Genomic DNA, 57,671 nt, shown 5'->3' on the forward strand with positions numbered 1-57,671 from the left:
GAGCAGAACCGCCAGACGCCTCAACTCCGCTCGCACCCGCCTGTTCACCGATTTCGAAATCAGCTCTGGCATCTTGAACAAATCGGCGTTCACGCCCGCCACGGCAATGGCGCGCGCAATCGTGTACCAGGCATGGGAGAGGAAATCGGTGCGCTCTGTCATGCCGAGAACCTTCCCACGCAAGCATAAGGGGGAGGATAAACGGCCGTACTTCTGCTGGAATCTTCACTGTTCGCGGCCACGAGGCGTTGGATATCGCCTTCGCTATCCGCGGAGCTTGCGCCCGTCTCGACACGATACGTATGACACACGTCCGCAACCGGACCGGCCAAACGAAAGACCACGGATCATAATTGCAATACCGTCGTGACGGTGACCGTAGGGATCTGTAACCTGTACAGGAATGCAGTCATCAATTGGGCGTTTATCGTTCGGGCGCCTTATCCACTTGAAATATTGAACAAAACTGCTGAATTGGCTTAAAGGTCCGAGGCATTTTCCGATGCCGGCATGAAAACGGAGCAATTTTTTGGACGTGACAGATCAAGAAGCTGGAGAAATCAGTACCGCGGGCGCCTTGTTGCTGGGCCTGCTCAATGGATTCTCCTGGATTGATGAAGGTTTGCAGAACTATATGCGCTCCAGGGGATGGCCGTCCGTCACCCGCCCACAATCCATGGTCATGGCAATTATCGTCATGGGGGTTGTTCACCCTTCCGATATTGCAAGGCGCCTTGGGCTTACACGACAAGCGGTCCACAAGACGCTGAGATCCATGATCGAACTCGACATGATTTCACTTGTCGCAGACCCGTCGAACAAACGGGTGAAAATTGTCGAGCTTACCGAGACCGGCCTGGCTATGCGGAAAGATTCCGGAGACGCCGTGCGGCTGATACTGCTGCTTCTGAATGACCGCCTCGGCACTAAACGCGTGAAAGACGCAATCGACGTCCTCTCCGACGACTGGGGTGAAATCCCGACATTCGACACGGATGTTTCAACCGGCCAGTGAATGACCTCAGGTGACCGAGATGCAGGCAATGCAGCAACACATCGCCTGCACCTTCAACTCAGTTACCTGAAGGGAGGTACCAGATCGGCGAGGCCCAGGCACGTTCCTGAATCGTGCCAACGGCTTGCGGGAAGTCGTCACACCGCCCGGCAGCCTCGCACTTCACCTGAGACCAACGCTTCGTCGGCGCTTCCTTGACCCGGGCATACCAGAAAGCCGGTGCTGCCGGATCGAACGAGGGATCACTCCAAACCGCACAAGCTTCGCGTCCGGATTCCGAGCGTGTCCAGATGGGCTGAACCGTCTCCGAGACGTCTCCATCCGCATAGGCCCCCTTGATGATCTCGATTTTGTCGAGATCCTCGCGGTCTGCTTTTGCCCGCACGATGAAATTCGGTGTAGCTGCCGCTTCCTCGAATTGCCCACCCATGGTGACGGCAGAGTCTGGAAGGCCCGGCAGGCCACAGCTCAGCGTTTCGCCCTGTGTCGCGGCAGCGAAGCGGAGTTCAATTCTGGGTCCGCTCGTCCCGTAGACTTCGCGGCGCTTGAGGGCCGCGAAAACCGCTTCCCGCGTGTTCTCTTCCGCCCACACCGCAACGATGCCGCCGGGGTTGAAATCTACCCGTGTCATCATGGCGTCCAGATTGCCAAGGGCAAAGCCAGGGCCGCCCCATGCCGCCTCATCGACAAATCCGGGAGTTGCTTCGTGATTATCCGTAGACCCGATAATACCGAGCTGCAGTGGGTTGCCCAGATCAGGCCGCGCCTGATAGGCCGCCAGCCCGCGCAGCAAGAGGCTGCGCACATATGTGCTGCGGGTCTTTTCCCACTCCTCCTGTTCGAAATCCTCCCGCGCTTTCGCTTGCGAATGAGAGGTCAGGTAGAGTTCGAAATTGCAGTCATCTTCGTCGGTCACCCCGAATGCCGGCAAACATTCGCTGGTGCCTTTTTCCTGATGGATTTCCGCCAGGCGCTCATACTTGGCACGCAGGAGCAGGTTGGCTTCACTTTCGGTCTCGACATCGAAGCTGATCCCGTCGCCCATATTCATATTGTGCGGGATGGCGACGACATCGCAACCATCTTCCGGCCGGCATTTCCGCTCAAGCTGTTCCCAGAGCTGGGAGACATCCGGATACCGGAGATAGTCGATCGCCTGCGCCGTGACCTGATCGGAAGCAAAAACCAGATTCCTGTGGGTGTGGCGGAATGACGGCGTTGCCGACCATTCAAATCCGACAAACGCGGTGAAATTGCAGGGATCATTGGCCGCATTCGCCGCAGTCTGTACGCGCTCCCACTGATTTCCCGCGGCAACGGCGCACCGCTCCGGATCCTCTTCGCAGATGGGTGTCTTTTTGGGCTCTGGCCCTGTCAGCGTGGGAACGACATATTCCCGGAACAACTGGGCTCCGATGCGTGGTGAGGATTTCTGCTGGGTCAGACTCTGGCAATAGAGATCGTCCGCTCGCTCCGGGTCCGTACAGATATACATGAGATCGAGCCATTCGGCATGATCTGTGACGGCTGTAAAATCCAGAGGGCGCTCCAATTGCGCAGAATGCCCCATAAGATCGATGCTTCCGCCTTTCGCGAATGCAAACGCATCTTCCGGGCCCGCGATCGTACCGAAGGCATACGCATCCAGCGACAGTGCCGTGTGTACGTGAAGGTCGCCCCAGAGGGCACGCTTTTCGCCGTCCTGAAAGCTGTCGCAATGAACGGAATCCACCGGCTGCGCCGCCGCTTCACTGGCGCCTTGCTGCAGCGAACTTTCCGCTTCCTTATCCGACATTGCCGTGGGCTGCGTGCCGCCCCAGCAGGCGGTCATTAAAGCTGCCAGCAAAAGCAAGCTTCCCGAACGAATTACTCGGCGCATATCGGTACTCCGCAACAATAAAAACGGACGCGGCAGACATAAGCCCGCCGCGTCCGCGAGGTTAGAATTTGAAGCTTACTTCCACACCAAATTCACGAGGAGGCTGGTAATATTGGATGATCGGCGCCGTACCCGCCTTTGCCGAACCTGAGATAACATCCTGGTCGGTCAGGTTTCGGCCATAGGCGACCAGCCGCCACTGATCATCCTTGGCGGCGAGCGTAACGCTTCCGTTCACCAGAATGACCGAGTCGCGGTAGAATGCCGGATCATTGCTACGACCCCATGTGTTGTATTCATCCGTATACCGGAAATCCACATGTGTCCGCAGATCCGCGAAGCTCAGCGGCATATTGTAGTCAATCACGACACTGCCGCTGTAGGGTGGCGCATTGGCAAGATCGAGATCCGAATTATCGATCGGAACAGAAAACACACCAATCGGCACCCCGTTCACCATCACTTCTTCAGCCGGGCCGCACTGATTCGGTTCAGGTGAACCGTCAGTGAAAGCCCCGTCAACATCGGCACAGAAGTCGGTAATCTTCGCATCCAGATAGGCGAAGTTCACACCAATCGAAAGCTGATCGGTCGGAAGCCATAGCCATTCGACCTCCAAGCCAGAGGTTTCGATGTCTCCGATATTCCGGGTAGTATTTTCAGCCCGCACAGCCCCCTGGCTCGTCACGGATCCCTGGAAGTCCTTATACTCGTTCAGGAAAGCGGCAAGGTTCAGACGCATGGTATTGTCGAGCAGATCGCTCTTCATACCGATTTCGTAGGCCGTCACCGTTTCCTCATCATAAGGACCGATGGATTCACGGACCGTACCGCGGGAATTGAAGCCGCCCCCCTTGTACCCGGTTGCCACCGAACCATAGAGGTTCACATTGTCCGAAGGGCTATACTGAAGCGCGACGCGAGGCGTGAAATTGTTCCAGCTATTGCTGAGCTTGTCGGCGAAGGATGACGGGGGAACATAGTTGCCGCCGACAAACACATCCGCATCAATCTCGTAGTCTTTTTCATCCTGCGTATAGCGTCCGCCAAGTGTCAGGATCCAGTTTTCGGCGAAGTTCCAGTCACCTTGGGCAAACACAGCGTAGCTTCGCGACTCCTGGGAAATCGTCGACAGGCTGAGGACCGGCGGAGCAGGCCGGACCGTATTGACCTGAGTAAAATCGTCGAGGCTCGCAAACACGCCGACGACATAGTCGAAAGAAGTTCCGGTGCTGGACGCAAACCGAAACTCGCCACTGTATGCGTCGCTTTCAAAATCGCGCGTCACGTTCAGGCCCGGCTCAGGCACGGTCAGTCCGTCGAAATCCCCCTGATTGAGATAGGAGATATTGCGGAAACCGATCACCGAGGTGAACGTTCCATAGTCCTGACTCCAGCTTGTTTCCCAGGCAACGCCGCTTGAATCAGTATTCACGAACGGATCGAAATTATATGCGGCCACACGGATATCATTGCGGGCCTCAGCCGGTAACAGCATGTAGGCGGCAGAGCCATTGTCTATGACATGTCCTGCCGGTCCAACCGTGTCTTCAGAGATCGCATCAACGGTGATGGTCGAAGTGAGATCCGGGAACGGGTCAAAGGTCAGCGCGCCGCGGAAGGCTGTGACATCATTCGTATTGAGATCCGAACCGGTGATCGTATTTGTCGAATAGCCGCCATATTCCCGGATATTCATGGCTAGCTTTGCGGCCATCTTACCATCGGCAAAGCGTCCGGTGTTCAGTTTTGCCCGCAGCTGGTGAAGCTCGTTTTCGCCAAGCGTTATGCGGATTTCTCCACCAAATTCATCAGCTGGACGAGACGTGATGACGTTGAGCGTTCCGGCGAGATTGTTCTTTCCGAACAGCGTCCCCTGCGGCCCCTTGATCACCTCAATTCGTTCGATATCGAACAGGTCCAACATCGTACCTGCCGTAAACGGAACATAGACTCCATCGATGATCGTGCTGATCTTTGGGTCACTGTTCGGATCTGGATCGCTGTGGCTGATACCCCGGATCGAAATCATCGGCACATTCGGAATCAGCCCCTGCGTCTGAAGCACGACATTCGGGCTGAGACCGTTCAGCGCAACGAGATCAACAGCTCCGGGCGCTTCCGCCGTTTCCTTTGAAAAAGCCGTGATGACGATCGGCACGTCCTGGAGATTCTGTTCGCGCTTTTGGGTCGTCACAGTCACGGTCGACAGGCGCGCCTCATCCTCGGCTTCTCCGGAGGTCCCGGCATCCTGCGCATTTGCAGGAAGAGCAGACAGGGACAGAAGTGTACCGAGCACGAACAAGCTGGCCGCTACGGGCGTCTTTGTATTCACATTTTCCTCCCATGCTCATTTGAGCATTTTTTTGTTTTCAACAGGCGGATTGTGCCTTGGCGGCTTTCTGATTTTCCGGTCCTGCCTGTTGGTGTGCCCCACATCCCTAGCGAAGCGACAACGTCAACTTAGTATACGGTTCGAAAAGGACTGTAAACCAAATTTACGGTTTGATTGATGGTCGCGCGCGATTTAATTGTGTGCAGCGCAACAAGATGTTCCGGACACGATAGAAGTCCGCTGAATGAATGCAGGTCATGGCACGCTCGGCATTTGTTCAGCGCCAATGCAGGCAGCTGCAGCTCAGAATTCCCGTTCAAACGGCTTAAAGCATCCGCTCGATCAGCCACTTCATGGCAACAATCCCGGTGGCATAAACCGCTACAGGCCGGACGGTCTGATACAGTTTCACCCGTTTCAAAACGGCAAGCAGCGTCAGGACCACAGCCACGAACAGGAGCTGCCCAGCTTCTACGCCGACATTGAACGCCAGGAGGCAAGCCGGCAGGGCCTCGGGAGGCAAACCAATGTCAAGAAGCGCAGATGCAAATCCAAACCCGTGCAACAGTCCGAAGACGAAGGCGATTAGCCAAGGAGCCTTTTCGGACAGCCTGTCCGGGTCCTGCCGGACGGCCAGGACTTCACTGGCCAGAAACACGATCGACAGGGCGATCACCGCTTCCACCGGTTTCACCGGCATGTGAACGGCCCCAAGCACCGTTGCTGCAAGGGTCAGGGAATGGGCTACCGTGAAGGCCGTGATGGTCAATGCGAGTTTACGGAGATCCCCGATCAGGAAAACCAGGCAGAGCACAAAGAGCAAATGATCAAGCCCGCCGAGAATGTGCTCGACACCAAGCTGGAAATAGGTGGTCAGAACCGTGCCCGTTCCGCCATATGCCGGCATACTCACGTGCGGGATCCGGGATGTGGCGCGCAGGCTCAGCGCATGACCTGAAGTGCGGACATAGCGCACCAGCACATCACTGCCCGCCCCCTGCAAACCATCGAACCGCAACGTTCGACCGTCCAGCACTTCCGAACACGCAACGCGCCAGGATTCAATCGGTTCCCCGGAAGACGCCATCTGAGCGGAAAGCCTGCTGACAAGGCAATCTGCCGGAAAGACCGGCGCCACACCGAGCGAACTGCCGGCCCGGGTGGGTGGCTTCCATGTCACCTCATAGCTGGTCAGGCCATCCTGGGTGACTTCTAAATATCCCGACCTCAGATCGTGTGCGGATGCTGGAAGCCAACCGATCATCGAGGCAACCCATCCAAGCAGGAGAAACCTGACGAGTTTCATGACTCCACGTCATGGACTTGAATCTTGTAAGTGGACCGCAGGCGTTCATACGCCGCCTGTTGAAGTTCCGTCCGCTTCTCAACCACCCAGGCCGCGCGCACGGCGTTTTCCACCTCCTTCAACTCAGGTCCGGCAGGTATTTCCTTGAGGTCTACGCGGATCAGGTGAACGCCAACAGACGACACAACCGGCCCGGACCACACCCCGACAGGCAGCGCGGCCAGCCTTTCGTAGAAAGTCACCCCGAATTTCCGCGATACTTCGAGACGGCCCACACCGACGAACCGCTCCCCTTCTCCGCCTTCCGCATTTCCTCCGGCTTCGAGGGCAGATCTGCGCACCTGAACCTCACCCGTATCCATGGCTTCAATGCGGACCTGTTCAAAGGAATAGATTGGCTCCGCAGTGAAATCTTCTTTGTGCGTTTCGAAATAGGCCGCCAGTTCGTCCGGCCGAGGCTCTGGAACCACAATGACATCTGACGTCAGAAACCGCATCTTGCTGCTGAGGTATTGGCGAACGACCGGATCGTCTTCATCCAGCGCCATAGCCCTGGCCTGACGAAAGTAGACTTCATCCTCCACCCAATCGGATATCAGCGTGTCGAGCTCGTCATCAGTTGGAGGCCGGGCCCAACTGCGTAACCATTCCGCTTTCAATCTGGCGATCTCGGGTTCCGAAACCGATATCACATCCTGGCGTGCAGCCGCCCCTCCCGAGGCAACCGAATCCACGAGAAAGATTGCAAGCGCGCCCAGAAGGAAATGGAGGAAGGGCTGGCTGAGGAACCTGCGCAATCCTGTACCGGAGGAACGAGTTCCGGAGGTGTCTTCCATCATCTTTCGAGCGCTCTTTTCTGGTGCTGCAGGCAAGCGCGCATACGCGCAGTTACTGTTATTTCGATCCACTACCAGACAGGAAGTCTGTCGCGTTGAAGTCTTCGGGGGCATCCACTTCAACGATCGGCTCAGGCCGGTCATCGTATTCGGTCCGAAGTGCGCGGGACATGATCCCGTGCATGATATACAGGCTTGTAATATAGGTCAGCTCGAGAATTTCGACATCACTCAGAAACGTCTTCAGGCGCGCCATCATCTCCCCTGGAACCCGCCCGTCCTGAGCTGCCAGACAATCGGTGAACCCGAGAACCGCACGTTCGTTGGCGTCGAACAAGTCCGAAGCCGGCCAACAATGAACAGCCGCAATCTTGTCGTTGGCAACACCGAGCCCCCGCAAGGATTTGCAGTGTTGTGAGTATACGAACTGGCTGCCGACCAGCCATCCCGCCCGGGTCTGGCCCAGTTCACGCAGAACCGGGTCCAGCTTCCGCTCCGGGCTACGATAGACTTTGAAACCATCAACCGAATGCTGGAAGATATCTTTCGACAAGGCAAAGACCGACCACCAGTCTCCAGGCGTTCCGGTTGAGGTGCCAGGTTCCTCGATCGGGTCACGGTCCGGCCCGAACAGGAAGTTGAAGTAGAATTTCATCGTTTCATCGGTCACCTCTCGGCGAGGCAACGGGGTGATGCTTGGCATGGGAGCGCTCCTGTAGAGTTTTATCAACAAAATCCGGGAGGGCACTGCGGCGCCTCCCGATCTGTCGGGAATGAGGGAGTACCGGCGCGCTGGAACAAGCCTGCGGTCAGTGCCGGGTAGGAAAAGGCTCAGGCGCGTCCGGTGACGAGCCCATCTACTGGCGTGCCATCCGCCCCCACAGGGTCGTGCACAACGTCGCGCGATGGTGTGAGAGGCCTGTGCCAGGCTGCAAATTCGAGACAGATGCCATCAGGGTCAAAGAAATAGACAGACCGGACAAACACGTCATCGTGGAGTTCTGGTGATATCTGCATATCCGAGTCATCATGGTTCATAACCGGCGTGATATCGATGCCCTTTTCCTTCAGCTTGTCGCAGTAGGTATCAAAATGTTCTGCAGGCACATTAATGGCGATGTGGTTCATGGATCCATGTGCTGAAGCGATCGGCCCGCGCATCGGCAGGTATTGGGGCGCAGCGATCCCTGGCGCCGCCTCAGGCGCGTCCGGAAACCAGAAAAAGGCGATACAGTCCCCATTTCCGACATCAAAGAAAAAATGCTGCCCCATGCCGAAAGGCAGGTTCAGCGTCTTGGTCAGCTTCATTCCCAGCTTGTCCCGGTAGAACTCTACCGTACGCGCCATGTCCTTACAGACGAGCGCGAGATGATTCACGCCCTGAAATTCAAATTCAGCCTGCTTTTTACTTTCGGACATTATTCGCGCCTCCCTGATATATTATCTCCAAAGCAATATGCCGAACAAATCCCATACGTCAACCTCGTTGACGTTTTGAATTCAACAATAAATTGTCCCAGTCTCATCCTCTGGTTCGCCGCTGAGCGATAAGGACCGTATACGGATTTCCTTGCCTGCACCCTCTCCTCGTCCCGCATCATTTTGCGTCCCGAGATCCCGACGGCATAAAATTCTGAAAAATTGCAATTGACCGTTTGGACAAGAGAGAACTATGACTAGTCCAATTGGTCAACAAGAGTGAGCACCCAGGTGACCTCAAAGCGCAATAAAATCATCCCACTACAACCCACTGAACGCCGCAAGCGCGGAGAGGCACGCGACCTCATTCTGGACGTGGCACTCGAACAATTCTCCACACTCGGCTTTGACGGAATGACAACCCGGGGACTGGCAGACGCGTGTGGGGTAAATCACTCACTGATCACTTACCACTTCGGCGACAAGGACAATTTGTGGAAGTGCGTGATGGAAGCATTGTTTGGGCCTTTCGTTGAGCGGCTCAACGCCCGCACCGAAGGCCTGGGCAATCTTGAACCCGAAATTGCCATGAAGATTGCCATCCGGGATTTCGCTGCCTTCTGCGCGGAACGTCCCGAGCTTCACAGGATCATGACTCTGGAAGGACGCCACCAGACCGGCCGCCTGGAATGGCTGGTCGAAAACTACATGCAGGGCGTATTCGATACTGCTGTTACCCTGATTCAACAGGGACAAAAGCAGGGAACGATCAAGCCAGGTAACCCTGCAAGGCTTTACCACTCCATCGTCTCGATCGTGGGGGCATCATTCGCCTATGTACCGCAATATGAAATGCTGACCGGAGAAAAGACAGACCCTTCCGTCATCATTGAAGAAATCATGCTTCTGATCGAGCGGATCGCATTTGTACCCAATCATGAGCAGAAACCGCGATGATTTTTCCAGCGCCAGCCACGGTCAAAAGAACCGCTATCGCATTGGTGGTATGTATATTGGCTTCCATTCCGGTTTCGTCCGCGTGGGCGCAGTTGGGCGAAGGCGACACTTCCAAACCAGCACCCAACTTCATCCTCATTGTCGCGGACGATATGGGATGGGGCGATCTGGGGGCGTTCGGAAGCGAGATCAATACGCCAAACCTGGATGCCATAGCCGCATCAGGTGCTGTACTGACCAATTTCCACGTCTCGCCGACCTGTTCACCAACACGCGCCATGCTCCTGACAGGCGTGAACAATCATGCTGCAGGCATAGGAACCCAAAAGGGCCAGGCCACCCCTAATCAGCTGGATTCCGAGAATTACCGGGGAGACCTGCTAGACAGTGTGGCGACGATTGCCGAAGTGCTCAAGCCGCACGGATATACGACAATGATATCCGGAAAATGGCATGTCGGATTTATAGATGGACAACATCCGGACCAGCGGGGTTTCGACAAATCCTATGTGCTCCTGGATGGCGGCGCCAGTCACTTTGACGATGCCCTTCCATTGAAGCCGAAGGAGCCTGTGCGGTATCTGGAGAACGGTGTGCAGGTGTCTTTGCCAGAAGGGTTTTATTCGAGCCTGAACTACACGGATAAAATTCTGCAGTACATCTCGGAACAACCTGCTGGCTCGCCCTATTTTGCTTATGTCGCCTACACGGCGCCGCACGATCCGCTTCAGGTGCCCGACGATTGGCTGGGTCGTTATGCAGGCCAATATGATGACGGGCCAGAAATCACTCGATCGACGCGGCTACAGGCAGCCCGGGCGCTGGGCTTGATCCCCGAAGACGCCACTGTTGGCGCTCCGACCAACCCGCCCGCCATTCTGCCATCGCATGAGACGCCTTGGGACAAAAGATCACCTGAGCAACGTGCGCTCGATGCAAAGCCGATGGAAGTCTATGCCGCCATGGTTGAGTACATGGACGACCAGATTGGGCGGATAGTCGACCTGGTGAAGGAACGCGGCGAGCTCGCCAACACCTACTTCATATTTTTATCCGATAACGGAGCCTCTCCAATTGCCCCCCTATCCTATCCCGGCACTAGCCGTGAGTGGCTGCTCGCGAACCGCGATATGGACCCCGCACATGCCGGCCGCAAAAATACGCAAACTCACCTTTCTTTCGGTTGGGTCTCCGTGGCGAACGGGCCACTCGCCCTATTCAAGGGCACTACGTATGAAGGCGGGATCCGCACCCCCCTGCTCATCTCCGGTCCAGGTATCGAGCCCACGGGTTTCGTCCCCGGTTTTGCGCATGTGAAAGATGTTGCACCGACGCTTTACCAACTGGCCGGGATCGACATATCGACAGATGAAACATTCCGTGACCGCACAAAGCCTGAGGGACAGTCCCTGCTGAACATTCTCGGATCAGACGCTCGCGAACACGGGCCTGTGGTAACCGAGCTCTTCGGCAACTGGTCCGTTACCGATGGAAAATGGAAACTCCTGTCGGTCGGCCCACCCATTGGTGATGGCACCCCGGAACTCTATGACCTCTCGAACGATCTGGGCGAAACGAAAAATGTCGCCGCTGCGCATCCGCAAGTCGTTGCCGAGCTTCACTCGGCCTATAAGGCCTACGCCAACGAAAATGGTGTTATCCCGCCCTACCCTCCGCTCACCCGGGATCTTGCCACCACCTATAGCGGACCATGCGGCTGGCTATGCCAGACCCGCTTTGGCCTGGGAAACTTCCTGATCGTAAAACGCAACCGGCAGATAAGCTTGCTAATGATCGGATTACTTTCCATTCTCGTCTTAATCATAGTTGGCCGCCGTATCAGCAGGTCATGAGAACCGTGATTCACTTTGTCTTCTGCTTTGCTCAGAAGCACATATGGGACTTCTGCAGTGCCCCTGCTGAACAACGTTCAATTAGATTATTCCACCACTTGATAGCGCCACCCTTTCTGAAAACTCAGCCGCTGACGGCAATCAAACATCAATGGAGCCAGACATGACGCTCGTAAGCGACAACCTTCTGTATGACACGCCGGTAAGGACACCACAGTTTCCTGCCGTGTATCCGCAGTTCAATGATTTCGTATTCTGGAATCCCAATTCCTGGACCAAGGGACCGCCTCACAGCCTCTTCGACCGTATGCGATCACAGGCGCCGGTCATGTGGACCGATGCAGGCAAGAAGCTTGCGGGTTTCTGGTCGATTACGGGCTATGATGACATCAAGACTGTCGAACTGAATTCGGATATCTACTCATCAGAACGCGGCAGTATCAATCTGGCCATGCCACGCGAACGACCGAAAAAGTATCAACGTCTGGCGAACGCCGCTGTGAACAGCCTGATCAATCTCGACGCACCGCGCCATATGCAGTTCAGGATTCAGCACAAGGATTTCTTTATCCCGCAGTATGTGAACCAAATCGCCGATCGGGTCAGCGCGCGTGTCAACCAGCTGTTGGATGATGCCGAACGGGCCGGACCGGTCGTCGATTTCGTGAAGAAATTCTCCGAGAAGCTGCCACTATTCACGCTTTGTGAAATGCTCGGCATCGACGAGGAAGACCGCCCAAAGATCATCCGGTGGATGCATTTTCTGGAACTTGCCCAGCAATTTGTCTCCAGCCCGGCGCGAACTTTCCTTTCCGAACCGACCTTTCCTTTCCTGTTCGATCGGAATGTGCAGGAGATGTTCGAATACGGAAAGCGCATATTGGAGGACCGGCGGCGGAATCCGAGACATGACCTTCTTTCGGCGATTGCTGCTGCAGAGCTCGACGGCGTGCCTTTGTCACAGGAATGGCTGGACGGCTCGTGGCTTCTGATCATTTTTGCTGGAAATGACACGTCCCGGAACTCGATCTCTGGTACGTTGCGCCTGTTGACCGAGTTTCCGGACCAGCGACAGCTTATCCTGGATGATCCTTCACTTGTTCCTGCCGCTGTGCAGGAAGCGTTGCGGATGATCTCACCCGTAATGAACATGCGCCGGACCGCGCTGGCTAACAGCGAACTGAACGGGCAACGGATCGCCAAGGATGAGAAGCTGGTCTTGTGGTACGGAGCCGCAAACCGTGACCCTCGTGTTTTTGAGAATCCACACCGGATGGACATCACGCGGGAAAACGTCACCAAGCATCTCGCTTTCGGACATGGTCCGCACAAATGCCTCGGCAGCCGCATCGCTCAGATGCAGCTACAGATTTCTCTGTCAAAAATACTGGAACGCTTTCCGAACATCGCCTGGACAGGCAAGCAGAAGATTTCACCAAACAATCTCGTGCACGCAATTTCGAACCTGGAGGTCAACCTCTACGGCAACTGACGCTTTGGAGGCTGCTATACACGGCTCGGTACCTGTTCCTCGAAGGTAGAGCATGTCGAAACCAATATTGGTTGCAAGGAGGTCAGCGTCCTAACCGCCGCTGGTTTCCGGGAATCCAAGTGCAAGAAGTGCCTCCCGCATGAGGTGGCGCGTGGCCTGTTTCTCATAGGGAAACGCGGTGAAGAATGCCTCGATGCTGGCGTCGCTCCGCCGTCGTTTCGTTTCTTCGGTCCAGTAAAGCGCCTGGGTGCGGTTCCCGGCCGCCTCATTGATGGCTGCAGCGAAGGCAGCGATCAGGTAATGGGCGCCTGGTGTGCGGGCGCCCTTCTCCGCATACTTCACAGCTTCTTCCATGTTCCCGACATGCATATGCGCCATGCCGCGTGCACTGAGCATGGCATACAACATCGGGTCCAAAGGGCTGAGGTTCACGGCTTTGCCAAGGTGTTCGAGTGCCATGTCACCATCGCCGGCCATGACGTCCGCCCAGCCGTGAGCGTAGAAGCCCTGAGCGCAACTCGGACTGAGGCCGAATGACCGTTCCAGCCATGGTTGCCCCGACGCCGGGTCACCTCTCAGCCAATGCGCGCGGCCGAAGTTGAAGTTTCCGAACGGATCCATCGGGTCGAGTTCGAGGCTCCGCTCGGCATGACGTCGGGCATCCTCGATCGCACGCTCACGATCGGTCGCGTAGCGGAGGAAGGCTGCCTGGAAACTTGTGAAAGACTGCGCAGCATGGGCCCGGGCAAAATGCGGATCAAGCTCGATTGCGCGCCCGAACAGCTCCGTCGCGCGCGCGTTGTCAGATTGATTGAACCGATATGCATGCTGAAGGCCGACATGGTAAAGCGACCATGCGTCCAGCATGCTTGGAGAGCGCAGCCTGGCGAGCTGGGCCTCATGCTGGGGAATGTGCAGTTCCATCGCAGATATCACCAGCGCAAGGATCTGTTCCCGCATCTCGTGCACATCTTCGATCTTGCCCGAAAGCCGCTCGCCCCAAACAATCTGGGACGTGCGCGCATCAACAAGTTCTACCGAAATTCCCAGTGACGAGCCGAGAATCTCCACTTCGCCTGAGAGGACGTAATTTACGCCGAGGGCTGATCGGATTGTCTCGTAATCCTGCACCGGCGGTCGGAAGCGAAAGCTCGATCCGCGCGCGACAACCTTGAGCCAGCGCAAACGGGACAGCGTCGAGATGAGTTCGGCAGGAATGGCGTCCGAGATCGCCGAATAGTTTTCCGAACTACCGATCGGCATGAAGGGAAGTACCGCGATGGAAGGACGCTGACCGGCCGGGTCTGCCGATTCGGATGGAGCGGGCACTTCGGCAACCTGCTCCGCCCCGATGATCAAGGACGCAGCCGGAGTAATCCGTACTTCCGAAACAAACCGGAAGCCGCGCCCGTGTATGGTCCGGATATACTTTTGTTGCTTTCCGTCGTCGCCCAATGCACGGCGCACTGCTTTGATGACGGTAGAGACGGCCGCATCGGAGATAAACCGGCCGTCCCAGACCTTCTCGATCAGTTCGTCCCGGGACACCAATCGGTCGGAATTCTGGATCAGGTAGCTCAGCGCCGAATAGGCCAGCGGTTCGGTCGCAACGACCTCCTCGCCGCTGCGAAGCTCGCCGCGGTCAAGATCCAGCACAAACTCGTCGAACAGGTAGTGCAAGCGGCCCCCAACAGAAACTCATGAAATCCCCACAAATTACGCATCCCGGGCTCAAGATCACAACTCCAAACTGGATGTATCCCTTACCCATCGAGACGGCACCCAAGTCCGCTCAGAAGAAAAAAGCACATCGAAACAACAGGTTAAACAAAGGATAAGTAAAATGCACACCGAAACAATGACCCCTGCCGTGAACAACGGCGTGAATACCGAAGCCCTGATCGGTGCACGCGGCGCATTCGAACAGCAGCCGGAAGCGGCCGCTTTCACCTTCCGCAGCGTCTGCGATTGGGAAGAAGGCACCTACAACGCCAACACGATCAATCCGTATTTCGGCCTCGGACAGGAGCAGCAGCGCAAAAAGACCTACCGGATCGAAAGCGATCACCCGGAAGTCTTCGCTGCCGCTGACCGCGCCCCGACGCCGCCGGAAATCGTCCTGGCTGCGCTTGCCAGCTGCCTGACTGGCGGTGTTGCTTCCGTGGCTCAGCACCGGGGTATCCAGCTTCGCAATGTCCGCGCAACGGTCGAAGGCGACATTGATGTTCGCGGCATTCTCGGCATGGACCCGGACATTCGCAACGGCTTCTCCGCCATCCGCGTTCGCTTCGACATCGATGCCGATGCAACCGAAGCCGAAATCCGTGCGCTGATCGCGCAATCGCAGAAGCGCTCGGCCGTCTTCGACATTCTCACCAACCCGACCAACGTCGCTGTGATGTTGGGCTAATTCTTCCAGTCCGACAGGAGGCTGATCAATGAAACGGATTGATACGATCATTATTGGTGCCGGACAGGCCGGATTGGCGATGAGCCGCTCCCTGTCGGACTGTTGCATCCCCCACGTCGTGTTCGAGCGTGGGGAAGTTGGGAACTCCTGGCGGCATGAACGCTGGGACAGCCTGCGGCTGCTGACGCCCAACTGGCAAAGCCGGCTCCCGGGTTATTCCTATTCGGGCGCCAATCCGGAGGGCTACATGTCCATGCCGGAAATCGCCGGCTACCTGGCTGACTATGCGAAAGTCAGCCGGGCGCCGGTGGAGGAGAACACCCGCGTTCTCTCCGTCATCCCGGATGGCTACGGCTATGCCGTCGCGAATTCGCGGGACACCTGGCGGTGCAACACGCTCATTCTAGCGTCAGGGGCTTGCAACCGGGCTTCGATCCCGGCATTTGCCTCAGCGCTTCCGGCCGGGATCGACCAGGTGAACGGTCTCACATACCGCAACCCGGACCAGCTTTCTGACGGCGGCGTTCTGGTAGTCGGTGCCTCTGCGACCGGTGTCCAGCTGGCTTCCGAAATCCGGGCGTCGGGCCGCGAAGTCTTCCTGTCCGCTGGCGAGCATACGCGCATGCCGAGATGGTATCGCGGGCATGACATCCAGTGGTGGATGGATGAGGCCGGCATTCACAAGACGGGCATCCAGCAGGTTGACGACGTGGAACGCGTCCGCCGCCTGCCATCCCTGCAGCTGGAAGGATCGCGCAAGCACCGCTTCTGCGATCTGAATCGCCTTATGTCCGAAGGTGTTGAAATTGTCGGCCGCCTGAGTGCCGTCCGTGATGGGCAGGCGCTCTTTTCCGGCGCGCTCGCCAATCACTGCGCGCTGTCGGACCTGAAGATGAACCGGTTGCTCGACACACTCGACGCGTGGGCGGAGTCCCGCAGTGTGAACTGCGTCGGCCCGGTCGAACGGTTCGCCCCAACTGCGTGCCCGGCTTTGCCGCGCTTGTCCCTCGACCTCAATAACGGCCGTATTCGGACCGTCGTTTGGGCGACAGGTTTCAAACCGGACTATGACTGGCTGCATCTGCCCGTGTTCGACGGCAAAGGTCGGCTCATCCACAACCAGGGCCAGGTTGCACCGGGCCTGCACGTCCTCGGCCTGCCATTCCAGCGGCGCCGCAACTCCGCCCTTATCGATGGCGTCGGCGCCGATGCCATCGCCCTCGCAAACGACATCCGCTTTCAACATTGCCTCAGCGTAGCCTGAACAGGAGACAGATATGAATACCGAGACCAAATACGACATTTACCCGCCAATGACCGACCGCGACAGGGTCATTCAGACCGCGCAGACCGCCGTCATTGAACGAATGAAAAGCAATCTCGACGCCGCCCGTAGCACAATCAGGATGACGGGGCGGATCGAGGAAGGGCTGACGTGCCATGTTGAACAAGGGCCTCACAGCGCCGTGCTGGACCTTGGCCGGGGCATGGGCGGAGACGCCGCCGGGCCTTCGCCGGGCTTTTTCGCGAGAGCGGGCGTCGTTGGATGTGTCGGCATTGCCGTGAAGATGATGGCAGCCCGGGAGGGCGTCACGTACCGGTCGGTAACGATCACGCTCGAAAACGATTTCGACGATGCCGCCCTGATGTGCCTTAGCCCGCGGAGCGCCGCGCCGCTCGAAACGAGGCTGAATATCGAGATCGATACCGACGCAAGCCCCGCAGTTGTGGAGGCACTTGTTGAACGCGCCCTGGCGCACGACCCCTGGTACCTCGCGCTGCGCGATGCCCAGATCGTCCGCCATCAGACCTGTATCACTCATGACGCCGCGGCGTCGAACTGAACGGAGAGACAACGTCATGGAAACCGTACTCAAATCCCGCATGGAAACGTCACTCCACGCCTCGATCCTCAACACGATCGGCAACACGCCGATTGTGAGGCTGAACCGGATGGGCCCGAATCATGTCGAGCTCTATGTGAAGCTTGAAGCCTTCAATCCCGGTGGCTCGATCAAGGACCGCTTCGCCCTGGCCGCCATCGAGGCGGCTGAGGCCAGCGGAGACCTGAAGCCAGGCCAGACCGTTGTTGAAGCGACATCCGGCAACACCGGTATCGGCCTGGCGCTGGTTTGCGCCGCGAAGGGCTACCCGCTGGTGGTGACCATGGCGGAAAGCTTCAGCGTCGAACGGCGCAAGCTGATGCGTTTCCTGGGGGCAAAAGTTGTCCTCACGCCGGCGTCCGAGAAAGGCACCGGCATGCTGGCGAAGGCCGAGGAACTGGCAGAGAAGCATGGTTGGTATCTCGCCCGTCAGTTTGAAAACGAGGCCAATGCAGACATGCATTCCCGGACGACTGCCCGTGAAATTCTCGACGCGTTCGGCGGAACTGGTCCGGACTATTGGGTTTCAGGCTTTGGCACAGGCGGAACGCTGAAAGGTGTCAGCCGCGTCCTGCGTGCGGAAAGCCCCCACTCGCAGATCGTGGTTGCAGAGCCGGACAACGCGCCGATCCTGACCAGCGGCATTGTCCAGCAACGCGACGCTGCCGGGCGACCGTCTGTAAGTCATCCGATGTTCCGGCCGCACCTCATGCAGGGCTGGTCGCCGGACTTTGTTCCAAAGCTTGCTGAAGACGCCGTTCAGGACCGGTCGATCGACCGTTTCCAGGCGGTGCCGGGGAATGATGCGTTGCAAGCCGCCAGGGATCTGGCTGCGAAAGAAGGCATCTTCTGCGGTATCACTGGCGGAGCGACCTTGGCCGCAGCAATCAAGGTTGCGGAAAGTGCGCCTGCAGGGTCCCGCATTCTGGCCATGCTGCCGGATACTGGAGAACGCTATCTCTCAACGGTTCTCTTCGACGACGTCTGCGACTCGATGAGTGAAGAAGAGATGGAAGTTTCGCGGTCAACGCCCGGATACCGGTTCGACACGAGTGGGTCGTCCGCGGCCCCGGCGCCAGCTGCCGCTCCCGTACTGAAACCTGAAGCGGTGGCGAAAGTGGACGAAATCGTAGCACAAAATCCGATCGCGATGTTCGTTCTGGAATGGTGCGAATTCAGCTGGGCCGTGCGGAACATGTTCGCAGCAATCGGTGTGCCGTACCACGCTATCGAACTCGACTCCGCCGCTCTGCAGAAAGACAATGTCGGCGGCGATTTGCGTGCGGCTCTCGGCGTCAAGGCTGGAGCTCCGACGATTCCCCAGATCTTCATCGGAGGCGAGCATGTTGGCGGAGCAACCGAGACGTTCGATGCGTTCAACGATGGAACGCTGAAAGAGCGTCTTGCATCTGTCGGACTGTCGATGGACGCCTCATCGATCCAGAACGCCTACAGCTTCCTGCCGAAATGGCTTGAGCCCAGAACGAGAAGCTGATGCGATGTCTTCCTCATCCCTTTATCCGGACAGTGCACTTGCCCTCGCCGCCGAGTATGGTCAGGCGTACCGTGGACGGACACGGCCCGTCGGCCCGAGCGCCTCAACTGACGCCTTGCGGGAAAAGTTCTGCATAGAGCTGACCGACAGGGGACCTCCCGCTGCTGCGGTAATTCAGGAACTGATCGCCGCAGCAGAGCCGGGACTGGTGGGTAACACGGATCCGAACTTCTACGCCTGGGTCATGGGCGGGTCGGATCCGGTTGGCGTGGCTGCGGACTGGCTGAGTGCAATATGGGGACAGAACGCGGCGATCTACCAGTCTTCGCCTGCGGCTGCGATTGCCGAAGAGGCCGTCGAGGCCTGGCTTCTGGAGCTTCTGGACCTGCCGAGAGATAGCTCGGTGGGCTTTGTCAGCGGCGCAACAACAGCTGCATTCGTTGGTCTTGCGGCGGCGCGCGGCGAAGTTCTGCGGCGAGCAGGTCATGACATCGACAGGGATGGCCTTCAGCGCGCGCCGCTGGTTCGCATTTATCTGAGTGAAGACGCGCATGTGACAAATTATGTGGTCCTTCGCCAACTCGGTTTTGGCGAGGCGAACTTTCACCGATTGTCATGCGATGCTGCTGGATTGATGGATGCGGCAGACCTTGACGAAGCCATGGCGGGGCATGACGGTCCGAAGATCGTACTCGCCCAGGCCGGGCATATCAATTCGGGCGGCTTCGAAAGCCTGGAGGCGATCGCAGAGATCGCGCAGGCTAACAATGCGTGGATGCATATCGATGGCGCGTTCGGCCTTTGGGCCCGTGCTTTGAAGCGCAAGAAGCATTTGGCGAAAGGTGCCGAACTCGCTGACAGCTGGTCCGTGGACGGACACAAATGGCTTCAGATCCCTTACGATTCCGGGTTCGCGATCGTGCGGCACAAGGAGGCCCATTTCCGGGCCATGCAGAAGAGCGCTGGGTATCTCAATGTGGCACCAAATGAAGGCCGAACCCCCTCCAACTGGGTGCCGGGGCTTTCACGACGTGCACAGGGCTTTGCCGCGTGGGCGGTGATCCGAAGCCTTGGACGGGCCGGCGTTGCGGAACTCATCGACCGGCACTGCAATTCTGCATCGCTTCTCAAGCGAAGGATTGAATGCATCGATGGGTTGTCAGTCCTCAACAAAGTGGATCTGAACCAGCTTGTTATTGGTAGCAATGCTGATGCAGGCGAAGACTGGAAGATTACGGCCCTTGCTGACCGGCTGACCTCCAATCATCCCGTCTTTTTGAAAACAGCGGAATGGAACGGTCGGACCGTTTTGCGGATATCCATCATATCGCGCGACACTCGGCGCGAACATGCCGAAGCCCTCGCTGTGGCAATCAAGTCCGAATGGGAATTGCTTCGCAATTTGATGTCAAAGGAATCAATCTCACATAGCCTCCAGAGGTCTCACACCCTTGTTTGACCAACTGAGTGCTCAACTCCTTATTATCCGGCCAGGTGGTGCAGGACGTGAGCCTATCTGGCGCCCGGGAGGCGGGCCACCCGGCGCACCAGCCTCACCAAAGGCCGGGTGAAGCGAAACGCCGTCACCTGAGCGTGCGGACAGCACAGTGACAAAGCCGCGCTCCAGATCATCCAGGTTGGAGCTGCCCGTTGGCCGGACACCTCCCACAGAACTCTCTGCCATCTCTTTCTGTACCGGGGCACCGGGATCGAAGGCGAGCGATGCTGAGCGCTGCATCGGCATCGCAATCGACGAAAAGCGCGAAAACAGCTTGAACCAGAATGGCGCGCCTAGCCCCATCAGCCCCCCGGCGACAAGGACCCCGGCGAGCCAGAGCAGGAATGTCTGAGGATTGCGCAAGATGACCGCTATCCGGCTCGTTTCAAATTTCAGCCAGTGCCCCCACCGCTCAAGGCCGCTGCTATTCTCATCACCGGCAGCGATGAGGTAGTCTTCAAAGCTGGTTGCCCAGGTCCTGTTGACCTGCTCCTGGCGGGATTTTCCACAGCGATTGTCGTAGTAGGCTTCGTTGGACAGTACGTCCGCAAATTCTGTGGGCGATTTTTCCGGGCGAGTACCGTCCGTATATTTGTACCCTTCGCAATGAGGAAACATCTTGCGCCCGACAGGGATGCCCAGAGATCGGGTGTCTCCGACCAGCGCCGCCCAGTCTTCACCGTCCAGACCGAGCGCGCCCGCCGCGCCTTCCCCATCGGAAGCGACACGCCGCATCAGATCGACGCGCTCCTGATCCAGAAGAAGCGTCATGCGGGACGACAAGGCAGCATTTGCCGACAATTCCTTGTACACAGCAATCGCATCGAAATTGATGAACACGGCAACCATCATGCCGACCAGCACCGAGATGATGCTGGCCCTTGAATTGAAATATCCTTTCTGAATGTCACCCAGGCGCTCGAACTCGTAGGCCGCCGCATGCAATGCATGGCGCAAATCTTCACGCGAATAATGCCGCAGCGCGGAACCTTCCGGTGTTTCAGCGAGGCTTTCCACAAAATCCAGAGCGGTCATGGACTTCCGGCGCGCACTGAACATACGGCCGATCAGGGGCCATCGCCGGACATACCAGAATTTGGTGCTTCGGGCCGTCGGCGCACTCGAGATACTATCAGCGAAGTGCTTCGCACCTTTTGACGGACCGCTGGACCGGTCACCCGATGCAACCTTCTCGTTTTCCGGCGTATTGGGTGGCTGAAGCCCCGGAAGCGTCTCATCATAGAAGGCGCGCAGCATTTCATTCATACCGGAACTGCGCAGGCCGAAAACCTTGTGAATGCCCTCCACAATGACTGTAACAATTGTCGAATAGACAGAAATAATGGCAACGAAAGCGGCAAGTGCGATCAGAAATGTCATTGACACGCTCCCTTAGTACCGTTGCAATCTGAAGCAGAATTACCAGTAATTGCAATTCATTCTGTTGGGTGGAGACAAAGAAATGCAGACTTTCAAAGTTACTGCAACCAATGGTCTCAAGATCAGGGAGCTGCCCAGCAGTGCGAGCAAAGTACTTGATGTCATGCCGCATGGCATGCGGGTGACACTTCTGGATGAGAGCCCATGGTACGGGACCTGGCACCGGATACGAGCTGACTTCTCAGATAACTATCGTGTCGAAGGATACGCTTTTGGCGGCTATCTGGAGCCGACTGGCAGTCTGGTTGCGGGGGGCATGAGCAGCGAGACAGGCGCCATGCCTGTGCCGGAGCCAGAACCCGCGCCGAATGACGACGCGGCCTCTGATTACTTGTACCTTGTTGCATCAAGCAGCCTGCGCCTGCGCGAGAAGCCGACCACAACCAGCAAGATCCTGATGAACATGAAATACGGCACCATGGTCGCCAAGCTGGGGGACGCAAGCAATCTGGGCTGGTGGAAGGTCTCCGCCAAGTCCGGTTCGATGACGGAAGAAGGCTATGTGATGGCTAAATTTCTGGCCCCGCGAGCGCCGAAACCGGCCCGCGGCGTGGACTTGTCATTGCTCTCTGACATCACCAATGCGGTGAAGCGCGTGAAAGAATTCGTCCATGACTATGCGGACGAATTGGATGAGCCGCTGCTTCGAACACTCAACGAGGTCGTCACGAAGTACCAGATCAACGCCACACCTCTGCGCTTTTGCCATTTCATGGCCCAGATCGCGCATGAATCCACCAATTTCACGAGGATTGAAGAGAACCTGAATTACGGTGCAGCGGGTCTGATGAGCACGTTCGGAAAGTATTTCGAGAACGAGCAGGAAGCTGCTCAGTATGAACGCCAACCTGAGCGGATCGCCAATCGCGTCTATGCCAATCGCATGGGAAATGGCGACGAAGCCTCGGGGGATGGATACAGGTATCGGGGACGTGGCTATATTCAGCTGACCGGACGCGAAAACTACCAAGACATCGGCGAGCGCCTGAAACTGCCGTTGGAGAGCGATCCCGACCTGATCACGCAGGACCGCAAAACGGCCCTCGCCGTGTCTGCCGCGTTCTGGGACAAGAAAAACCTGAATGAATTTGCCGACAGGGACGACCTCGATAATATCACGTATTTGATAAACGGCGGTGACAATGGCTTAGGCGACCGCGCGTGGCTGTTAATGCGCGCCAAGATGATCTGGGGAAGCTGAGACACTTCCAGAAAGGCTTTCAGACAAGAATGCAGCATCATCCCACCCCAAGGAAGCATATTCCCGACATCGCACCCGGCGAATTGTCCGCCTACGCCGACAGGAGGCCCGGCCTATGAGATACGTCCGCTTCATGGAGCATGAAACGCTCGCCAAGGTCGGTACATTCCTCCGGCTGGACCGCTTCAAGATCTCTTTCCCGAAATTTGCCGGATCTGCAATGAGCGAGCCACAGGATGTGGTCAATGTTTTCCGCGGCGACTCGGTTGCGGGACTGCTGCATATCCAGCGGTCCGGCCGGCACGGGATTCTGCTGGTGGAACAGTTCCGTATGCCGACACTGATTGATCCAGACACAGGTCTACCAGACCTGGATAAGACGGATAGGGACGAAACCGCCGGACGCTTCGTGGAACTCATGGCCGGCACGCGGCGCCCCGGAGAACCATGGATGGAAGCCTTCCGCAGGGAGTGCGAAGAAGAAACAGGCTTCAACCCGGACTATGTGGAATTCATCAACTCCTTCTATCCGTCTCCCGGTGCCTGTTCCGAGATGATTCACCTCTATTACGGACGGATCGACTGGCCCGAGGGGGAAGCCTGGCCGGAGACAGACAAGGATGAAGACGCAAACTTCGGAGACGACAGCGAAGACATCAGGCGGATGTTCGTACTGCCGGCGCAATTCCTCGCGATGATCGAACGCGGCGAAATCTACGACGGCAAATGCCTCGCTGCGGCCGAATGGATGCGCCGTCCAGAAAATGGAAAGAAAATAGGCCTTGTAGCGTGATCGTCAGACGGGGCCGAATGCGGGTGGGAGGTATTCGGAATGACGGATGAAAAGAAAAAGCTGGTCGACCGGCTCATTGTTGTCACAACGGCAGACAGTTGCCTGAAGTCAAAGATTGCAGAGTTGAAAACTGCACTCTGCGAACAACACACGAGTCTGTCTCCCTCCTATTTCAAAGACTTCGATCTCAATCAAGTTTTTCCGAATGTGGCTGGCGACGGCGACAAGGATCGCTACAACGAATTCATTCGGCACCTAGTCCAGTCACAACTCGCGATCATCGACCTCAGTTTTGCCGAAGCTTCCTTCTATGTTCTGGGCATCCGCCAGGCCGTTTCCAATGGTATGACGATCGCGCTGGCGCCGTCTTCCGACGTGCCGACCTGTGCGGACAGCCGATTCACCGACGCCCCTCAGCTGAAATATGTCGATACGAACGGCGGCGACTGGATAGCCGATGCGCTGAGAATGGCCGAAAGCCTCGGCAATCCGCAAGGAGAGCCCTGGACAAACGACCTACAGAAATCGAACACCTTCCGCACGGCTCCGATCGAACGCGAGTTCGACACGAAGGGGCTCGATATCGAAGCCTGGCGCCTGCATGACGAACAAGGAAATCCGCTAACTCCGGAAGTCATCATCTGGAAGCACGACATCCGGAACGCCACACAATTCGATGTCTGGGTGAATTCTGAAAACACCTATATGGAAATGGCCCGTTTCTGGGACAGATCAGTGTCAGCGGTGATCCGCAAACTCGGTTCTGTCCGGCAGCCCCCTTATTCCGAACACCGCCGGAAGGACGCGCTAGGTCTCGCTCTGGCAGAACGGATGGGAACCCGCACAACAGTTCCAATCGGGACGGTCTTCGTGACGCCGACCGACTCGGCAAGCACTCTGGGAAGTGAAACCGGAAACAATGTTAAATATGTCGCCCATCTTGCAGCGGTGGAACCCGACGAAGTCGGCTATGGTTTTCGATCGGGAGGTCGGATTGTCGAATGCGTGGTAAATGTTCTCTGCGAGATCGAGAAAGTACGAAATTCCCGATCTGTCCGCCAGGCGAACCGGACTGCACCAAACCTCGAATCAGTACTGTTTCCGCTAATAGGATCGGGAGACGGAGGCGCCCATCCTTCCCTTGTTGCCCACCAGATGGTTGGAGCACTCACTGAGATCATAAGGGGGCAACGCAAAAGTTGCGGACAAGAACATCTCAAACGCATCGGACTTGTTGCCTACCAGCCCTCACACTTTGACTACATAGTCCGTGAACTATCTAATCACGGCTTCACACCTCATCCGATCGAGACGAAGTGATGCTCAATTGGTTGATAGATACTTTGAACAAGCTTGCCCCCGCAGCGGGAAATTTTGTACTGATCAGCCAGCCAAAGTTCCGTGCCCTGAAGCCTACCTGGCCGGTACTGCTGTCTCTCGCCTTTCTCGGATTGGCATTCCTGCTAGCGGATCAGGGGCGGGCGATCATCAAATACACCGCCAGTGCCGATCCCGTGTCATCGCTCATCACCCTGATCCTGTTGATCGTCTATTGCGGGACCATGACATACACAGCATTCATGTTAAGTGCGGTTACACGGCGCAACTATCTCGATGCAGCTGATAATGGTGATGCCGGAGACCCAATCGATTCAAGCATCCCACTAAGGCTCCGCTTTGCTTATTCTTGCGGAGCATTCCTTCCGCTCCTATTCCTCGCCATGTGCCTCTGGTTTCAGTTTGGCGCGCGCGACCCGAGGCTCTGGGGATCCGTATTCGCCGGCCTGCTGGCTGGATGGATCTATGTGCGTCTGGCGAGCTGGCTGAACCCCAGGGTTTCACGCAGTTATTCGGCCACGAACCTTGCCACCGGTTTTAATCGTTTTCAGCAGATCAAATACCGGTTTCAGCGCCTCGTCCTGCTGATTACCCTTCCGGGACACAAGATCGCCCAAGCTGGCATAGCCGCGCTCATTACAACGCTGGTCTGCGTCACACTCGTCTCATCACCCGGCACTCTGTCGGCGGTCTTTGGCCGGGCCGGCCATCTCGACATCGGCTACCTTCAGGGCGCGTGGATATTCTTTGCTGCCTTCATTGCCAATCACTTGTTCTTTCGCGCTTTCCTGCAGAGTTTTGTCCGTCTGCATCAGGGGCACACATCCCGCTACATTGTCATCGACAGCCGGATCGAGCGCCTGTTCGGCATATTGCGAACCTGTCTGATCGTGGCGATCATTGCCAGCCTCTGGTGTCCGTGGTTCGTGAACAGACTTGGTCCATTGGGTGTTGGTCTGCTTGGAACATTGTGGATCACCCTGTTCCTTTCCGCCCTTGTCGAAACGGCAGCGCGCCAGGGTGCGTCCGTCGCCGCAAAGCCGCGAGATGGCGGCCGGGCGCTCACGATAAAAACGGTCCTGTTTCTCTTGCTGACGATCGTGCTGCTAGCTGACGCCACTGTTGCCATTCTTGAATTCATATCGAACGGCCGAATTGGCATCGGCCTGATAACACCGATTGTGATTGTTCTGGTCGTCGCTGCAGTGATCTGGAACAGGAAATCAATTTGGACAAAACCCGGTGAACTTTCCCGCGCCGTGAATCGGCTACCCACAGCGACATATCTTGCACCGGTCCTGCTTCTCAGCCTTGGCGAAGCGCACCACATCCACAGAATCGATGCGGTCGACGCAACGAACCCTGCGCATGTGATGGATCTTAACACTCACGCGGAAGCGTGGCTCAAGGCCCGCAAAATACCGGCATCAGGCGGTCAAGGCAAAACATTTGAGCCTGTCACGGCCATCATCATTATGGCCGAAGGCGGAGGAATCCGGGCTGCCGCCCATACCGGCTATTTCATGTCGCAGCTGGACACGGCGATCAGCAAGTATTGCAGAACCAATCCAAACACTGAAGGGACTGGATGCGCCGCCGAAGAGCGGGGCGGAAGGCTGCTTGACTACGTCTACTCGATCAACGGCGTGTCCGGAGGGTCGATTGGCAGCGCCATCTATCTGGCCGCAGCAATGGAGGAACAGACCCATAATCTGCCAATCGACGCCGGTTCTGAGTTCCGGGAGGAGCTGGTGGACAAGACTCTGCGGGGTGATTACTTGTCGCCGCTCCTGGCCGGACTCTTTGGCAGCGACACGCTGACGTCTATCGCGCCAGTTCAGCTGCCGGACCGCGTCTTCGGTACATTCAACAAGAGCACTCCCGACGGCGCACCCGTCCTGATCGAGAGAGGCATGTTCGACAGGGCTGACTTCTTTGAAGAACGCCTCGCAAACCTTTTTGCGGAAAACCTGAAAAACGCCTCCCTATCCACTGAACGAGATGCCTCTGCCTGCCAGTTGAATGGAGATGAAGAGGTACAAAGAACATTCGACTTGCCACTGGAAACGGTCGCCTTCTGTGCCAGCCGGCGCGGAAAGTCGAAGAACCTCAACGGAAGCAATGCCGATAACGCAAACAATACCGATCCCGGTCCGGTCGTGTTCTTTTCGACCTTCTACGAAACCGGCGGGTTTCAGATGGCGACATCGAACGTAGATATTCCGCAGGAGAATTCACAAGCCGATCCTTCCTTTTGCGGCTCCGTTCCAGTTGTCCAGCAAATGCTCGGATTTCTGGAACCTGACAGATACGCCGAAGCGGGGCCTGCCTCCTCCAAAACGAGGGCTTGCCAGCCGCGCACTCAGACGCTCCCCCTCTCGACGGCGGCTCATCTGTCTGCCCGCTTTCCGGGTTCCAATCCGACGGGCGTCATCGAAACACGCTATGCAGACGGCCGCTGGAAGCGCCACTTCTTTGTTGACGGCGGTTATCTGGATAATTCCGGCGCGCTGTCGGCAATCGAGTCCCTTCGGGCCCTGCAAACTGCCGCGAATAACCTGAAAATCCCGATCAATGTGGTGGTCCTTCACCTCTATGCACTGCCCATTCCCGAGGACATGTCAGCCCTTGCGGGTTCCGAAAAACGTGCCACCAAGCAGGACGAATTCCTGCGCGTTCCTTCGGCAGTGGTAAAAGCCCGCGGAGCAGCGAGCCGGGCACCAATCCGGATGCTATGCAACGCCCTCAAAGGCGAAACTGTGGCTACTACGGACAATTGCAACGAGATCTTCAGCAGACGCATGATTAACCCAAAACAGCTGTCCGATTTTGAAAATAATTTTCCAACTGAGTTGGAAAACAACCGCCCTGTTCTGGAAGAGCTTCTGAAGCCGATCACTCTGAAGAAGCGTGTAGAGCGGGACTCGAACCCGGGTAATGGTCAACAAGCAGAAGCGGTGTCCAATCTTTCCCCCTCCCCGAACAACTATCTTGAGAGCTCGTCATGGATTCCTGTCCCCCTGGAAGTGGCAATGACCGACCGTCAGGACAATGCCATCACCGCGCTCCTGGGGTGGACCCTTCTGGAAAAAACGTCCGACGATATAAACAAGGTTATGACAGGCGCAGCCGCGGAGATCGTACCGTGCCTCTTCAACATCCAATCGGAAATCGCCGCAGAACCGCCGAACCCATGCGATCATCGTAAGGGTAAGCAATTGGCTCCTTTGGAATAAACACAGGCTTCGGGATCTGCATTGAACGAGTAGTCTGGCGTCAATGCCGGGGGACTGCAGATCAATCTAATCCGTATCCGCCGCTATCTGCCAGCAAGAAAGTCGCCCTATCAACCTGGTTGAACGTCGATAAAACGGCCACCGTCCTTGACGAGCTGTCTGAGCGTTTCACTCGGCGCGAAGCGCTCATCTTCCGCTCCCAGACGCTCCATGGTGGCAAGCACCGCCTCCGCCCCGACCATGTCTCCATAGAGCATGGGCCCGCCCTTGTCTGATGGCCAGCCATAGCCATTGAGCCAGACAATATCGATATCGGAAGCCCGCTGCGCTTTCTTCTCCTCAAGAATCTTGAGTCCTTCATTGATCATCGGATGAATACAGGTCGCGATTATGTCTTCTTGGCCAGGAGCCGATCCTGGTTCCACGCCAGTAATGTCCGCAATGATTTTTGCCGTCACCTCTGATGGAATCGGACGGCGGTTTTCATCGTAATCATAATAGCCCGCGCCGGTTTTCTGGCCACGCCGATCGAGTTCGCAAAGTGCGTCGCGGATTGGGTTTGCAGTCGCTGCACCCTTCTTCCAGCCGATATCCAGACCGGCAAGATCTGACATCTGATAGGGACCCATCCGAAACCCAAACGCATTCAGGGCCGCATCGACATCCCAGGGCATGGCCCCTTGGGCAACGAGCTTCTGCGCTTGTGCCTGGCGGGCAAACAGGATGCGGTTGCCCACAAAACCGGGACAGACACCGACGAGCACCGCGATCTTGTTAATCGTCCTGGCCAGATCCATGCAAGTCGCGATTACATCGTCTGCCGTGTGATCTGTTCGAACAATTTCCAGCAGCTTCATCACATTGGCTGGGGAGAAAAAATGCAGTCCGATAACGTCTTCCGGCCGTTTGGTGACGCTGCCGATCTCGTTGATATTCAATGCTGATGTGTTGGTCGCAAGGATCGCGCCCGGTTTCATGATGCGGTCCAGATCGGTGAATATTTTCTTCTTCAGATCCATGTCTTCAAAGACAGCCTCGATGACAAGGTCACAGTCTGCGAAGTCTTCCATATTCAGTGTGCCCGTCATGCACGCCATCCGCGCCTCGACTTCGTCTTGCGGAAACCGCCCCTTGTCTGCGCTGCGCTGATAATGGCCCCGTACTATACCGAGACCACGATCAAGAGCTTCCTGCTTTTGCTCAAGTATAAGTACCGGAATGCCCACAGTGGCAAAGTTCATTGAAATACCACCGCCCATCGTCCCGGCGCCAATGACACCGACTTTCTGGATCTTACGACGCTCGGTATCAGCGGGCACATCAGGCACGATCCAGGCATCACGCCCCGCATTGGCGATGTAGTCGGACACTTGTTCTGGTGTAATCGAAACAGCAGGCATTGATTTGTCTTTCACTTGATGAACTCGGACGCGACGGCGAGTATTTCGCGAGTTGCTTCGCTCTAACCTACTATCTGATCATCATATTGTGGAGACCTGAATGAACCCGACTGCCGAACCGTCGGCATTCCCAGAACCTGTCGCGCTGGTTCACCCAGGATGTTTGCCCTCCACTTTTCCGATCAGCTTGTGTCGCACGGCGCAATCAGACCAAATCGAACCTGTATCGACTATTGAGGACAGTCACCACATTTGGCTGAATTAAAAATCTTTCCGTACCCCGATCGATAGAAAGTACCCCCGCTCCTCACTCGTGCTCAGCGTGTTTGCGCTGTCGGAATAGACTCCGCCACCTTCAAATTCGAATTGCAGCATGCGTTTCGGACTCCACGTTGCCGCGAGTGATCCTCGTCCAGACGTTCGGGAGAATGTGCCGTCTGAGCTGTTACGATCGTCAATTCGGAGGCGAGGACTGATACGAAGTGAGCGCGTTACTGGCAGTCTGCCATTGAATTGGTAAGACACTTGGGTCGCTGTTGCTAGATCCGCATATCTCACGCCGAAAATGGCGATTGCTCCCTGCTTAAAGACATCGGATGCAACCAGCTGAGTAGAATAATAGACCTCTGTTCCAGTCGGTGGCTGGGCCTCGACACCGGCTGAGGTCTTGGTGCCGGATACATTTGAAGCAATGACGTCAAAATTGATCTGGAGTTTTTTGGTCAATGGCCGTGCTAGACTGACATAAGCTGAGCGGGAATAGGCGGTACGGTCTTCGGCAATCTGGTAGATTTCGTCCTCTGTGTAGGTATCCAGCAGCTGGTTCGGGTCGGTGACCATCTGCCCAAAGATTGCATTCTGCGTCGTCAGGAAAGGCGAGCGACGATAATCAACCGCTACCGTAACACTGGATTCGTCCTTGAATCTCAAAGTCCCATTCAACAATGCCAAATTCATTTGGCCATAATGCATGTCGTAATCGAAGACGCCGTAGGCGGTTCTATTACCCTGAAAATATCTGAACTCGAATCCCGCGGCCTGACGATCCTTCAGGTCGCCATACGTTTGATCCAAAACGTAAACCGTGGTGTCCAGCACGTCTGGCACAATAGAGACGTCGAGGCTCGTAGCAAAGAATTGCCGATCATTTCCGATATAAACATCGCGCGATGACTGAACTGGAAATCCTGCAACTCCATTGATTTTAACCCTGTCATTGAGCTGCATCCCGCCATAAGCACCGTCGAAGCGACCGAACACGCCACCTGTGTTCCGGGTCTGACGTCCAAGCCTCAAAGACGCATCAAGCTTGCGATCAGACAGGTCCAAATAGAGAGAGCTAATTGAGGTATCGTCGCGGGGATCTGTGTTGAAATCATCTCGATACAGCCCGGAAAACCTAAAGGTCGCCTCATTCCTGTCCGTTCCAAGCGACAGGTTCAAATCTGCGCCGTAGAGCATCTCATTGAGATTGACCTGATTGGTCTCAATGGGGTCTGGATTAACTTCCGAACCACCCACGACGGGAGAATCCTGGAAAAGGAATCCGGATTCATCGCGCTGATACAGAGCCGACAAACTGCCTGTTACTGACGAATGAATCTTCGGCTCTTCCCGGATTGTGCCGTCGGCCGCCACCACACTTCCGGGTGCTGCTTCTCCTGTAACAAGGACCGCAAGTCGTTGACGTACACGCTCAGCTGCCGGATCATTTGGGTACTTCTGAAGAAAAGCCTCATACTCCGCTTTGGCGTGAGCTAGCTGACCCGCCTTCTCCCTCGCCAGACCCAGGAGTTCCTGAGCTGCGGGAGACGCGGAATTCTCAGGCATGCGCTGGATCGAGCTGGTGAGCCGGACTACTTCTGGATAATCTTCTTCTGAATACTTCTGGCGCGCTTCCTTGAGTAAATTTTCCGCTTGGGGATCGAGAGGCAATTGAGGCGCAGCAGAAACCTGTCCGCCACTCAAAATCGCGCGCGCAGCTGTCCATGCCCTATAAACAAAATCGCGTTCTCGGCGATCCAAACGCACAATCCAAGCATCCGGATATTCAGATGACAGCGTCGCAAGAACGGCCTCTGCATCAGCGCGTGTACCGAATGCCCCCAAACGCAAGCGCGCCCATGTCGCGCCATTCTCTTCAGCCACGTAGGTATATCCAACGTAATCCGAAAACGCGCCGACTCGTTTGACCTCAGCCGGATCCAGCTTGTCTCCGCGCGTGGATGCTAAATTGATGGCGTAGAATCCATTCGTGTCAAAAGTTTCCGGGACAACTTGCGTCACAGAAAGGATAGATCTTGCCAGCGCGACCTGATCAGCACCCGTCGGCCCCTGCCCAACTTCAGCACTGCAACCGCTGGCGCCCGCTCCAGAGACGAGAATGACTATTTTTGTAACATCATTGTCCGATTCAACTGTCCAGTTGACTTCATGGTCGAACTGAAGGGTCAGAGTCGGCCCAGAGGGATCAAAAAGGTCGTATGTAACCTGTTGAATACCGGCTATGTCGCTTGACGGTGGGCGAGCGCTTTCAGAGCCATCCTGGGATCCGAGCGTGAACCGGTTGAAGTTGAGGGGCTGAACGGAAATCCTGAGATCCTGTCCGCCGGATTCTGGAAAGTGGGATTGATACTGGACCGGAACGTTGAACTGGACAGTTACTGTTGCACAATCACCATGCTCATTTGCCTGGACTCTCGAAAGATACCGGTCCTGAACCACCTGGGCATACGCTTGGTTGGCGCCCTGGAGTGAAATAGCGGCAGCGCTTGATAAAAGCGCAGCCCGGGCAACAACGCCAAAACGGAATGATGTGGACATTCTCTACTCCTCAAATAGTGGGATTTCTCAGCCCACCGATGACCGTCTGGTCGTAACGATTCTGATCTTGGCGACCCATAGCTTCATCCGCCTCTACTTGTCCCAGCTCGAGTCTGAGACGCGGTGATGTGAACTTTCATGGCAGGCGCCGGTGCAATCTCGCAATTCTCCGACAGTGTAGAATCCGGCCCCACTACGTTCGTGCTTTTCTGGCCGGAAGTCATTTGCATGGCAGGCCGCGCAATCAGGTTGGTATGCCGGCGAGGGCCAAGGCACTTGCTGTGCATTCGTTTTGTGGCAGTCAACGCAATCAAGGTTCGCCCTGTGATCACCGGGATAACCAGCACTGCTGTGAGAGAACCGGATCGTGGTCCAATTCGTTGTGTTATGGCACTCGTCACATTGCAATGTTGTCTGGAAATGAGTTGCAGGCTTGCCGGTCGCGGAGGTGCCATTGTGACAGCTTGAACAGGAGCCCGTTACGCTGTCATGATTGAAGCTTGCCGGGACCCAAGCAAGCGTTGAGTGACAGTCATCACATTGACCATTGGTTGCGATATGAAAGGCTGGCTTACCCGTCGCTGTCGTCCCGTTATGACAAGAATTGCATGTTCCGATCACCGCATTGTGGTCTACACGAACGGTCGTCCATGATGTTGTCAAATGGCAATCATCACAGGTCGAGGTGGAAGCTATGTGCGTCGGCGGCTTGCCCATTGCGCTCGTCCCATTGTGACAGGACGCACACGACCCCGTCACGCTGGCATGATCAAAACGGACATTCGTCCACGATGTCGTGACATGGCAGTCGTCGCACGCACCGCTCGTCGCGATGTGCGTCGGCGGTTTGCCCGTCGCGCTTGTCCCGTTGTGGCAGGTGGCACACGATCCCGTCACCGAGTTGTGGTCAAAACGAACATTCGCCCAGGACGTCGTGACATGGCAGTCGTCGCACGCGCCGCTCGTCGCGATGTGCGTCGGCGGCTTGCCCGTCGCACTGGTCCCATTGTGGCAGGTGGCACACGATCCCGTCACCGAGTTGTGGTCAAATCGAACATTCGTCCACGATGTCGTCACATGGCAGTCGTCGCACGCGCCGCTCGTCGCGATGTGCGTCGGCGGCTTGCCCGTTGCACTGGTCCCATTGTGGCAGGCGGCACACGATCCCGTCACCGAGTTGTGGTCAAATCGAACATTCGTCCAGGACGACGTAACATGGCAATCGTCGCAGGCGCCGGATGTCGGAATGTGTGTCGGCGGCTTGCCCGTCGCGCTTGTGCCATTGTGACAGGACGCACAAGAACCCGTCACCGAGTTGTGGTCAAAACGAACATTCGTCCAGGACGACGTGACATGGCAATCGTCGCAGGCGCCGGATGTCGGGATGTGTGTCGGCGGCTTGCCCGTCGCACTCGTCCCATTGTGGCAGGAGGCACAAGAACCCGTCACCGAGTTGTGGTCAAAACGAACATTCGTCCAGGACGTCGTGACATGGCAGTCGTCACACGCGCCGGTTGTCGGAATATGTGTCGGCGGCTTGCCCGTCGCGGTGGAGCCATTGTGGCAAGAGGCGCATGAGCCAGTAACCGTACTATGGTCAAAGCGCGTCGACAGCCAGGTCGATGTATTGTGGCAGGAATCACAACCTGACGTGGTCCGAATGTGAGTTACCGGCTTGCCGGTTGCCATGGTGCCATTGTGGCAGGAAGCACACGAGCCTGATACGGCCATATGGTCAAAACGGATCGCAGTCCATCCGGATACGGAGTGGCACTGGTCGCACTCACCCGACACTCTTATATGGTCCATGGGCTTTCCAGTGCCGCGGACATTGTCGTGACAGGTGGCGCACTGTGTCGGTGTCGCCTTGAACTCACCGCGAATGTGACAGGATTCGCAGGCGACCCCTTTGTGTCGCCCTTCCAGAGCGAAGCCTGTCGACAAATGGTCAAAAGATGCGTCGGGTTCTGACGGGGCAGCAGACGCAGAAACCCAAAAGCCGGCGCAGCAAATTAATGCAATCGCCAACAGGAATCTCAGTCTGGCCCACTTCCGTAGGATTTCCACGCGCGTCCTCCCTCGACCATTGACGTCACACGCACGGGACCACCTCACCCCGAATTTCCAATTGCGTGTCTTTTTTTTAATCTTCACATTCGCGTGATTTCAAACTGCCAGAATCGTTCTCCAGAGACCAACATCGAATTATTAAATTTCGCACAGTTAGCGCGCATAAACCATTGTTGTAGATGAGAATAATACGCAATCACATGCGCACAAGGCATCCGTGATTATGTACTGTTAGCGAACAATATCCACCGCCCAGAATGCTTCGGTATTGTGGCATCTTTCGCAAGATGTCCCGAACGCACCCCTGTGTTTGTCATCGGCAGAATGGCAGCTGACGCAACGGCTTGAGGCTTTGAATTTCCCATCAGAACGGGGGGAATGGCATGCACCACAAGGCACGGACGAATGTTTGCCAGTAAGTGGGAAAGAGGTTTGCGTACTGTGATCAAACACCCAGAAAGACCAACCTCCGGGATTGTGGCACGTGGCACACTCCTGCCCTAACCCGCCTTTATGAACATCATCCTGAGAATGACAATCATTGCAGGCCACGGGCGCATCAAGGAACGCCTTGGTCTGATGACAGGCCGCACAATCTACCGACGCATGCTTGCCCAGAAGAGGGAAATCCGTGAATTCATGATTGAAGTTCACTTTTTGAGTCCAGCTGTCGACATTGTGGCACTGGCCGCATCCATCCCCCAGTTGCCCCTTGTGAGGGTCTTCTTCTTGGTGACAGCTACCACACGACACTGAGGGCAGTGCAGTCGTCGTCGCAATCTTGTGGCAAGCCGCACACTCAATGGCATCGTGCGCCCCTACCAGGGCAAATCGCGTATCCTTGTCGTGATCAAACCGAACCTGAGCCCAGGACACCTCCTGGTGGCAATCCCCGCAGTCCGGGCCGAGAAGCCCCTTGTGCTCGTCATTTTCCCGGTGGCAATCGATGCATTCAGTCGGCGGAGTCCATGAGTGGATAGGCCGCGTATGGCATGCTTCACATTTCGTCGTTTCGTGCTTCCCCAGCAGCGGAAAGCCTGTGGAGGCATGATTAAAAGACACCTGATCCCACTTGTTCGTCGAGTGGCAGCTCGCGCAATCCGGCCCGTTCTGTGCCTTATGCACATCATCTGACTTGTGGCACCCAATACAGGTCTTCGGGGCTGGATCCGGCTTTCCGGGGCCATGGCAACTGGCACACTCAATCGTCGAATGTCGGCCCGTCAGCCTGAAGCCTGTTGTATCGTGATCGAATTTGATCCGGGACCAGCTGGAAGGACCGTGGCAGTCGGCGCAGGCAGTTCCAAAACGGCCAGCGTGCGGATCATCGGCCTTGTGGCAATCGATGCATTCCGTTCCGGTCCCTTCCCAGACCTGATTCACATGGCAAGCATCACACGTCACATCAGCATGGGCACCAAGCAGCGCGAAATTTGTGGTCGCGTGATCGAAGCTCACGCGCTCCCAGCGCTCGGGTACATGACAGGACGAGCAGTCCGTTCCTAAACGCCCGAAATGTGGATCGTCTTCCTTATGGCATGCAATGCATGTCTGCGGCGCTTTCGCATAGGACACGCCACTCGCATGACAGTCGGCGCAAGCAACGGAGGCATGCTTTCCTTCCAGCCGGTAGTCCGTGAAAGTGTGATCAAACTCAGACGCATTCAGACCGACGATGTCGGCCGCGCGCCCTTCATGCTCAGTGTGGCAGGTCTTGCATTCCGCTTCACCAACGTCCGGAAATTTTCCATGGAAGCCCGAACCGGCAAGAATATCGGCGTCGATATCCTCGTGACAATCCCGGCAGAGACCGGACTGGGCCTTCTTGTTGAAGGATGTATGGCACGAAGAACATTCTTTCTCTTGTTCGATATGGGCATCCGAGAGCTTCCCCGGCGAAACAAGCCGCTCAATTGCGCTCTGCGCCATTGCCCGAGGGCCACTTCCAACCACGCCGATCAAATAGATCGCCGCGATCAACACGAACCATCTAGTACTGATGAACGGCGAAGACATGGATGGCAGCGGCAATCAGCATGAGAAAGAAAAGCGGAAGGTGCACGACGTGCCAAAGAGAAAACAGCCGCTCGAAAGCTCCGAGCTGGGAGGCTTCGCGCAGTGTCTCGCAATATTTACGGACCAGACGAAGCGCATCCTTGCGGGTTTGCCGCCTGGTGGACTTCACACCGCCCATCTCGCGCACGCCTCGCTTGATCGACCGCACCATTCTGGACTGAGCCTCCCCGATACGATGAGAATCAGAAAAAGCTTGAAATACCGATGAAAAAAAGCCGGAGCGTGAAGTTCTTATGTGGGCTTCGAGGTCTTCAGCGATTTCCACGGCTGTGGCAAAATGTTCGTTAAGCTGATCACGATAAGCACTTGCATCCGCCAGAAGACGACGGGCCTCCTGCTTGCGTCCGGTCACGCCGCGATGGATTCGAACATACAGAAACCGGCCGATAATCCCGCTGCCGGCGACTATCAGCATACATGTAAGCGCGACATTCGCATTTAAGGAACTCACCGAAAAACGGGCATGGTAGAGTATCAAAACCGGCGCGATCGCACCCAAGAACATGTGGATGCGAAACCAAGCCGGAACGGATCCGAAAACCCGCAGGACTGACACCCGCTTTCTCAATGGATACAACAGCAGCAGCCCGACACAGGACAGGCCTGTAATCCCCAGCCAATACCCCAGCCCAAACTCGGCCGACCAGGGCAGATCTTCTCGCCAATGCCACCCGCCAAAGAGGGCGCATGCGATCAGGATAGCAATTATCAGAGAAACGATCTCATTCGGACGCCCTGCTGGCTTCCGGCGAACGGCCAGACTGCTTTTGCCGCCAAGAGCAAGGCCACTTTCAGCCATAGGTATCCCCTGAATTGCAAGCACATAAGGTGCATCCAAACGCAAAGACGTCACCGCACCACAATAACCTCAACACCCGTTCTTTTGTCGGGAGACTAATGAAAAGATTTTAATTTTGCCAATCAGCTCAATGATTTCTAACGTCAATCAACTAAAGACGATAAGCTGTTTCGGAATACGCCCATGATCGGTGAAATCGGTCTCTTCTGCTTGATCCTCGCGCTGACGGCGGCTGTGGTTCAGTCCACCGTACCGATGTGGGGGGCATATGCGCGAAACTCCCGCATGATGTCTGTCGGGGATAGTGCGGCGGTTGTGCAATTCCTGCTGCTGGCGGTTGCGTTTGGTTGCCTTATTGCAGCGTTTGCGTCCTCTGACTTTTCGCTGCGGATCGTCGCCGCAAACTCACACACGCTGAAACCCTTGTTCTACAAGGTAACCGCAGCCTGGGGACAACATGAAGGCTCCATGCTTTTATGGGTGCTGGTCCTTGCGGCATTTGGCGGCGCCGTTGCTGTTTTCGGCACCAACCTGCCCGCAACGCTCAAAGCTCGGACGCTGGCGATTCAGGGCATGATCGGTGTCGCCTTCCTGGCGTTTATCATCTTCACGTCAAATCCATTTGCGCGGCTCTTTCCGGCACCCTTTGAAGGTAACGGTTTCAACCCCCTTCTGCAGGATCCCGGCCTCGCCTTTCACCCACCCATGCTTTATTTCGGCTATGTCGGTTTCTCCATAGCGTACTCATTTTCGGTTGCAGCCCTGATTGAGGGGCGCGTCGATGCGGCCTGGGCCCGATGGGTTCGCCCCTGGGTCCTCGCTTCCTGGTGTTTCCTGACTGTCGGCATCACGGCAGGAAGCCTTTGGGCATATTATGAGCTTGGCTGGGGAGGCTGGTGGTTTTGGGACCCGGTTGAGAACGCCTCCTTCATGCCCTGGTTGATCGGCACTGCACTTTTGCATTCTGCTCTTGTCGTTGAACGTAGGCACGCTCTGGTGAACTGGACGCTTCTTCTGTCTATTCTCACATTCACGCTCAGCCTTATTGGAACATTCCTGGTTCGCTCCGGCGTGCTCACCAGTGTTCACGCCTTCGCCGTGGATCCCGCACGCGGCGTGTTTATTCTGGGCATGATCTTGTTGGCCTCGGGCGGCGCTCTGACGCTATATGCACTGAGGGCCAGCGTTGTGAAGCAAGGTCCTCCTTTCGCCGGGGTCAGCCGGGAGGGGGGCATTCTCGCAAACAATCTGCTCCTGCTCTGCGCTACAGCCGTCGTCTTTCTTGGCACATTCTATCCGCTTTTGATCGACACGCTGACACACGACAAAATCACCGTTGGCCCACCCTATTTCAACATGACCTTTGCGCCCCTGATGATCCTGGTTGCGATGATCATGACCTTCGGACCATTTGTCCGCTGGCGCTCGGACAGCGCTAAAGCCGCGACAACATCGATTCGCCGCCCGGCGATAGCTGCCGCCCTCTTGGGCCTTGTCATTGGAACTGCCGGGAAAAGTGTCGTCGCGGGCCTGGGGTTCGGTTTTGCCTCACTTGTGATCTTTGGACTGATCGCTTGGGTTATCAAACGAACCCGTCTAGGCTTGGTTCCGCTGTCTCAGTCCCTTTACCTCGCTCGCGCGTTTCCCCGTGCAACATGGGGTTTTCTCGGTGCGCACCTCGGTTTTGCCCTGGTCATGATCGGTGTTGCAGGGACCACAAGCTGGAATAGCGAAACTGTCTCGGTCATGAGACCCGGCGATACGCTTTCTCTTTCCGGCTACGAACTAACGCTCTCAAGCAATACCATTACTCGCGGCCCAAACTATGAAGCCGAACAACTGACGTTCAATGTTGCACTCAACGGCCACCCCGATGGCGTGATCGAAACAGAGCGGCGCTACTATCCCGAACGCGATACATTCACCACAGAAGCAGGTATACGGCCCGGCCCCCTCGCCAATCTCTACGTCGCCTACAGCCAGTCTGAAAGTGGAGAGGGCTACACCGTACGTTTCAATCGGCATCCTTTCGTCATCTGGATCTGGATCGGTGGTTTCGTGATCGCAGGAGGGGGCTTTGTCTCACTCACAGACCGCCGGTTCCGTGTCGCCGCGCCTCACAAAACGGTTCGCTCGGCTCGTCGAGCACATGCGGAGGGCGTGTAAATTTCAAATACTGAAACAACAAAACGAGCGAGAGGCCTGCCGCGTTGGTTTGCCGTAATCCCGGTGGGCGTATTAGCCATCATCACAGGTTTCTTTGCCATTGGCCTGACGCGGGATCCGCATGCGCTGCCCACGATGATGATCGACCGCCCGATGCCTGATTTTAAACTCGAACCGCTCGGCGACGAGATACCTCTGCTTACTTTCAGTGACGTGAAGGGAGAGGTGACTCTGGTGAACGTCTTCGGCTCGTGGTGCGTTGCATGTGCAGCAGAACATTCTGAACTGATGAAAATTGGAAATAGCGGCGCCGTAACGTTATACGGCGTCGACTGGCGCGATACTGCCTTTGAAGGAAGACAATGGCTCGAACAATATGGAAACCCATATTCAAAAGTAGGATTGGACGCAGATAGCCGCCTTGCGATCAATCTGGGTGTGACAGGCGCTCCAGAGTCATTTCTGATCGATACGGAAGGACGTATACGGTACAAACATATTGGACCGATCACGCCGGAAGTCTGGCAAGAGACCTTTCTGCCTCTTATCCAAGAGATCGAGGGAGGCAAACAATGAGCCGCCTGTTTTTTCTGTTCTGCCTTATTGCCATTCAGACCCTTTCTCCAGCCAACGCCCAGGAGAAGACTGAGTCCGACTTCCCGCCCGCCATTGAAGCCGAAGCCCGAACAGTTGGAAAATCGCTCCGCTGCGTCGTTTGTCAGAACCAATCGATTGAAGATTCCAGCGCCCCTCTTGCAGCCGACATGCGTCAACTCGTGCGGGAACGTCTTGCTGCAGGCGACACGCCTGAAGAAGTTCGGGCATTCATGACCGACCGGTACGGCAACTTCGTTCTAATGAAGCCCCCCTTTCAACCGGACACCTTCATCTTATGGGGAGCACCCTTTGCCTTCGTGTTGATCGCCGCGCTTTGCTGGCGACTCTACCTGCGCCCAGGCGAACGAATTCTGGATACGCCCGATCCGCTGTCAGATGAAGAAGCCGCCCGACTGCGGGCCCGTCTCCAAGAACCTGGAGATATCTGATATGCTCTGGATACTTCTTACTGTCCTGATGGTATCAGCAGCCTTGCTGGTCATCCGTCCGATCTATCTGCCTGGCACGGCAACGGCTGGTTCCGAGGACGCAGTCTATCTTTCACAATTGAAAGAAGTGGAACGGGAGGAATCTCTTGGGCTCACACCACCGGAAGATGTGCAACTCGCCCGACTGGAAATCAAACGGCGCCTGGCAAATGCGGCTGTCGAACAAATACAACACAAGGAACCTGATATGCGGCGATCCGATCAAATCACTCTCGTCGGTATCGTCGCCGTAATGGTGCTAGGGTCCGGCATCCTCTACGCGAACGTCGGATCGCCCGGCGTTCCGGCGAGCCGGCAAAGCCCCTCCAGCGCAATGGCCGCCCCCCCGCTTGCGAGTGTGCCCCAGAAGTCCGCAATGACACCGGATAACCCGAATGGAGTTGCTCCAGTCGACCAATTGCTGGCGCGTCTCGAAGACAGACTTTCGCTTAATCCTGATGATGTAGAAGGCTGGCGGATGTTGGGCTGGAGCCGCTTCAGAATGGGTGACGTCGAAGGTGCACGCCAAGCCTACAAGAAAGCCATAGACCTCGACGCAAGCGATGCGAATACGCTTTCTGCCTATGGAGAAGCCTTGATCCGCCTTGATGGAGGACGCATTTCAGACGAAGCTGCGGATACCCTGCAGAAGGCATTGGCACTAAGTCCGACTGACCCCAGGGCGCGTTTCCTGTTGGGACTCAAAAAAGAACAAGACGGCGCTCCCGAAGCTGCTCTGGAGGATTGGATTGACCTTCTCGCATCTTCGTCCCCCGGAGATGAATGGCGAGATGACGTGCGCAGCCGCATTCTGGAGCTCGCTGACAAGCTAGGTACGGATGTCACGGCACGTTTGCCAGCTGACGCCCCCGCCTCCGCACCCGGGCCGAGCGCGACCGACATCGCTGTCGCCTCGCAAATGCCGGAAGCCGAACGGCAGGCGATGATCGAAGGTATGGTTTCGCGACTGGACCAGAAAATGCAAGACAATCCCAAGGATCTCGAAGGCTGGATCCGCCTCATTCGCGCACGAAAACTTCTTGGACAAGCTGACTTGGCGCAGGACGCACTTTCGCGGGCGCAGAAAGCATTTGCGGCCGATGCAGACGCCATGCAGCAGTTGGACCAGGCCGCAAACGCGCCAGTAGTGGAATAAGCACCACGATGGACCTTCTGCCCTCACTGCTGGTGTATGGAATCCCATTCGTCTTGGCTGCAGGTTCCTACCTGTTCTTCAAACAGCGGGCGTCATCGCGGGCTGCCGCGATTTACCAGGAAGCGCGAGAAGCCGGCTTAACAGAGCCGACTTCCCTTCATCCGGTGATTGACCCTGCCTTATGCTGCGGATCAGCAGCCTGTGTTGCAGCCTGTCCGGAAGGCGATGTCATCGGCATCATACGAGGCAAGGCCCAGTTGATCGACCCAACGCTTTGTATCGGACATGGCGCCTGTGCAGCGGCCTGTCCCACCAAAGCGATCACGCTCGTATTCGGCACGAAGACACGCGGCGTGGAACTTCCTCTGGTTTCTCCCGATTTCGAAACCAGCGTACCCGGAATATTCGTCGCCGGGGAACTTGGGGGGATGGGATTAATCCGAAATGCTGTCAATCAAGGACAGCAGGCCGTAAACGCCATACACCGTTTGCGAGGGCAAGCATCTGGCGGAATGCTCGACCTTGTTATTGTAGGTGCCGGTCCTGCCGGACTGTCTGCGAGCCTCGCTGCGAAGTCGTTAGGAATGCGGTTCACAACAATTGAGCAGGAAAAAATGGGGGGCACCATTGCACACTACCCGCGTGGGAAAGTGGTTATGACAAAGCCGGCCATCCTGCCGATCGTGGGACCAACACGTTTTTCCGAGATATCCAAGGAAGGACTGTTGGAGTTCTGGTCTGACGCCATTTCCAAGGCAGACCTCAATATAGAATACGACCAGAACCTCGTGGCAATCCGTGAACAGAGCGGCGGGTTTCTGGTCGAAACGAGCAAAGTGACGATTGAAGCCCGGTCCGTTCTGCTGACCATCGGACGACGGGGCACGCCCCGCAAGCTCGATGTACCAGGCGAGCACTTGCCCAAGGTTGTCTACCGGCTGGAGACACCCGAACAATTTGCCGGAAAGGACATTCTTGTTGTTGGCGGAGGCGACAGCGCCCTGGAAGCCGCAGCTTCTCTCGTCGAAGAGACCAGCGCGCGGGTCCATCTGTCTTATCGTGGGGATGCATTTCAGCGCGCGCGACGAAAGAACCGCGAGCGCATTACATCGGCTGAGGAAAGCGGGCGCCTGAAAGTGTTGCTTCAGTCAAACCTGATAGAAATACAACCTGATACTGTAATACTTGATCAGAGCGGCGACCTCCATGAACTCACCAATGATGCCATCATCGTCTGCGCTGGCGGCGTTCTGCCCACTGGCCTCCTCCGGGATATGGGGGTGACTGTTGTTACGAAATACGGTGAGCCATAAACACAGTTTCCTTGTGCCATCCAGAAGCGTCACAAAAGGGCCAACACCCAGACCACCAACTGTGTGAGCGGAAACGTTCACGAAATTCACCTGCCAGGGTCAAACGATCGCTTTCTTCGTTTCATTTCCAATTGTCGGAATGCTTCCGGACCGCTTACCTGGCCAATTTGGAATTGATCTTGGTCTTGAGCGCCTCAAGCTCCCGCAAGCGGCCCTGATCAGCAACCGGACGATCCGGACGGGGTGGTGCCGCCTCTGCAATTATTACATATTTCAGTGCAGACTCGTAGTCACCCGTATGAACCAGAAAATCAGCCATGAAATAGTTTGTTTCAATTCCATCCGGATTCTGAACGAGCGCCTTGTTGAGAAATTCACGCGCCTTCTTCTTATTACCAAAGCCGATCGGGAATGGGGGAACTTGATAGTAGAGTGTACCAAGGCTGGAATAAATCGAGCCATCGCCTAGCGCATTCGGGTCAATCTCTTCTGCGGCGAGCAAAAGCTTTCGCGCCTTATTTACTTTTCCGAGCGCAGAGGGGCCACGGATCTCACCCGCTACTGACGATAGACTGATCGCCTCCCAAACCATGACTTCAGCATTTTTTGGATCCTGCTTTAGCGCCTCATCTGCCTGGTCTACCAGTTCGGAGAAGGCAGCCAATCGCTCTGAACGGTCGGTGACTTCAAACTGAATATGATCCCATGCGTGCTCGATTTCGCTTGCGGGTTGACTGATGTCAGCATAAGCCTGCACCGGAACCGCCATCGCGGCAGCGACTACAGCGCCTCTAGCCATGTGAATGTACGACATAATCGTGTCTCCTATTCGGCAAAAAGTTCGGATGCACGCCGATCATTCTTGGCAAGCGCAAAATCGACGAGGCCTGGAGCGATAGCGTTTATACGGACGAAGAGAGATTCCGGGAACCCAATATAGACTTCTCGATTGCGATGGCGGATCGCCTTGACGATCCTTCGTGCAACATATTCCGGATCATCCATGTTCATGTGCGTTCGTTTGGCGAACTCCATCACCTGAGCGGTATTGAGAGGCGTCCGCACGGCTCTCGGCGCGATGTAAACAACCTTTACGCCAGACCCTGCATATTCGCGGCGCAGGGCTTGACTAAGACCACGGAGCCCTGCTTTCGAACTTGAATACGTGGCAAAATGGGCAAAATTGATCGAGCCGAAGACCGAACCGATGTTGACGATACAACCATCGCCGCGCCAACGCATGCCATGACCGACCGACTGTGCAAGCATCGCAGGCGCAACCAGGTTCACCATATAGGTATTGACAAGATGATCCGGTGTTTGGCGCTCGAAAGGACCGAAATACTGAAGGCCCGCCAAGTTCACCAGAACGTCCCATTCGAGAGGGTCGACCTGGCGGACAACATCTGCAATCCCCTCTGCCGTCGATAAGTCTCCACGAATAAGGTTCGCCTCGAATGAAAGACTCTCTACGCGGTCGATTACCGTCACTTCTGCCTGGAGCTTGATCAGTCGCTTGCAAATCAGCGTTCCCAGACCACCACTGCCGCCCGTTACAAGTATCCTCTTGCCCTTAAGACGCATAAGCCGCTCCCGCTTCGTTATGAATGGAGGCGAAGACACCGGAGAACAGGCCAAACATGCGCTTGGCCATGTGCACGATCGCCGCTCGGTCTTCCAACACGGTAACTTCGTTCATGAGGTTTTCGAAGAACGCCATGTGTTCTATGTCGAGCGCGCCGTGAGACGTCAGATAACGGAAAGCTGCTGGGGGCAAACCGAGACTTGACTGAACGGATTTCGCGCCAATGTCCGCAAGTTGGACGCTAGTACCCTCCAGGACATATACCATGCCGAAAAAGCTCATTGGATTGCCGCGCTGAATCTGATCATACGCAAAGGCAACCATCAGCTCAGTCGCTTCATTGGGCTGCGAATGGCGCACCATTTCGGCATCGCCTCCAGCAGCCGCGATATCGTCGAGTATCCATTCCTCGTGGCCGGTCTCTTCTTCGATGTACTCATCTAGCGCCGTCCGGAACTGGTTATGCGCATCATCAAGACGCGCTTTGGCCGTGTTCATCAGGGGGACAGTATGGCTGACGTGATGATACGCCTGCGCCAGGTAATCGATATAAGCCTGCCGAGTGATGCGGCCATGAAGGGCGTCAACGATTTGCGGCGTCGATTGCAGCTTCATGGCTTCATCCCGAGTGGCGGCCCGGAGTTCATCAAAGAACTTCATGCTGTGATTTCTCCCACATTGATTGATGGTGGATAAGCTTCGGCGATGACGTCTCGGCGTGGCCGCCCATTTGCCGTAACCAACCCGGACTCGGGTGAGAGCGGAGCAATGAGCCGGAATGATTCAATTTTTGCGTAGGCGGGCAACCGGCCATTTGTACGATCGACCGCACGCTGCACCGCAGCCAAGTCGATGCCAGGTGCGCTCGGCGCCAGTAAAGCAAAGAGCGCGGCATCTCCGTCGCCTAACACAATAGCCTGGGCGAATTCTGGCTGTAAAAGCAACTCGCTCTCTATCCATTCAGGCGAGATATTGCGGCCGAAGGACGTGATTATGATATTCTTCTTCCGCCCCGTGATGGATAGGAAGCCGTCACTATCTATCTGACCCAAGTCACCCGTTTGGACACTGCCTTTGTGAGGCGCCTGCCCAACATATCCACAATATGCCGGCCCCTCGACTATCACTTCGCCATCTTTGGAGATGCTCACGCTGACATGAGACAATGGCTTCCCACACGTGCCCGGACGATCGACGCCCGGTGCATTTACCGAAACGACCGAGCCGCACTCGGTCAGACCGTATCCCTCATAGACGGGAAGCCCCGACGCCCGCGCGGCAACGACAAGTTCCGGTGCCACCTTCGACCCACCGACGGCGATGAGTTGCATATCCGGAAGCGAAACATTCGATCGACTGAGCAATCCACGCAGCAATTCCGGAACCAGAATTGTGCTGGATGCGCGCGCCTCAGACAGTGCGGTCCGCATAGCAGAAAAATCGGGCCGAAATGGATTTGACAATCCGATCGCATCTGCACCAACAATCCTGTAGTGCCCGCCTGCGAGCAATATCGGATATAGTCCAGCCACATTCTCCAACAGAACGCCAAGCGACAGTACGGGCACATGAATTCCCGCATATCCGCCGCCATATCGATCCACGATTGAGTTTGCCACATCCGACTGATGTTTAGCAGACAGGCAAACGCCTTTCGGCGTGCTCGTAGAACCAGATGTGTATGAAACTTTCGCTGTACCCGGATGGATGTGAACTTCGGTAGTTTCAAGCTTGCGAATCGAGATTCCGAATCCGAGTGCACCACCCACACTCAAATCCGATGCAGGCTCTATGATCCAACCCGCCCCAGAATCTTCAAGCAAGGCGGAAACTTGCTGGTCGGTGCAGAAGTCAGCAATTGGAATCGAAATACAACCAATCGCAGAGAGAGCCAGGTCAACCGCGACCCAAGCGCGACTGTTGGGCAATCTGATAGCTACAGGCCGAGGCGCACCTTCAATCTGACGACCCAATGCCTGCACCAGACTCGAGACGGCGCCCAAGAGGTCTACATAAGTCCAGATGCCGGCTTCGTCAGACACCGCAATTGCAGCAGTTTCTTGCCTGGCATGACTGGCGATGGCGTATAGAATTGCATTCATTACGCGGCTCCCTTCATTTCGTGAAGTTTCAGCGAGACGTGAGAATCGACCACACTGCCGAACACCACGTGAGGGTCAGTTGCGTAGTAGGAGCCCCAATGCGCATCTCCACCCTTCAGGCGCGACGGATCAGCTGCTGCAAGAAATCGATATTGAAACCCAGCATACTGAAAAATCCGTCGAAGTGGTCGGGTTGCAGTGGCAGCTACGTAGCGAAAGCCAAGCGTGTGAAGTTCCGCGCAAAGGAGTTTGAAGAAGAAACGGCACCGCCCCGTTTGATTGGATACCAGGTTTCCGACTTCCACGATTTGATCTCGGCTAACTGTTTCGTCGACACATCTCTGAATGACGTCCTCAATCGGACTATCAAGATAACTTTCGAGAAACAGAAGACCCGCAGAAGCTCTTCGAACTCCGGCCGCCGCGACTATGGCTCCGGTGTCATCGGCGTGAAAGCACACTTCTGGATAGTGATCTCTTAATACAGCCCCATACACATTCCCGTAGACGCCTTCGATCAAACTACGAACGGATTGGGCATCATTCGATGCGTCGTTTTCCAGTAGTCTGCTGAATGTCGCCACTTTGCTGATCCGTATGCTGCAGCCGCAAAGGCCTTCGCATCCGTGACGACGCCACCCTCGACCTGCCTCAGCCCCGCCATGGGATTATTTGTCTCGCTTGCTTCATGTGACGAAACTCTCTTCAACGTTCTGGAGACTATTTCCAAGAGGCCGGAATCTTGAACAAGCATCCGCATCCCCCCCCTGACAGCCTTGTTGGTACTTATATAAATTTGCGGGAAGCTTTGGTCAGGTTTTTAACGGCGCGAACCGGATCATCCGCAGAAGCTGAAGACATTGCTCAGGAGGTCTTCTTCAAGCTTCAGTCTGTCGATCCTGCGGACGTCCAGAACCCCACCGCGTTCCTTTACCGACTGGCTTCCAATCTTTTCATTGATCGACTTCGCTCGGCCCGCCGCCGCGAAGCACGGGACGATGCCTATGCCACGTCTCACACGGAGTTGTCAGGTGGAGACCTCCTGGCACAAACGCCAACTCCAGAACAGATTTTGGAATCCCGTCAGCGTCTGCAGCAATTGCTTGCCGCAGTGAGATCACTTCCCCCGCAGTGTCAGCGTGTATTCGTGCTGCACAAACTTGAGGGGCTTAGCTACGGGGAAGTGGCAGTCAAACTCGGAATTTCAAAAAGTGGCGTCGAAAAGCACATGATGTCTGCACTCAAACGCCTCGCGGAACACAGGGCATGATTTTCTCAAATTTTTGTCATGTTTGGGATGAGGCAAGGACCTGGCAACAGCGTCTTAACAACAGCTCCCTGCCGCAGGCGGGACGTACCAGGTAAAAATGGCATGACACAGTCAGATCAAACGGACATCGAACTCCAAGCCGCTGCCTGGTACGCGAGGCTGGCGTCAGATGATGCCTCGGAGAAGGACTATCTGCAGTTCGAACAATGGATCTCCGATCCCAAGCACCGCGCAGCATTTGATGCACTTCAACTGATGATGTTTGATGTTGAAGACAATGCCAACGCATTACGTGAAGCATTGGTGGAAAATGACCGTGCGCCGGGAAGTAGGTCAACGCCGAGACGGCCAGCCCGCAGAAGAGGCTGGAAAGTGAGCGGTGCCATCGCAGCTGTGGCGACGATGGCCGCAGCTTACGTTCTGATGTTCTATCAAGCCAGCGTCACACCCCCAATCGAAGGCATTGTCTACGCTGCTGCTCCTGACAAAACTCAGCGCATAACACTCGCAGACAACACCGAGATAACACTGAACCGCGGCACAGAGATTACGGTCTATTGGGGCGAGACCGAACGCCGGGTTGTTCTCAGCGAGGGTGAAGCTGCATTCAAAGTCCAGCACAATGAAAAGGCGCCGATGTCTGTGATCGTCGGTGCGGACGAAATTCGTGACGTGGGCACTGTGTTTAATGTACTCAAAGACAAATCACGGCTCACAGTAACCGTGGCCGAAGGCGAAGTTGCTGTTGTATCAGCGTCCAATTTCATCCAGCATGTGCAGTCGGATTTCCAATACGAAGTCGACCATAGCAGCCATGATGCCACCATTCAGCCTGTCAGGCCCGAGGACGCCATGGCCTGGCAACAAGGTCATCTTGTATACCGAGATGCGGTCCTGTCGGATATTATCCGCGACATTAACCGCTATAGCGATGTGCCCGTTCGCATTTCTGACGACAGCATAATGCACCTGACTTTCAGCGGCACCCTGAAGATTGCGCCAGCGAGTACGATGCTCCATACTTTGGAAAAATTCATGCCCGTTGAAGTGACAGAAACTGGCGGAGCACTGGTGGTCGGGAGCCGGAAATAGTCATCCACTTGCGTAGTCGGTTGGTTTCTGCAATCGCCGCAGCCTCTTTGGCTGCGGCGATTGCGCAATCCGTACAAGCTGAGGAACGCCATCAGCTGAATATCCCGGCGATGCAACTCGACGCAGCGCTGCTCGAGCTGGCCGAACAGACCGATATATCCATTGCCTTTGACTTTGACAGCGTTCAGAGCGTCACGTCAGATGCGATCAATGGCCAGTTCACTCCAGGAGAAGCTCTGGACATCATTCTTGCTGACACAAGTTTCAGGGCCATCCCGGTATCGCCGGGAGCCTGGAAAATCCAGCCTGCATCTCCAGCCGAAAAACCTGCTCGCGAGTGGCGGGCGCCACGTCCCATTCATTTCGTGCCAAAGCCCGACACATTTGCATCGATCCGATCTGACGAACTGGACAAAGTGATCGTAATATCGAAACGAACCGAGTCACTGGCCCAAATAGCGCGTTCAGCCGACATAATCAGCGCCAACCGGCTCCGAACACTCGATGCCGTTTCAACACGAGATGTCGCCGGGGAACTTGGAACAGTTCAGTTCAGCAATGTCGGCCCAGGCAGGAACAAGCCATACATCCGAGGCATTTCGGATGGCGCGCTGGCCGGTCGCGTGCAATCAACAACCGGTCTCTATTTCAAGGACATTCGGCTAACCTACGCAGCACCTGACCCGGACCTCCGCTTAACAGATGTCGATTCCATCAGTGTCCTGAGCGGGCCTCAGGGGGCACTGTACGGCGCCGGATCCATTGGCGGTATTATTCGCATACAACCCAACCCTGTTGACCTCGACGCGACCGGTTTCGAAATCGGGGCAGCAATCGAATCGACCGGCGACAAGTCCATTGGCTCCAGCATGGACTTTGTCGCGAACATTCCGATTGTAGAAAACAAGCTTGGTTTGAGATTTGTAGCTTACGATCAACAAACCGGCGGCTGGATCGATCATGAAGTCCCGAACATTGACGATGCCAATTCATCGCGTCGCGCTGGAGGACGCCTTTCCCTTAAATGGAAATTGAGCCAAGACACGACAATTGATCTTCAGGCAGTCTCGCAAGGCATTAAAGTAGAAGATTCCCAATATCTGATCCAGGACGGCGGAGAAACCTTCCGCCCGTCCGTATTGGAACCACATGACAACGACTTCAAACTTTTAAGCGCGAGCATTGAAACGCCGATCCCGCTCGGATCACTGATGTCAACCACTTCGCTTCTCTCTCATCGAATCTATAGCCGATACGATGCCACGGGCTTGTTCGCAGACCTCCTGCCTGACGCCTCTTCACCACGCCCGATCGATGAAGACGACAAGCTTTTCTACATCACAAACGAATCCCGATTGTCTTCACCGGCCAATGCGCGAATCCCATGGTTTGCCGGAGTATTTCTTTCACAAGGTCACACTGACAGAGATATCTACCTTCATGACGGCGCCATCGGCATCTGGAAAGATATTGCGTATGAAGAAGATCGCCGCGACAAAATTACAGAATATGCGGTATTTGGCGAAACCATCTGGAACCTAGGCGAACGGATCACACTTACAACAGGTGCCAGGGCGTTCGCCTATGACATAAAGGTGCAAGCAGACTCGGATGTACTGGCAAATGATGTAATGCAGGCATTTTCGGGTCACCTTTCCGAACAAGGTTTTGCGCCTGACGTGAGGCTCAAGTGGCAGGTAACGCCGCAGCTCATGACTTATATGTCGGCCGCTGAAGGATACCGGGGGCCCGGATTCAACACCGGGGGCTTTGCCGATCTGACCCCTCCAGGCCAAGCGCAACCGAACCGGATATTTAACGGCGACGAGTTGTGGACATACGAGCTTGGCGCAAGATTTATCACCCCGGATGCACACCTGACCCTAGCTGCGACCATTTTCCAGAACGATTGGAAAAACCTTCAGACTGATGAGCTTCTAGTCAACAATTTTGTCTTCACCGGAAATGCGGGGAGCAGCTCCGGCTATGGCGCGGAATTTCACATCGCTTTCGAACCTGACAGGCATTGGGCATTGCGCGCCCACGCAATACTGAACGAGCCGGAAGTCATCCATCCAAATCCAAACTTCCCGATCGACGCTGATGCGGTGCTGCCCGGCGCAACCGAATGGAGCAGTTCCTTTTCCGCGACGCGTAGAGCCCACATCACATTTTTCGACCGCTCTGGAGATTTGACGCTTGCACTTTCCGGAACCTTTACCGGACCGTCATCCCTCCTGTTCGGAGCCGGAACAAAGATCGCGTCACAATCGATACTGAACATGCACGCCAATTTTGAATTCGACACATGGCACTTTGGCGTCTATGCCGAAAACCTGCTTGATTCAGCAGACCCCACGTTCTCGAATGGCAACCCATACCAGATCCGTCATTGGGATATGACAACACCACTTCGTCCACGAACTATTGGTCTACGTGTTTCCAAATCACTCCCTTAGCGGCGTTGCAATTCCCGCCGAGCTAGCTAGCGACGGCAAATGAGTTCAACTAGCCGCAGCTTTTCTGTCGGCATAACGTCGGAATATTGATTGTTGGATAGACCACTGATTGATTTCCGAGTCAAAGAGGACGCGGAACCCGACATGATGCATGCTCGCTGGCTCTTGTATGTGATGGATGAAAACTGACTCATGAAGCGATCTGGAATCCCTTTGCTCAAGCACCCAAGGTTTAAAAAGATCCACAGCTGACATTGACGGGCATTTCACCGGATTTCACGAACTCGCTGGTTGCGCCCAACTAATACTCAACTTACGGACGTTTTACTTTTATCACAGGTTGGATGCCCTCAGGGGGGGGGGGGGGGCGGCACAGCGGAGGGGCGATTTCGTTATTCTCCCAGGCGACTCACCAGCATGTTGTTCCATCAAGCAGAGTTGAACGGACCAAGCCGTGCGAACCACGCTCGACTCTTCCTTAATAAGGTAACGCTGTCCACATCCACAAAGTCCGAACCCCGAAGAAAGTTCGATGACAGATTTTCTACAGCCGTTACTCCAATTCTGCATATTCAAAAATTGTCGTGAAAACTGTCACGTGCCGGTCACACGCTCTTACTAGCTGGGGGCAGCCTTCTCGAGCATCGAGTCTCGATAGGTGAAGGTGACTTTATCCGGTGCAATCGGGGTTTGAGAGCAGCCGGCAATTCCAAGGGAAGAACAAGTAAATGTCTTTGTTTAAGATGAGCCTGCTGGCGTCTGCCAGCCTCGTGCTATGCGTGGCGGGAGCCACAGCGCAGTCGGCCGATAACACGGCGTCAAATGACCAAACCGAGCAGCGCCGTGAAATGGATGCCATCGTTGTTGTCGGTCAGGCGCAGACTTATTCGTCCGCCGAGAGCACGGAAGCCATGGCGCTTCAGCAGGCGCCTGTCAGCTCCATCCTGGCCCAGATCGACAACCTGCCGGGCGTTCTGGTGACCGAAGGTGATACGTTTGGTTTCGACGACTGGTCCACCGGCGTGGCCGTCCGCGGTTTCCAGAACAACCTCAGCGAACAGCAGCTCGGCATCACGATCGATGGCCTGCCGAACGGCAACTCGAACTACGGGGGCGGTGCCAAGGCGAACCGCTACATCGACACACAGAACGCTGGCGGAATCGAAGTGTCGCAGGGTACCGCAGACATCGCGTCACGTTCCAACGAAGCTCTGGGCGGCACGCTGAACTTCACCACGCAGGACCCGGAAGACGAGCGCCGCGTACGTGTCTCCACTTCGCTGGGTGACTATGACTCCCAGCGCTTCTATGGCCGCTACGACAGCGGTCTGCTTGCAGACGGCACGACCAAGTTCTGGGTGTCCCTCTCCACGCAATCCGCAACGGACCACATCGAAGGGTCCGCTGAGAACGAGCGTGATCACTTTGCAGCCAAGCTGCTGACCCAGAAACTTGGCTGGGACTGGACCGCTTACATGTCGTTCGACGACACGCAGGAAGACAACTACCAGCGCGTGTGGTCGCAGGACCAATATGAAACCAACCCTCACACCGACTATCTGACCGGTGAGTGGACAGGCATTCCAGCGATCGACCAAAACTATCGCCGCGGCTGGTCGACCCTGCGCGAAAACTTCTTCACCTATGTGCGTGCCGAGAAGGAATTCGACAACGGCCTGGGCCTGAAGTTCAACCTGTACCGCCATGACAATGACGGCCGTGGCGACTGGATCCCGCCTTACATCGTCGATGTGAACGCCGATACGAGTGCCGAATCTGAAGTGACCGGTGGCGTCACCAATTATGGTGGTTCGTTCCTTGGGCAGATCTTCTACGTTGATGCCAACGGGAATGCCGTTTCGGCGGATGCGGATGGTGCCATTGCCGTTCAGTCTTACCGTCACACCCACTACCAGAAAGAACGGACGGGCCTGACCGCCGATTTCGACTGGAAGAAATCCTTCGCCAATTTCGACAACACCGTTCGCGGTGGTCTCTGGTATGAAGATGCTACGCGCTACGAGTATCGCGACTGGCACCGCATCCTGGATACGCGCGTTGGCTTCGATTACGACTACCAAGCCTATTGGGTCCAGTATAACCGCGAGTTCCCGCAGACGACCTTCAAATGGTACCTCGAAGATGTCATCAACATCAACGACTTCACCGTGCGTCTTGGCCTGAAGCAGTTCAACAACAAGATCGAGCGCAAGGACCTGTTCAATCCGACCGATCCGGCCGAGAACTTCTCGCTCGACTCTGAATCGGATGTCCTGCTTTCCGGCGGTGTGTCCTGGGCTCCGAGCGCCATGCCGGGCGTCGAAGTCTTCGCCGGTTACGCCGAAAACTACAAAGCGATCCCGGATGGTGTTCTTGAAGTCATTTCGGGCAGCGGCATCCCTGATCCGGAAACCGCGGAGAACATTGAAGTGGGTGTTCGCTACGCAGGTGACCGCCTTCGTGGTTCAGCTGTGTACTTCGACAGCACCTTCGAAAACCGCCTGTTCCCGGCGCCGACAGAAGGTGTTGATGGCATCGACTATCTCGAAGCCTCGAACGGCGGCTACATCAATGGTGGTGGTATCGACAGCTCCGGCTTCGAGCTGACCGGCGAGTACCTCGTCAACGAGAACCTGTCGCTGTTCACGTCGTACACCTACAACGACTCCACCATCCTCGGCACCGGCGATACCGCGCTCGACACCGCCGCTGGCATCTATGCCGGCAATGTTGTCCCGGGTATTCCGAAGAACATGTTCGTGATCAGCGCTGACTACCAGCAGGACAACTTCTTCGGGGGTCTCTCCACCAAGTGGGTCGATGACCGCTTCGTCGATCTCGGCAACACCTGGACAGCCGACAGCTATGCCCAGGCCGACCTGTATGTCGGCGTTCACGGCGAGCAACTGTCGGAAGACCTGGCCAATGTTGATTTCCGTCTGACGGTCAACAACCTGTTCGACGAGAGCTACCTTGCTGGCATCTCCGGCGGCGGCGCATGGATCTCGGCACCGAGAACGGTCGTCTTCACGGCAACGGCTGACTTCTAAGCCAGCTGCTGCAATTTACCTGAGTGAAGGCGGTCTCGGCGAGATCGCCTTCCTCTCTGTCTCTGTTTTGTGTTTTGTTAGACACCGAAGGGGCCAAGTGAGGCCCATGTAAAGGAACCGCTCATGCCCCGGATCAATCGCCGTCACGCTCTGGCTCTCATGTCCAGCACCGCCTTCACAACGGCGTGCGCCACGCAGGACGCTTCCGGCCCATCGGATAAAGTCGTATCCGCTGCAGACAGTGACGTTTTCCAGCACGGTGTTGCAAGTGGCGACCCGGATGCAACGAGCGTTGTTATCTGGACCCGCGTCTCCACAGGTTTGCCTGTCGTGGAAGTCGCATGGGCTGTTTATGAAGATCCCGAAGGCCAATCACTTGTCGCGGCTGGTTCACACAGTGCAACGGCAGACTCTGATCATACGGTGAAAGTCATCGTGGACAGTCTTCAGCCGGGTCTGACCTACTATTATCGCTTTGAAGCGGAAGGCGAGATATCCCGCACCGGACGGACCCGCACCCTGCCGGTGGGAGCCTTGGACAGCCTCGGCATCGCCCTGGTTTCCTGTTCGAATTACCCGTTCGGATACTTTAATGCCTATGACGCAATCGCCCAGGATCCGGCGGTCGATATCGTCCTTCATACGGGTGACTACATCTACGAATATGGTGGCCCGGATAGCTGGGGCCAGGAAACCGGCGCGGTGATTGGACGCCCGCATGATCCACCACATGAAATTATTACGCTGGCCGATTACCGACAGCGTCATGCCCAATACAAGCGGGACGCTGGATCTCGCGCAATGCACGCTGCGCATCCACTGATCTGCTGCTGGGATGACCATGAAAGTGCGAACAATCCGTGGACCGATGGGGCGCAGAACCACCAGCCAGAAACAGAAGGAAGCTGGGCGGACCGCCGCGCCGCATCGATCCAGGCATATTATGAATGGATGCCCATCCGCGAACCCGTTGCAGGCCGTTCGCGCGCACAATTCTGGCGCTCTTATGTGTTCGGCGACCTTGCGACCCTGCTGACACTCGAAACCCGACATACCGCCCGCGGCAAGCAGGTCGACTATGCCGAATGGGCTCCCAAGCTGAACACTGAGGAAGACTACGACGCTTTTCGCAAGGACGTGCTCGGGGATCCGGAACGCCACATGATTTCTCCAACCGAACTCGCCGATATCTCGGATGCGCTCTCCAGCTCTGTGGCCAAGAAGCAGCCCTGGCGAGTCATCGGAAACCAGATTCCGATGGCACGCATGCTGGTTCCGGACCTCGTCGGCCTGGGTGTATTGCCTGCGCCGGACGAAGACTCACTTGAGGCCCACAAGCGTCTTGCCTGGCTCGGCCAGCATGCACTGCCATTCTATACCGACACCTGGGATGGCTACCCAGCGGCACGCGAGGTATTTTACAATACATGCAAAGCGAGCGGGGCATCGGATCTGCTGGTCCTGACCGGCGACAGCCACAGTTTCTGGGCAAACAATCTGTATGACGGAAACGGCGCCAGTATGGGCGTCGAACTTGGTACATCTGGCGTGACGTCGCCGGGAGATTTCGTCGACTCCGGTTTCGATAACGACACGGCGCAGGCTCTGGACAAGGCGTTTTCGGACTATGTTCCGGAAGTTGCCTGGACGGACAATATGCATCAGGGCTATGTGCGAGTTGTCCTTCATCCAGATGCTGCGGAGGCTAGCTTCATCGCCGTCAGCACCGTCCTCCAACCGACTTACATGGCCGGATCGATCAAGAACTTCTCCATAAGAAAAGAAGGCGCCGGCCTTTCCTTGCAACAGGCCTGAGGGGTTGTGGGAGGAATTCGAACCCCAGTCTCCGATTTTCACGAACGAGCAAGTCTCAGGCTGCAGGAATAGAACCTACATAATCACCGAAAGTTCGATCATTTCGACCAATGTCTCGAAGTAGCGGAAGGAATTTTAATTAATCTCCAGAAGCTCAGAGTCGAGACTAATGATATCGAGCAAAGTTACTTTGATATCACCATCAAGGTACAAAAATCTCAAATCCAGATTCCGGGCTCACCAATGCCTTAAAGAATTTTTGAACCGCGCCTCGATTGCCCGCAATTTTGAGCTTACCCGTCAGCATCAATCGCCTTGGGCTTACGTTACCTAACATGATCCTGTTGAAGTCTTCCCGCGTTGTTTCGAATGTTGCCGCTGGCAGATCGCTGAATTCTCCGAGTCTCGGAAATATGCTGCTTTCACCGACCTCGATAGTGATCGTCTCTGCGGTATCAGTGAATTTGAATACCAGGACATAAGGGGCGCCTTCGATTGAATCGGGCCGATATCGTGCAGCGAGCGCGTCAAACAAGGCGAGACTGGGAACCGCAGACACAAGCTCTGAATTGTCATCATCGAGCCGGGCTTTATCTTCCGGTTGGCGCAATTCATGGGCTGCGGAAAGATAGTAATTCCGCCAGGACCCACTTTCGGCCTGGAACCCCATTTGCTCATAGGATGACGCAAGCCACTGGCGGGCAATCGTGTCATCGGGGTCAGCAAAGATGACCTGGTTCAGGACGTCTGCCGCCCAACGATAGTCACCCTTCCGGAAGGCTTCGATGCCAATGTTCCGGCTCGCTTCGACGCCTCCCATTGCATCGACCATCCGTTTGGCGCGGTCTACCGGTGGCAGTAAATTCAGGTTCGCTGGCACGCCGTCCCACCAGCCGAAATAGAATTGATACACAGCCTTCAGATTGTGATTGAGGGTCCCATAGTATCCGCGCTCATGAAAAGCATCGCCGGCGGTCGCTGGCTCCGGTACGATCTCCGGAAGCTCCTGCAGTGTCACGCCCGA

43 protein-coding genes and 1 pseudogene (2 of these 44 running past the window's edge) are annotated in these 57,671 nt (G+C 56.0%); 25 read left to right on the forward strand and 19 right to left on the reverse strand.

Features of this window, described 5'->3' with window-relative positions; translation table 11 throughout:
• Positions 1-162, reverse strand: the 5' portion of a protein-coding gene (locus R3C98_RS15845) for a hypothetical protein (protein ID WP_371315044.1). It extends 435 nt beyond the left edge of the window; only the first 162 of its 597 coding nucleotides appear in the window; its start codon is at positions 160-162; its stop codon lies beyond the left edge, outside the window.
• A gap of 373 nt (positions 163-535) precedes the next feature.
• Here R3C98_RS15845 and R3C98_RS15850 point away from each other — a divergent pair, with 373 nt between their 5' ends.
• Entirely contained in the window at positions 536-1,015 is a 480-nt protein-coding gene (locus R3C98_RS15850) for a MarR family winged helix-turn-helix transcriptional regulator (protein WP_371315045.1), read from the forward strand.
• Between the two features lie 58 nt (positions 1,016-1,073).
• Here the strand turns inward: R3C98_RS15850 and R3C98_RS15855 are convergent, their stop codons facing one another.
• The 6 genes from R3C98_RS15855 to R3C98_RS15880 form a co-directional block, all read right to left on the reverse strand.
• Positions 1,074-2,846: a DUF3604 domain-containing protein gene (locus R3C98_RS15855; RefSeq protein ID WP_371315046.1), complete on the reverse strand. Its 1,773-nt coding sequence runs from the start codon at positions 2,844-2,846 to the stop codon at positions 1,074-1,076.
• A 109-nt stretch (positions 2,847-2,955) separates the two neighbouring features.
• Positions 2,956-5,229, reverse strand: a complete 2,274-nt coding sequence (locus tag R3C98_RS15860; RefSeq protein ID WP_371315047.1) for a TonB-dependent receptor — start codon at positions 5,227-5,229, stop codon at positions 2,956-2,958.
• 325 nt (positions 5,230-5,554) lie between these two features.
• A complete protein-coding gene (locus R3C98_RS15865) occupies positions 5,555-6,535 on the reverse strand; it encodes a HupE/UreJ family protein (protein WP_371315048.1) in 981 nt (326 codons plus the stop codon).
• Positions 6,532-7,515, reverse strand: coding sequence for a peptidyl-prolyl cis-trans isomerase (locus R3C98_RS15870; protein WP_371315049.1), 984 nt, complete (start codon positions 7,513-7,515; stop codon positions 6,532-6,534). Before R3C98_RS15870 ends, R3C98_RS15865 begins: the two co-directional genes overlap by 4 nt.
• Positions 7,430-8,074, reverse strand: a complete 645-nt coding sequence (locus R3C98_RS15875) for a carboxymuconolactone decarboxylase family protein (RefSeq protein WP_371315050.1) — start codon at positions 8,072-8,074, stop codon at positions 7,430-7,432. Before R3C98_RS15875 ends, R3C98_RS15870 begins: the two co-directional genes overlap by 86 nt.
• Before the next feature lie 128 nt (positions 8,075-8,202).
• The gene (locus tag R3C98_RS15880) at positions 8,203-8,793 is read right to left on the reverse strand and encodes a VOC family protein (RefSeq protein ID WP_371315188.1); all 591 of its coding nucleotides are present in this window, start codon (positions 8,791-8,793) and stop codon (positions 8,203-8,205) included.
• A gap of 276 nt (positions 8,794-9,069) precedes the next feature.
• Between R3C98_RS15880 and R3C98_RS15885 the strand changes: the two genes are divergently transcribed.
• The 3 genes from R3C98_RS15885 to R3C98_RS15895 all read left to right on the forward strand — a co-directional run bounded on the left by R3C98_RS15885 (position 9,070) and on the right by R3C98_RS15895 (position 13,092).
• Positions 9,070-9,747 (forward strand): TetR/AcrR family transcriptional regulator, encoded by a 678-nt coding sequence (locus R3C98_RS15885; protein WP_371315051.1) that lies wholly within the window; start codon positions 9,070-9,072, stop codon positions 9,745-9,747.
• On the forward strand, positions 9,744-11,600 hold the full coding sequence (locus tag R3C98_RS15890; RefSeq protein WP_371315052.1) for an arylsulfatase: 1,857 nt from the start codon (positions 9,744-9,746) through the stop codon (positions 11,598-11,600). Before R3C98_RS15885 ends, R3C98_RS15890 begins: the two co-directional genes overlap by 4 nt.
• A 163-nt stretch (positions 11,601-11,763) precedes the next feature.
• Positions 11,764-13,092 carry a cytochrome P450 gene (locus tag R3C98_RS15895; RefSeq protein ID WP_371315053.1) on the forward strand — a complete coding sequence of 443 codons (1,329 nt, stop codon included), beginning with the start codon at positions 11,764-11,766 and terminating at the stop codon, positions 13,090-13,092.
• Positions 13,093-13,182: 90 nt separating this feature from the next.
• On the opposite strand, the gene R3C98_RS15900 is transcribed toward R3C98_RS15895, so the two are convergent.
• Positions 13,183-14,772, reverse strand: coding sequence for a winged helix-turn-helix domain-containing tetratricopeptide repeat protein (locus R3C98_RS15900; protein WP_371315054.1), 1,590 nt, complete (start codon positions 14,770-14,772; stop codon positions 13,183-13,185).
• Positions 14,773-14,935: 163 nt separating this feature from the next.
• Here R3C98_RS15900 and R3C98_RS15905 point away from each other — a divergent pair, with 163 nt between their 5' ends.
• The 6 genes and pseudogenes from R3C98_RS15905 (at position 14,936) to R3C98_RS15930 (ending at position 20,339) form a co-directional block, all read left to right on the forward strand.
• Positions 14,936-15,502: an OsmC family protein gene (locus tag R3C98_RS15905; protein WP_371315055.1), complete on the forward strand. Its 567-nt coding sequence runs from the start codon at positions 14,936-14,938 to the stop codon at positions 15,500-15,502.
• 28 nt (positions 15,503-15,530) lie between these two features.
• Positions 15,531-16,766: an NAD(P)-binding domain-containing protein gene (locus tag R3C98_RS15910; RefSeq protein WP_371315056.1), complete on the forward strand. Its 1,236-nt coding sequence runs from the start codon at positions 15,531-15,533 to the stop codon at positions 16,764-16,766.
• Positions 16,767-16,779: 13 nt separating this feature from the next.
• The gene (locus tag R3C98_RS15915; protein WP_371315057.1) at positions 16,780-17,346 is read left to right on the forward strand and encodes an OsmC family protein; all 567 of its coding nucleotides are present in this window, start codon (positions 16,780-16,782) and stop codon (positions 17,344-17,346) included.
• A gap of 40 nt (positions 17,347-17,386) precedes the next feature.
• Positions 17,387-18,418 (forward strand): annotated as a pseudogene (locus R3C98_RS15920) (PLP-dependent cysteine synthase family protein); the annotation flags it as partial.
• Between the two features lie 117 nt (positions 18,419-18,535).
• Positions 18,536-18,880: a glutaredoxin domain-containing protein gene (locus R3C98_RS15925; protein WP_371315189.1), complete on the forward strand. Its 345-nt coding sequence runs from the start codon at positions 18,536-18,538 to the stop codon at positions 18,878-18,880.
• A 4-nt stretch (positions 18,881-18,884) separates the two neighbouring features.
• Complete coding sequence (locus R3C98_RS15930) at positions 18,885-20,339, forward strand: aspartate aminotransferase family protein (RefSeq protein WP_371315058.1); 1,455 nt, start codon at positions 18,885-18,887, stop codon at positions 20,337-20,339.
• Positions 20,340-20,351: 12 nt separating this feature from the next.
• Here the strand turns inward: R3C98_RS15930 and R3C98_RS15935 are convergent, their stop codons facing one another.
• On the reverse strand, positions 20,352-21,758 hold the full coding sequence (locus R3C98_RS15935; RefSeq protein ID WP_371315059.1) for a hypothetical protein: 1,407 nt from the start codon (positions 21,756-21,758) through the stop codon (positions 20,352-20,354).
• 49 nt (positions 21,759-21,807) lie between these two features.
• Here R3C98_RS15935 and R3C98_RS15940 point away from each other — a divergent pair, with 49 nt between their 5' ends.
• The 4 genes from R3C98_RS15940 (at position 21,808) to R3C98_RS15955 (ending at position 28,386) form a co-directional block, all read left to right on the forward strand.
• On the forward strand, positions 21,808-23,019 hold the full coding sequence (locus R3C98_RS15940; protein ID WP_371315060.1) for an SH3 domain-containing protein: 1,212 nt from the start codon (positions 21,808-21,810) through the stop codon (positions 23,017-23,019).
• A gap of 115 nt (positions 23,020-23,134) precedes the next feature.
• Complete coding sequence (locus R3C98_RS15945) at positions 23,135-23,812, forward strand: NUDIX domain-containing protein (protein ID WP_371315061.1); 678 nt, start codon at positions 23,135-23,137, stop codon at positions 23,810-23,812.
• Positions 23,813-23,851: 39 nt separating this feature from the next.
• Positions 23,852-25,132 (forward strand): hypothetical protein, encoded by a 1,281-nt coding sequence (locus R3C98_RS15950; protein ID WP_371315062.1) that lies wholly within the window; start codon positions 23,852-23,854, stop codon positions 25,130-25,132.
• Positions 25,132-28,386, forward strand: a complete 3,255-nt coding sequence (locus R3C98_RS15955) for a hypothetical protein (RefSeq protein ID WP_371315063.1) — start codon at positions 25,132-25,134, stop codon at positions 28,384-28,386. Before R3C98_RS15950 ends, R3C98_RS15955 begins: the two co-directional genes overlap by 1 nt.
• Before the next feature lie 110 nt (positions 28,387-28,496).
• On the opposite strand, the gene R3C98_RS15960 is transcribed toward R3C98_RS15955, so the two are convergent.
• Positions 28,497-29,801: a 3-hydroxyacyl-CoA dehydrogenase NAD-binding domain-containing protein gene (locus R3C98_RS15960; protein WP_371315064.1), complete on the reverse strand. Its 1,305-nt coding sequence runs from the start codon at positions 29,799-29,801 to the stop codon at positions 28,497-28,499.
• Between the two features lie 246 nt (positions 29,802-30,047).
• Entirely contained in the window at positions 30,048-32,609 is a 2,562-nt protein-coding gene (locus tag R3C98_RS15965; RefSeq protein WP_371315065.1) for an SPOR domain-containing protein, read from the reverse strand.
• A 796-nt stretch (positions 32,610-33,405) separates the two neighbouring features.
• Between R3C98_RS15965 and R3C98_RS15970 the strand changes: the two genes are divergently transcribed.
• On the forward strand, positions 33,406-33,897 hold the full coding sequence (locus tag R3C98_RS15970; RefSeq protein WP_371315066.1) for a hypothetical protein: 492 nt from the start codon (positions 33,406-33,408) through the stop codon (positions 33,895-33,897).
• A 1,013-nt stretch (positions 33,898-34,910) separates the two neighbouring features.
• Here the strand turns inward: R3C98_RS15970 and R3C98_RS15975 are convergent.
• Together R3C98_RS15975 and R3C98_RS15980 are read right to left on the reverse strand one after the other, a co-directional pair.
• Positions 34,911-36,695: a cytochrome C gene (locus R3C98_RS15975; RefSeq protein ID WP_371315067.1), complete on the reverse strand. Its 1,785-nt coding sequence runs from the start codon at positions 36,693-36,695 to the stop codon at positions 34,911-34,913.
• Positions 36,670-37,554 carry a pyridine nucleotide-disulfide oxidoreductase gene (locus R3C98_RS15980; RefSeq protein WP_371315068.1) on the reverse strand — a complete coding sequence of 295 codons (885 nt, stop codon included), beginning with the start codon at positions 37,552-37,554 and terminating at the stop codon, positions 36,670-36,672. Before R3C98_RS15980 ends, R3C98_RS15975 begins: the two co-directional genes overlap by 26 nt.
• A 183-nt stretch (positions 37,555-37,737) precedes the next feature.
• Between R3C98_RS15980 and R3C98_RS15985 the strand changes: the two genes are divergently transcribed.
• The 5 genes from R3C98_RS15985 (at position 37,738) to R3C98_RS16005 (ending at position 43,274) form a co-directional block, all read left to right on the forward strand.
• Entirely contained in the window at positions 37,738-39,720 is a 1,983-nt protein-coding gene (locus R3C98_RS15985; protein WP_371315069.1) for a heme lyase CcmF/NrfE family subunit, read from the forward strand.
• Positions 39,721-39,783: 63 nt separating this feature from the next.
• Complete coding sequence (locus tag R3C98_RS15990; protein ID WP_371315070.1) at positions 39,784-40,296, forward strand: DsbE family thiol:disulfide interchange protein; 513 nt, start codon at positions 39,784-39,786, stop codon at positions 40,294-40,296.
• The gene (locus R3C98_RS15995) at positions 40,293-40,766 is read left to right on the forward strand and encodes a cytochrome c-type biogenesis protein CcmH (RefSeq protein WP_371315071.1); all 474 of its coding nucleotides are present in this window, start codon (positions 40,293-40,295) and stop codon (positions 40,764-40,766) included. Before R3C98_RS15990 ends, R3C98_RS15995 begins: the two co-directional genes overlap by 4 nt.
• Positions 40,714-41,961 carry a c-type cytochrome biogenesis protein CcmI gene (gene ccmI / locus R3C98_RS16000; protein WP_371315072.1) on the forward strand — a complete coding sequence of 416 codons (1,248 nt, stop codon included), beginning with the start codon at positions 40,714-40,716 and terminating at the stop codon, positions 41,959-41,961. Before R3C98_RS15995 ends, ccmI begins: the two co-directional genes overlap by 53 nt.
• An 8-nt stretch (positions 41,962-41,969) precedes the next feature.
• The gene (locus R3C98_RS16005) at positions 41,970-43,274 is read left to right on the forward strand and encodes an NAD(P)-binding domain-containing protein (RefSeq protein WP_371315073.1); all 1,305 of its coding nucleotides are present in this window, start codon (positions 41,970-41,972) and stop codon (positions 43,272-43,274) included.
• A gap of 154 nt (positions 43,275-43,428) precedes the next feature.
• On the opposite strand, the gene R3C98_RS16010 is transcribed toward R3C98_RS16005, so the two are convergent.
• Genes R3C98_RS16010 through R3C98_RS16030 form a run of 5 tightly spaced genes read right to left on the reverse strand, consistent with a single transcriptional unit; the run spans position 43,429 to position 47,545 of the window.
• On the reverse strand, positions 43,429-44,088 hold the full coding sequence (locus R3C98_RS16010) for a tetratricopeptide repeat protein (protein WP_371315074.1): 660 nt from the start codon (positions 44,086-44,088) through the stop codon (positions 43,429-43,431).
• Between the two features lie 11 nt (positions 44,089-44,099).
• Entirely contained in the window at positions 44,100-44,858 is a 759-nt protein-coding gene (locus R3C98_RS16015; protein ID WP_371315075.1) for an SDR family NAD(P)-dependent oxidoreductase, read from the reverse strand.
• Positions 44,848-45,519, reverse strand: coding sequence for a TenA family transcriptional regulator (locus R3C98_RS16020; RefSeq protein ID WP_371315076.1), 672 nt, complete (start codon positions 45,517-45,519; stop codon positions 44,848-44,850). Before R3C98_RS16020 ends, R3C98_RS16015 begins: the two co-directional genes overlap by 11 nt.
• On the reverse strand, positions 45,516-46,961 hold the full coding sequence (locus R3C98_RS16025) for an AMP-binding protein (protein WP_371315077.1): 1,446 nt from the start codon (positions 46,959-46,961) through the stop codon (positions 45,516-45,518). The genes R3C98_RS16020 and R3C98_RS16025 overlap by 4 nt, the downstream gene beginning before the upstream one ends.
• Entirely contained in the window at positions 46,961-47,545 is a 585-nt protein-coding gene (locus tag R3C98_RS16030; protein WP_371315078.1) for a thermostable hemolysin, read from the reverse strand. The genes R3C98_RS16025 and R3C98_RS16030 overlap by 1 nt, the downstream gene beginning before the upstream one ends.
• A gap of 158 nt (positions 47,546-47,703) precedes the next feature.
• Between R3C98_RS16030 and R3C98_RS16035 the strand changes: the two genes are divergently transcribed.
• From R3C98_RS16035 to R3C98_RS16055, 5 genes are all read left to right on the forward strand, one after another.
• On the forward strand, positions 47,704-48,231 hold the full coding sequence (locus tag R3C98_RS16035) for an RNA polymerase sigma factor (RefSeq protein WP_371315079.1): 528 nt from the start codon (positions 47,704-47,706) through the stop codon (positions 48,229-48,231).
• A gap of 102 nt (positions 48,232-48,333) precedes the next feature.
• A complete protein-coding gene (locus R3C98_RS16040; protein WP_371315080.1) occupies positions 48,334-49,323 on the forward strand; it encodes a FecR domain-containing protein in 990 nt (329 codons plus the stop codon).
• A gap of 8 nt (positions 49,324-49,331) precedes the next feature.
• Entirely contained in the window at positions 49,332-51,782 is a 2,451-nt protein-coding gene (locus R3C98_RS16045; protein ID WP_371315081.1) for a TonB-dependent receptor domain-containing protein, read from the forward strand.
• 728 nt (positions 51,783-52,510) lie between these two features.
• Entirely contained in the window at positions 52,511-54,832 is a 2,322-nt protein-coding gene (locus R3C98_RS16050) for a TonB-dependent receptor domain-containing protein (protein ID WP_371315082.1), read from the forward strand.
• Between the two features lie 123 nt (positions 54,833-54,955).
• On the forward strand, positions 54,956-56,647 hold the full coding sequence (locus R3C98_RS16055; protein WP_371315083.1) for an alkaline phosphatase: 1,692 nt from the start codon (positions 54,956-54,958) through the stop codon (positions 56,645-56,647).
• A 202-nt stretch (positions 56,648-56,849) separates the two neighbouring features.
• Here R3C98_RS16055 and R3C98_RS16060 read toward each other — a convergent pair whose 3' ends face one another.
• On the reverse strand, positions 56,850-57,671 hold the final stretch of the coding sequence (locus R3C98_RS16060) for an alkyl/aryl-sulfatase (protein WP_371315084.1). Its footprint extends 1,182 nt past the window's final position; only the last 822 of its 2,004 coding nucleotides appear in the window; the start codon falls outside the window, past its right edge — the gene reads right to left on this strand; the stop codon is at positions 56,850-56,852.

Source organism: Hyphomonas sp., assembly GCF_041398465.1.
Lineage (GTDB): Bacteria > Pseudomonadota > Alphaproteobacteria > Caulobacterales > Hyphomonadaceae > Hyphomonas.

Coding starts and splice junctions, on each gene's coding strand:
- R3C98_RS15870 (WP_371315049.1), bottom strand. CDS start 7,515: ATGACCGGCCTGAGCCGATCGTTGAAGTGGATGCCCCCGAAGACTTCA.
- R3C98_RS15980 (WP_371315068.1), bottom strand. CDS start 37,554: ATGGCTGAAAGTGGCCTTGCTCTTGGCGGCAAAAGCAGTCTGGCCGTT.
- R3C98_RS15995 (WP_371315071.1), top strand. CDS start 40,293: ATGAGCCGCCTGTTTTTTCTGTTCTGCCTTATTGCCATTCAGACCCTT.
- R3C98_RS16055 (WP_371315083.1), top strand. CDS start 54,956: ATGCCCCGGATCAATCGCCGTCACGCTCTGGCTCTCATGTCCAGCACC.
- R3C98_RS15915 (WP_371315057.1), top strand. CDS start 16,780: ATGAATACCGAGACCAAATACGACATTTACCCGCCAATGACCGACCGC.
- R3C98_RS15965 (WP_371315065.1), bottom strand. CDS start 32,609: ATGTCCACATCATTCCGTTTTGGCGTTGTTGCCCGGGCTGCGCTTTTA.
- R3C98_RS16020 (WP_371315076.1), bottom strand. CDS start 45,519: ATGAAGTTCTTTGATGAACTCCGGGCCGCCACTCGGGATGAAGCCATG.
- R3C98_RS15930 (WP_371315058.1), top strand. CDS start 18,885: ATGTCTTCCTCATCCCTTTATCCGGACAGTGCACTTGCCCTCGCCGCC.
- R3C98_RS15905 (WP_371315055.1), top strand. CDS start 14,936: ATGCACACCGAAACAATGACCCCTGCCGTGAACAACGGCGTGAATACC.
- R3C98_RS16015 (WP_371315075.1), bottom strand. CDS start 44,858: ATGCGTCTTAAGGGCAAGAGGATACTTGTAACGGGCGGCAGTGGTGGT.
- R3C98_RS16050 (WP_371315082.1), top strand. CDS start 52,511: ATGTCTTTGTTTAAGATGAGCCTGCTGGCGTCTGCCAGCCTCGTGCTA.
- R3C98_RS15935 (WP_371315059.1), bottom strand. CDS start 21,758: ATGACATTTCTGATCGCACTTGCCGCTTTCGTTGCCATTATTTCTGTC.
- R3C98_RS16010 (WP_371315074.1), bottom strand. CDS start 44,088: ATGTCGTACATTCACATGGCTAGAGGCGCTGTAGTCGCTGCCGCGATG.
- R3C98_RS15985 (WP_371315069.1), top strand. CDS start 37,738: ATGATCGGTGAAATCGGTCTCTTCTGCTTGATCCTCGCGCTGACGGCG.
- R3C98_RS15955 (WP_371315063.1), top strand. CDS start 25,132: ATGCTCAATTGGTTGATAGATACTTTGAACAAGCTTGCCCCCGCAGCG.
- R3C98_RS15855 (WP_371315046.1), bottom strand. CDS start 2,846: ATGACCGCCTGCTGGGGCGGCACGCAGCCCACGGCAATGTCGGATAAG.
- R3C98_RS15975 (WP_371315067.1), bottom strand. CDS start 36,695: ATGTCTTCGCCGTTCATCAGTACTAGATGGTTCGTGTTGATCGCGGCG.
- R3C98_RS15945 (WP_371315061.1), top strand. CDS start 23,135: ATGAGATACGTCCGCTTCATGGAGCATGAAACGCTCGCCAAGGTCGGT.
- R3C98_RS15910 (WP_371315056.1), top strand. CDS start 15,531: ATGAAACGGATTGATACGATCATTATTGGTGCCGGACAGGCCGGATTG.
- R3C98_RS15875 (WP_371315050.1), bottom strand. CDS start 8,074: ATGCCAAGCATCACCCCGTTGCCTCGCCGAGAGGTGACCGATGAAACG.
- R3C98_RS15865 (WP_371315048.1), bottom strand. CDS start 6,535: ATGAAACTCGTCAGGTTTCTCCTGCTTGGATGGGTTGCCTCGATGATC.
- R3C98_RS15890 (WP_371315052.1), top strand. CDS start 9,744: ATGATTTTTCCAGCGCCAGCCACGGTCAAAAGAACCGCTATCGCATTG.
- R3C98_RS15895 (WP_371315053.1), top strand. CDS start 11,764: ATGACGCTCGTAAGCGACAACCTTCTGTATGACACGCCGGTAAGGACA.
- R3C98_RS16025 (WP_371315077.1), bottom strand. CDS start 46,961: ATGAATGCAATTCTATACGCCATCGCCAGTCATGCCAGGCAAGAAACT.
- ccmI (WP_371315072.1), top strand. CDS start 40,714: ATGAAGAAGCCGCCCGACTGCGGGCCCGTCTCCAAGAACCTGGAGATA.
- R3C98_RS15950 (WP_371315062.1), top strand. CDS start 23,852: ATGACGGATGAAAAGAAAAAGCTGGTCGACCGGCTCATTGTTGTCACA.
- R3C98_RS15925 (WP_371315189.1), top strand. CDS start 18,536: ATGTTCGTTCTGGAATGGTGCGAATTCAGCTGGGCCGTGCGGAACATG.
- R3C98_RS16040 (WP_371315080.1), top strand. CDS start 48,334: ATGACACAGTCAGATCAAACGGACATCGAACTCCAAGCCGCTGCCTGG.
- R3C98_RS16005 (WP_371315073.1), top strand. CDS start 41,970: ATGGACCTTCTGCCCTCACTGCTGGTGTATGGAATCCCATTCGTCTTG.